Genomic DNA, 53,143 nt, shown 5'->3' on the forward strand with positions numbered 1-53,143 from the left:
CAAGTCAGCGGGTATTAGCGGCGCTGATCGAATGCGCACGATTGCGCCGCCCTTTGTATTGCGCGGCGCATCACTGCGAGCTGCATCGCACGTACGCAGCGCCACCAACCAATCGCAGCCAGCCGTAATCCGGTGAGCGCAAACAGCGAGCAGGAGCTGGAGCGCGTGCGTGGAAGTGCCGAGGCTGAGGATCGTCCTCAGCCGCGCCTAGCGGTAAACCAGTCGTTTTATCAGCTGCTCTAAACTGCCCGGATGACGCGCCACCTCCCCTTTTTGCTCGATCCCGATCCAGCGGCGCCGTTTCCGCCGGCCGCGCAAGCCTTGCGCGACCCGGACGGCCTGCTCGCCATCGGCGGCGATCTTTCGCCACAGCGGCTGCTCAATGCCTACGCGCACGGCATCTTCCCGTGGTTTTCGGACGGGCAGCCAATCCTATGGTGGAGCCCAGACCCGCGCATGGTATTTCGCACCGATGCGCTGCGTCTGTCGTCGCGCTTCAAGCGCCAGCTCCGCAGCAGCAGCTGGACCATAAGAGCCGACACCGCCTTCGAACAGGTGATCAATGCCTGCGCATCGGTACCGCGCCCAGGCCAGGACGGCACCTGGATCACCGCGCCGATGCAGCAGGCCTACATCGCATTGCACCGGCTTGGCCATGCACACTCGTTCGAAGTCTTCGATGGCACGCATCTGATAGGCGGCATCTACGGCGTTGCGATCGGCCAGATGTTCTTCGGGGAAAGCATGTTCAGCGTCCAAAGCGGCGGCTCCAAGGTGGCGCTGGCTGCGTTGGCTGCGTATCTGCAGGCAGAAGGTTGGCCGTTGCTTGACGCCCAGGTGGAAAACCCGCACCTGCTCAGCCTGGGCGCGCAGCGTTTGCCGCGTGCGCCGTTTCTGCAGCAAGTGGAACTCCAGGTCGCCCAACCCGCCGCACCCGGCGCTTGGTCCGAGCGCTACGGAGAACGCCCTGCCAGCGCGCTGGGTGAAGGCCGCTTAACATAAAATTTGCACCACGGGGAGATGGCGCGTAAAATGTCGTCCCTTACGGCCCTACCGGGCCAGCCGTGATTGCACAGGATTACATGTCGAAAGACGACTCCATTGAATTCGAAGGCAGCGTCAGCGAGACGCTTCCCAACACCACGTTCCGGGTCAAGCTGGAGAATGGGCACGAGATCATCGCCCATATCTCCGGCCGTATGCGTAAGAACTACATCCGCATCCTGACCGGCGACCGGGTCAAAGTTGAGATGACTCCTTACGACCTGACCAAGGGTCGTATTACCTACCGCATGAAGTAAGCGGTTTTGGTATTGAGACGCAAGGCGGCCACTGGCCGCTTTTTGTCGTGCCCGCGATTTCAGTGCGCAATGCAGAATGATGGTTAACGCGTACTGTTCCGGATCAGTTCCTTGGCTATGAGGCACCGGCAGTCCAGTAGAGAAGCGACGCGCCGGGCCATCGGTGCTAACGCCATGCGAGCGATGAAGTGGCCAACCTCGCAGACATTTGTCCCATTTGTAGACGTAAAAAAGCCGCTCTTTCGAGCGGCTTTTGCTTATCTGCCAAATCAGCGGGTGGCGATCAATCCACCGTGGCAGGCAGCAGACGCTCCGGCTCCGGATGCGCTTCGACTATCAGTTCGCCATCCTTGACATCGATATTGACCCGGCCGCCGTCCACCAACTTGCCGAACAGCAATTCGTCGGCCAGCGGACGCTTGATCTTCTCCTGGATCACCCGCGACATCGGGCGTGCACCCATCAGCGGATCGAAGCCGTGCTGGGCCAGCCAGTCGCGCGCGGTCGGCGTGGCAGACAACGACACGTGCTTTTCCTGCAACAGCATTTCCAGCTCGATGATGAACTTGTCCACCACCCGCAGGATGTGGTCGAACCCCAGCGGCTGGAATTGCACGATCGCATCCAGACGGTTGCGGAACTCGGGCGTGAAGCCGCGACGAATCGATTCCATCGCATCGGTGGAATGATCCTGCTTGGTAAAGCCGATCGACCGACGCGACGCCTGCGTGGCACCGGCATTGGTCGTCATCACCAGGATCACGTTCTTGAAGTTGGCCTCGCGCCCGTTGGTGTCGGTGAGGATGCCGCGGTCCATGACCTGCAACAGGATGTTGAAGATGTCCGGATGCGCCTTTTCCACCTCGTCCAGCAGCAGCACGCAGTGCGGGGTCTTGACGATTTTCTCGGTCAACAAGCCACCCTGATCGAAACCGACATAGCCAGGAGGCGCACCGATCAAACGGCTAATTGAGTGCGCTTCCATGTACTCGGACATATCAAAGCGCACCAACTCGATTCCCAGCTGCAGCGCAAGCTGCTTGGTGACCTCGGTCTTGCCAACACCGGTGGGACCAGCAAACAGGAAGTTGCCGATCGGCTTCTCCGGATTGGCCAGGCCAGAACGGGCCAACTTGATCGAACCGGCCAACGTTTCGATTGCCGGGTTCTGCCCGAAGATCACCATCTTCAGATTGCGCTCCAGATGCTGCAGCACATCCTTGTCGGTCGCGCTAACCTGCTTGGCGGGAATCCGCGCCATCTTGGCGACGATCGTCTCTATCTCTTCGATATCGATCAATTCCTTGCGCTTGCCTTCCGGCAGCAGTCGCTGACGCGCACCGGCCTCGTCGATCACGTCGATCGCCTTGTCCGGCAGCAAGCGGTCACCGATATGCTTCACCGACAGGTCCACGGCCGCCTGCAACGCATCATCGGCGTAGGTGACGCCGTGATGCGCCTCGTACTTGGGCTTGAGGCCTTGCAGGATCTCGAAGGTTTCGCCCACGGTCGGCTCGACGATGTCGATCTTCTGGAAGCGACGTGCCAGCGCACGGTCCTTCTCAAAAATGCCGCGATACTCCTGGAACGTGGTCGAGCCGATGCAGCGCAGCTCGCCCGACGACAGGGCCGGCTTGATCAGGTTGGAGGCGTCCATGGTGCCGCCCGACGCCGAGCCGGCACCGATGATGGTGTGGATCTCGTCGATAAACAGCACCGCATTGGGCACCTTCTTCAGCGCGGCCAGCACGCCCTTGAGGCGCTTTTCGAAATCGCCGCGGTACTTGGTACCAGCCACCAGTGCACCTAGATCCAATGAGTAGATCACTGCATCGGCGAGCACTTCCGGCACATCGTTGTCGACGATGCGCTTGGCCAGCCCTTCCGCAATCGCGGTCTTGCCCACGCCCGCCTCACCCACGTACAGCGGGTTGTTCTTGCGCCGGCGGCACAGGACCTGGATGGTGCGCTCGATCTCATCGGCGCGGCCGACTAGCGGGTCGATCTTGCCGTTGCGCGCCTGCTCGTTGAGGTTGGTGGCGAACTCGGCCAGCGCGTCGCCCTTGGCTTCGCCGTCCCCGCCTTCGCTCTTGGACTCGCCATCCGGCGCGGACGGCTGCTCGCCGTCCTCACCCAGCTTGGCGATGCCGTGCGAGAGATAATTGACGATATCCAGACGGGTGATGTCCTGCTGATTCAGGAAATACACCGCATGGGAGTCCTTTTCACCGAAGATCGCGACCAGCACGTTGGCGCCGGTCACCTCCTTCTTGCCTGAGGACTGTACGTGATAAACGGCGCGCTGCAGCACGCGCTGGAAGCCCAGCGTGGGTTGCGTATCGCGCCCATCGTCTTCGGCCAGCCGCGAGACCGACGCTTCGATCGCCTGTTCCAGATCGTTGTGCAGACGCACCTGATCAGCGCCGCAGGCCTTGAGCACGGCTTGTGCGGAAGGGTTGTCCAGCAGCGAGAGCAGCAGGTGCTCGACGGTCATGAACTCATGACGCGCCTCGCGTGCTCGCTTGTAGCACTGGCCAATTGTTTGCTCTAGGTCTTTGCTGAACATTGGTGACTCCGAACGGCTGTTGCCAACAATATGCGGCTTTTGTTGGGATTTTCCACAACCCTATCGGATAGGCATGTTCAGACAGCGTTAGTACGTGATCGCAGCCACACTGTTGCGCTGCTGAAATGACCCGGCCGAGGCCTCAGGCCTGTTCCATCGTGCACAGCAGCGGGTGCTGGTTCATGCGCGAAAACTCGTTAACCTGCGCCACTTTCGACTCTGCAACCTCACGGCTGTAGACCCCGCAGACGCCACGCCCGCGGGTGTGGACGTGCAACATGATCTGAGTGGCCTGCTCCAGGTTCAGGTTAAAAAACTGTTCCAGGACCGTCACCACAAAGTCCATCGGGGTGTAGTCATCGTTCAGCAATAGCACCTGATAGCGCGGCGGTGGCGCAACTTCAGGCTTGCTGGCTTCGACCATCAGGCCGTGGTCGTGTTCGTGTGAGGTATTCCGAGGCATCCAGTCATTATACGGTTCAAGCTCGCGTGCATTGGACGATTTACGCTGCGCCCCGCACAATTTGTCTCCAACTTTCTGGCTGGCCCTTGATGATCGATTCTATGACCGCGCTGTTGCTGGCGCCGTCGTCTACCGCAGATGCCCCCATGCCCGCAGCGAGCGACGGTGCAGGCGCACATGGATGGCACCGCGATGCCGGTCCCGCTGCCGATGCGGTAGGCATGCCTTCGGTCGCGCAAGAGCAGGTGCGATGAGCGCCCAAGAGCAGCGCTGGCATCCTGATGTGACAGTGGCCGCGGTTGTGGTGCGCGACGGGCGCTTTTTGCAGGTGGAAGAATCCATTGGCGGCCGCCTGCTGCTGAACCAGCCCGCCGGGCATCTGGAGCCCAACGAAAGCCTGCTGGACGCCGCCGTGCGCGAAACCCTGGAGGAGACCGCCTGGGATGTGCGCCTGACCCAGTTCATTGGTACCTATCAATGGGTCGCGCCCAGCGGGCAGTGCTTTCTGCGCTTTGCCTTCGTTGCCGATGCCGTGACCCACCACCCCGACCGCAGCCTGGACACCGGCGTGGTGCGCGCGCTGTGGATGACCCCGGAAGAGCTGCGCGCCTCGACCGAGCACCTGCGCAGCCCCCTGGTGTGGGACGTGGTGGCCGATTACCTGGCCGGGCAGCGTTACCCGCTGTCGCTGTTGCGGCACGTCGCATGAGCACGCCGCGCATTGTGGTGGGCGTGTCCGGCGGCGTGGATTCGTCAGTGGCCGCATGGAAACTGGCGCATCAAGGCGAGCAGATCGCCGGGCTGTTCATGCAGAACTGGGCCGACGACGGCAGCGGCGATTGCCGCGCAGAAGACGACCGCCGCGACGCGGTCGCCGTCTGCGGCGTGCTGGGCATCCCGTTTCATTTCCGCGACTTCTCCGGCGAATACTGGAGCGGCGTGTTCGAGCATTTCCTGGCCGAATACGCGGCCGGGCGCACGCCAAACCCGGATGTGTTGTGCAACCGCGAAGTGAAGTTCAAGCATTTTCTCGACGCAGCGCAGGCGTTGGGTGCCGAACGCATCGCCACCGGTCATTACGCGCAGGTGGCGCATCGCGGCGGGCGGTGGCGGCTGCTGCGCGGCGCCGACCGCGGTAAGGATCAGAGCTATTTTCTGCATCAGCTGGGGCAGACCCAGTTGGCTGCGACACTGTTCCCGATCGGCGATCTGGAAAAAAGCACGCTGCGCCGGACTGCCCAGGACGCCGGCTTGCCGACCCATGCCAAGAAGGATTCCACCGGCATCTGCTTCATCGGCGAACGTGATTTCCGCGAGTTTCTGGGCCGCTACCTGCCCGCGCGCACCGGCGAGATCCGCGACCCGCAGGGGCAGCGCATTGCCGAGCACCCCGGGGTGTTCTACTTCACCCTGGGTCAGCGCGAGGGGCTGAACATTGGCGGCGTGCGCGGACGTGCTGCAGCGCCGTGGTACGTGGTCGGCAAGGACGTGGCGAGCAATGTGCTGTACGTGGATCAGGACCGCGACAGCCCGCTGCTGCAATCGCGCTGGTTGCAGTCAGAACAGGCCCACTGGGTGACCGGTGCGCCGCCAGCGCGCCGCTTCAGTTGCACCGCGCAGACCCGCTACCGCCAGCCCGACGAGCCCTGCACGGTGGACGTGCAGGACGATGGCAGCGTGAAGGTGCATTTCGAACGGCCGCAACGGGCGGTGACACCGGGGCAGTCGCTGGTGCTGTACGACGGCGAGGAATGCCTGGGCGGTGCGGTCATTGCCGCCACCGACGCGCCGCTGGAACGCCAGTTGGCGGGATCTTCTTTTTTCCTCTGAGGTAGTGGCTTGATGAGTGTTTCCATGGATCACCGCGTGCTGGCGCTTGCCGGCGTCGCCCAGGCCCTGCAGCAGGTGCGGCGGATCGCCGAAACCGGGCATTCGGAAGCGGCGACGGTGCGCACCGCCATGGACAGCGTGTTCCGGGTGGACGCCGACTCGCCGGAGGCCGTCTACGGCTCGGCAGCGGCGCTGGCGCCCGGCCTGCGCCTGTTGCACAACTATTTCCGCAACCAGGGCCAGGACGAGGTGCTGCCGCGCCTGGCACTGGCGGTATTGCAGTTGGAGCGCCGGTTCGTGCGCGACACCACCACCGTGGCCACCGTCGCCAGTGGAATCGACGCGGCGGCGCGCCAGGCCCAGCAACTGGGCGATAGCAACCACCCGGATGTGCTGAGCTCGCTCGGCGGGCTGTACGCGCAGACCATCAGCCACTTGCGACCCAAGGTCATGGTGCAAGGCAACCCGCACTACCTGGGCCAGGCCGGTGTGGTCGCCGAGATCCGCGCGCTGTTGCTGGCAGCGGTGCGCTCGGCGGTACTGTGGCGGCAGATGGGCGGCAGCCTGTGGGATTTCCTGTTTGCCAAACGCGCCATGATCGAAGCGGTGGACCGCGCGCTGCGCTAAGAGCGGCTAAAACCGTAGCGAGCAGTCGTCAGGTGGGTGCGGACGGCGCGCAGGAGCCGGTGTGTACCCGTCGTACATGCCGATTCCGAGCACCGGCCGCGCCCGCCGGCGGCTGCGGAGTAGATTGTTAGCTGCTCTAAAACAGCGCGAAAAACAGCTTGTGGCGCAACGCTAGCGGCCGCCGGCGCGCGCCAACCGCGGTTGAATGGACAAGACGATCTGGCGATCGTCGCTAAAGACAATGGGGGGAGTGCCGATACAGCAACCGTGACTCTGCCGAGAACGCCCATGTATTCACGTCCACTCATCCGTCTAGCCGCTCCTTTGGCTCTGACCTTGCTGTTTCCCTTCGCTGTCGGATTCGACTGGCCCGCTTCGGTGCGCTGGGCAATCCTGGCGACCATGACCCTCAGTTGGTTGGGTTTCGCTGCCTGGGTGACTTATTCCCAGTTCCGGTCTAATCCGGACCAGGCACGCATCCTGCGCGAGCAGGACCAACTGCTCAACGAACTACGTACGTTCGTCAGCAACGAAGTGGACGGTTCGCGCTCAGAAGTTGAGCGTGCCCGTGAACTGATCCGCCAGGCCGTGTCCGGTCTTGGTGGCAGCTTCGAAGCGATGAACCGCAAATCGCGCCAGCAAAGCCAGGCACTGGCCCGCATCGTCGACCGTGCCGGTGACGATGGCAGTGCCGGCGTCGACGTCGCCCGCTTCGCCCAGCATGCCAGCTCCCGCATGGAGCAATTGGTGGAAGCGCTGGAACAGGTGAGCGGCCAAAGCACCAATACCGTCCATCACATCGATGAGATGGCACAGCATCTAGATGGCATCTTCGCACTGTTGGAAGACGTCAAGTCGATTGCCGACCAGACCAACCTGCTAGCCTTAAACGCCGCCATCGAAGCAGCACGTGCCGGTGAAGCCGGTCGCGGCTTCGCCGTGGTTGCCGACGAGGTGCGCAATTTGTCCGAGCGTTCCACCACCTTCAACGAACAGATCCGCAAGCTGGCACACAGCTCCAAGGAATCGATCGCCAAGGTACGCGAAACGGTCTCGCAGCTGGCCTCGCGTCATATGGACCGCTCCCGCGAGGCGCGCCATGAATCGGCCGCGATGCTGGAGAACGTCGCTCAGATAAACGCCTCGTTGGGCGATGGCATGCGCGAAATCTCCGAGTGCGCACGGTCGATCGATGGCAGCGTGGCCGAAGCGGTGCGTGCCCTGCAGTTCGAGGACATCGCCACGCAAACGCTGAGCGGTATCCACACCCACCTGGATCGCCTTACCGCAATCAACCGCGAAGCGGTGGCGCTGCAGGAACTGCTGCATCGCAATGGTGGCGTGTACGACAGCGACCTGGTCGCCGCATTGGCCAAGGTGTCCAACCGTCTGCGCGACATGCGTGTGGAGTGGGAACGCCCGCCGCACAAGCCGGTGGCACAGCAAGGCATGGGTGCCGGCACGGTCGAGTTGTTCTAAGAACGATGCCGTCACGCAGCTGCTGATCCCGACATTCCCCGGCCTTCCGGGGATTTGTCGTTCCGTAACCATCTGGTGTTCCGCTCATGACGCTTCTAGCTCCGACCATCGATGCCTCCACTGCCGCACTGCAGGCCGCTGCACTGGCAGCCGCGCATGCCGAGCGCATCGCGCAAAGCGATGCGGCCAAGCCCGCGCTGCGGCGCGTCCGCATGCCGGCCGCGTTGGAACGGCTGGAAAGCAGCGCCCGTGCAGAGCTGCAGGCACTGATCAACCCGCGCCGCGCCTGCAGCGAAGAGGAACTTTTGTTCGCAACCGTGGCCTGGGATATGGGTCTGGATGGCGCTGCGGTCGACGGATCGGGGCGATAGGCCGCCACTGCCGTCAACAGCGGGGCGTGCCTCGGCAGGCGCCCCGTTGCTTTGTCTCACTGCCCGACCATCAGCGCTTTTGCATCAAGCCGGGCCAGCAGGTCTGGCTCTGCGCTCGTGATGCCGATCAATTGCAGCATCAGGGTGATTGCTCCCCTGCCCGCCTTCTCGACGACGGTTACGACAGAGCGTGAGGCTTCAATTGATGCGGAATGCTATGGTGCACGGCAATCGCGCGTCTGCTGCTTGGCTGCAACGCTATTGCCTGCGCGTCGTCGCATGACACGCTACAAGCACCTTCTTGTCGCCCAAGCGCTTCGGCTTAGTCACATGAGTGGAAAATGGGCGCGCCAGGTGGAGAGCTGCTGATTTGCGGTTCGGCTGCGGGGCCCTTGCCCGCTCACCATCGCGGGACACGCTGCAAGTACGTCCCTGTAAGCTCCTTGGCGGCATGGATGCCGCCTTCGAACCCCCATCGACGGGTTTACGGCATGTCCCGCGAGCGGTAAGGACGCCGCGCACTCAAAGCCGCGAGGGTTGCTGCATGATCCGCGCAACTTGGCGGGAATACTCAGCGTCGTCGATGCTATCGCGGAGCTTCCAGGGCGGCTTCACGGCTTGCCCGTTGATCGTGAGGAAAACGCGCATTCGACCGAGCAAGCGTTTAACTGCATTCAAACGCCGCTACGACTCGTCATCGGATGTCTCGAATCGTCGCACACGCGAATAGATCACTCACAGTGCTGACGACTGGGGCTTGAACTCACGCACCGCCAGGCAGTATGTCAGTTGGCGATGACCAAGCGCGCACCCAGCCGCATACCGGCGTCGGCTTCGCGTAGCCACTGCGCCATGTCGCGTGGCGACAGCGGGCGTGAGTAGAAGTAACCCTGAATTTCGTCGCAGCCCTGCTGGCGCAGCAGTGCATCTTCCTGCACGGTTTCCACACCTTCGGCGACTACCTGCATGCCCAGGGCATGGCCCAGATGCACGATGGCCTGAGTGACTTCGGCAGTGTTGGCGTCGTCGAGCATGCCTTGCACGAAGCTGCGGTCGATCTTCAGCCGCTGCACCGGGAAGCGGTTGAGGTAATGCAGGTTCGAGAAGCCGGTACCGAAGTCGTCCACCGCCAGCAATACGCCGTTCTGTTCGAACAGTTCGAAACAGCGGCGCAGCGAATCGGAGTCGCGAATCAAGGCAGATTCAGTCAGTTCCAGCTCAAGACGCGAAGGCGGCCAGCCATTGTCGCGACAGATTTCCAGCACACGCTCGGCAAAACCGCGCTCGCGCAACTGCACCGCAGACACATTCACTGCAACGCGGCTGAAATGCAGGCCGGCGCGATCCCAGACCACGGCCTGGCGGCAGGCTTCGCCGATCACCCATTCGCCCAGTCGCACGATTTCGCCGCATTCTTCGGCAATGGGAATAAATTCGACCGGGCTGCACGGACCGTGTCCAGGGCGGTTCCAGCGCATCAGCGCTTCGATCGCCGGCGATGCATCGCCTACGGTGTTGACCAGCGGCTGATAGACCAGCGTGAATTCTTCGCGCTCGAGCGCGCCCTGCAGCGCATGCTCCAACTCAAGGCGGCGCTGCGCACGCAGCAACACGTCCTGGCTGTAGTAATGGAAGGTGTTGCGGCCAGATTCCTTGGCGGCATACATTGCCGCATCGGCGGCGCGCAGCAAGCTGTCGAAATCCGACAGCCCTTCACCCTGCAGCGCGATGCCGATGCTGGCGCCGAGCTTGACGGTGACGTGTTCCTTGCGCAGCGGCTCGCCAAGCGCGGCGATGAGCTTACGCGCAACATGGCCGGCATCTTCCGGCTCGGACATATCGCGTAGCAGGACAATGAATTCGTCGTCGCTGAAGCGGCCGAACAGGTCGCTATTGCGCAAATGTTGATGCAGGCGTGACGAGGCAAGCTTGAGCAGGTTGTCGCCGGTGGCATGACCGAACGAATCGTTGATGCTCTTGAAGCCATCCAGATCGATCAACAGCATCGCCAGCACCTGACCACGCTCGTTCGCTTCGCGAATGGCGTTCTCTGCCTGCTCGCGCAGCAAGAAACGGTTTGGCAAACCGGTCAGGCGGTCGTAATGGGCAAGCAGTTCGATGCGTTCGTTGGCTTCGCGTTCGCGGGTGATATCGCGGAATAAGGCCACAAATCGCAGCGGCAAGCCCTCGCGGCGATCCAGCTCGATCAGCACCTGCACCCAGACACGCTGGCCAGAGTTGCGATAAAAACACAGCTCCAGTTGCTCAGGCAGACCGCCATCGGAAATACGCAGCAGCGCCGCTTCGAATGCGTCGCGCGAATCCTGGGTGTACAGCGACAACGCCTGTTCCAGGGTGATATTTTCCTTGCGCAGGCCGTGGATGCGGTAGCACTCCTCGGTCCATTGCATACGCCGGGTGTCGACCTCGATCTCGCAGCCGCCGATCTTGCCCAACGCGGACACGCGGTTGAGCAACTCGGTGCGCCAGCGGATCAGCGCGTCGGTCTGGCGTTGTTCCGTGACGTTCTGCAGTTGGCCGAGTAGGCGTACCATGCTGCCGTCGCCGTCGAACACCGGCTGCGCCCATACCCCCAGATGATGCGGATTGGCGCCGAGCAGACCGTTGATTTCCAGTTCGAAATGCACCGGCATGCCTTCGTGCTTGATCTTGCGCCAGGCGCTGCGCAGTTGCGCAACCGAGGGCCGACCAAGCAAACGCAGGACGTCGCGAATGCCATGTAGACGCACGTTGGTCATGCCGAGTTGTTGCAGGAAGTCCTGCGACACCCACAGTGCGTCTTGGTGCGAATCCCAACTCCAGCTACCCATGCTGGCAATGCGTTGTGCTTCTTCGAGCTGGGCCTGCTGCTCGCGCAGCTGCTGCTCGAGCAGTTTGTGATGGTGCACGTCGGTATGCGTGCCGACCATGCGCAGTGGGCGTCCGTCGGCGGTGCGTGATACCACGCGGCCGCGATCCAGGATCCAGCGCCACTGGCCATCGTGCTGACGCAGCCGGAATTCGGCCACGTAGGTGTCGGTGCGGCCTTCCAAATGGGCCTGTACCGCCGCGCTGACATGCGCGTGGTCTTCCGGATGAATCAGCCCGGACAAGGCAGTGAGATTGTTCGGCAGCGGCGGCTCGGAATAACCGAGCATGCGCGTCCAGCGCTCGGACCGATACACCACATCGGCCGGAATGTCCCAGTCCCACAAGCCGTGATCGGCGCTGTCCAGGCCCATTTCCCAGCGGCTGGTGCCATCGGCACCCTTCGGCTCGGGAATGCTCAAGGTGAAGGCCATGATCTGGCCCTGCTCGTCGCAGACCGCACGCAACCAGCCTTCCAGCCGACCGCCGACAGGCCCCGGCAATACGCAAGGCGCCATGCCACCGCTGTCGGCCAGCTGGGCACGGCTGCTTTCCAAAACGTCGGCATAGGCGCCAAGGGTTGCCGGCAATCCAAGCGATTGCGCAACGCGGTTGGCCGCCAGAGGCTGGCCATGCGCATCCAACAACACCACCGCTGAGGTCAGCGGGTGCTGCAGCATGCTTGCAATGACGCCTGAGTCCACTCTGGAACACTCCGAAGAATCGACTCTGGCCTTCGGAGTCGCAATGGATAACGGCCGTGCCGCGGATTAGTTGAGCCACCTGTTTCGAGCTGGACCGAACCGGCCCGAGTTACGGCTAAGATGGCTGCATCGTCAGCATCCAAGGTCGTCCGCGGATCCATGCAACAGCCCCTCGCCGCGCCCGCGTTTTCGTCTGTTACCGTCTCCTGTCTCCGCCTCGGCCAACGCCTGCAGCAAGGCCTGTGGACCCTGACCGGCCTGTATCTGCTGATTGGCGCGGTCTGGCTGCTACTGGGCAACCGGCTGCTCAACCTGGCCGGCGCCGCCATGCAGGAGCGCTGGTCGGACGCGAGCTTTCTGGTGGTGTCCAGCATCGTCATCCACCTGGTGCTGCGCCGCTTCACGGGAGTGCTCGTGAACGAGTACGCACAGCTGGCGCAGTCCGAGGCTTTGCTGCAGGCCAAGTTCCTAGCCCTGCCCAGCCCGGCCTTCGTTTACGACCTTGCCACGATGCGCATCCTTGATGCCAATCCGGCGGCGCTGGAATTTTTCGGCTGGGAGCGTGACGAGTTCCTGCAGCAGACACTGCAGGCGATCTGGCCCAATGCCGATGGCGAGCGGCTGGAGGAGATCATTGCGCAAATTCGCGGCAAGGGAGATGCCACCTGCGTGTTGAACGAAGATCTGATGACACGTAGCGGGCCGCGGCATGTCGAGGTACGTAGCAACCAGCTGCATCTGTCCAGCGGCCTTGCCCGCCTGGTGGTTACCGTGGACCGTAACGAAGAGCGCCAAGCGCAGCATCTGCGCGACGAAGCGCTCGAGCGCCTGGAAGAAGCGCAGAGCATCGCGCGGTTGGGTTCCTGGCAGCTGGACCGCACAACCGGCCTGGGACGCTATTCGCCTGCCGTCTATCGCCTGCTGGGGCGCAGCGTGCCAATGCACCGTCGCGAACACCGGCTGGAAGAATTGCTGACCGCCTCCGACAGTGCCACCCAGGCGCGCATCGAACGCATGATCGAAGACATGTGTACCGGTGGCGAGGTGCAAATCGATGTGCTGTTGCCGCTGACCGGCGGCGATTCGCAACCGCGCACTGTGCATTTGCGCGCCGAAAGCGTGACCAGCCCCAGCGGCGTGCGCCATGTGCACGGTACCTTGCAGGATGTGAGCGAACGCGAGCAATCGCGCCGGCTGCTGCGCGAGCGCGAGGAGCAGTTTCGCGAACTGGTGCGCGTGCTGCCCGACGGTGTGCTGATCCTCGCCGACGAGCATGTGATGTACGCCAATGCGGCCGGCTCTGCGCAGTTCGGCTTTCAGGGCGAAACCATCCTGGGCGAGCCGCTGCAGACACTGGTTGGCGATAACGACCTACCAGTGGTGCGTGAGTACCTGCGCGCAGGCAGCGATCGCAACGAGCCGGTCTCCAGCGCACGTGCGATGCGCCGGCGTGATGGCAGCACCTTCTACGCCGGCCTGTCGGCCGGCGATATCCGCTATGGCGGCCGCAGCTGCAAGCTGTTGGTCGTGCGCGACCTGAGCGAGCCCGAGCGCATGCGCGATGCCCTGGCTGAGAGCAATACCGAGTTGCAAGCCATGGCCAAGCGGCTGTTCTCGTTGCAGGAAGACGAGCGCCGCGCCATCTCGCGTGATCTGCATGACGACATTGGGCAGGCGATCACCGCGATGAAGCTCTCCGCGCATGCGGCGCTGGATGAGCTTGACGCGGATGCGCGCCGCGAGGATTTGCTGGAAGTGGTGTCGCTGGCCGACAGCACGGTGACCAAGCTGCGCAATCTGTCGATGCTGTTGCGTCCGCCCCAACTCGATGCCTTGGGCCTGGAAGCAGCCTTGCGCTGGCAGGCGTCGATGCTGTTCCGCGCCTCACAGGTGCGGCTGGAGCTGGACATTCAGGCGCTCGAGGAACGGCCGGGTAACGAGATCGAGCAAGCCTGCTTCCGGATCGCGCAGGAAAGCCTCACCAATGCATTGCGGCACGCCTGTGCGGGCGAAGTGCGCCTGCGCCTGCATTCGATCGACAGCGACAGTTTTCGTCTTGAGGTCAGCGATGATGGCGATGGCTTCGAGCCTGAGGGCCCGCGCGGGCTGGGACTGATTGTGATGCGTGAGCGTGCGCAAACCGTGGGCGGCACGCTCGCGATAGAATCAGCACCCGGAGCAGGCACGCGCGTGACGTTGCGCCTGCCCTATCACCCGGTCGGCGAGTCCGTCCACGACGATGGTGGACGTTGAGTCATGTGGAGCCCCGTAATCCCGCCCGGACTGGAAATCGTCAAGCCCACACGGCTTGGCGCCGGCAACGCCGAATTGCTGCATCTGGTGGATGCGGCGGCATCCGGGGGCCCGCCGCTGATGATCTTCCACGTCGACATCGATCACTTCGCCTCGATCAACGAGAACATGAGTGGCGAGGTCGGCGATCAGGCGCTGACACTGGCAGCGCGCCGCCTGCAGGAATTCCTCGGAAACCGCGGCAAGTTATGGCGCCACGGCAGCGATGAAATGATTGTGGTGGCAGTGCGTCGTGAAGACACGCCGCTGCCGGAAGATTTCGCCGAAGAAATCCGTCAGCAACTGGAGCTGCCACTGTCGGTGCTGCCGTATACGTTGTTCATGACCGGCAAGGTCGGCATCAGTCTGTGCCCGGAACACTCCACTTCGCTGTCCACATTGCTGGATTACGCCGAAGAAGCCAGCTACCAAGCCGCGCGCGAAGGTGGCAACACGGTACGCCTGTACACGCGCAACTCGGCCACCAACGCGCATAGCGAAAGCATCATTGCGCGGCAGATTGTCGATGCAATTCCGCACGGCGAATTGCGTTTGCGTTACCAGCCGCTGGTGAGCGCGCGCGACGGCCGCATCGTCGGCATGGAAGCGCTGCTGCGCTGGCAGTCACCCACCCTGGGCATGCTGGTGCCGGAGCGTTTCATGCGCACCGCCGAGCGCCTGGGCGTGATCGTGCAGATCGGCGAATGGGTGCTGCAGAACGCGGTGCGTCAGGCGCGGCTGTGGCGCGACCAGGGCTTCGATGACTTCAGCATTGCGGTGAATGTCTCCACGCTGCAGCTGCTGCGCCCGGGCTTCTTCAACGAAGTGATGGCGATGCTGCAGACCGCGGGCGTGCCGGCGCAGTTCGTCACGTTGGAGATCAACGAAAGTGCGTTGACCAACAACGTCAACTTCGTCCACGAGACGATGGCCAACCTGCGCAACGAAGGCATCAGCCTGAGCCTGGATAACTTCGGCACCGGCGATTCCAGCCTGAGCGCGCTGGTGCGCTACCCGGTGGACCGGCTGAAGATCGACCGCAGCTTCATCAAGAGCGCGCCGGCCGGCAGCCGCGAGGCGGCGATTGCGCGCGCCATCATCGCCATGGGCCACCAGCTCGGCATGACGGTCATTGCCAATGGCGTTGAATCGCAGGCGCAGCTGGGCTTCTTGCGTCGTAACGATTGCGACATCTTCCAGGGTTATCTGTTCGGCGAGCCGATGTCGGCCGAGTCGGCCGGCATGGCGTTACGACGCCGCTACCTGCGCCCGGAATCGTTCGCCGAAAGCCGCCCCGACCGCACCTTGCTGCTGCTGGACGACGAAGAGAACGTGCTGCGCTCGCTGGTGCGTCTGTTCCGCCGCGACGGCTACCGGATTCTGGCGGCTGGCAACGTACGCGACGCCTTCGACCTGCTCGCCACCAATGACGTGCAGGTGATCCTTTCGGATCAGCGCATGAGCGACATGAGCGGCACCGAGTTCCTGGGCCGGGTGAAAATGCTCTACCCCGACACCGTGCGCTTGGTGCTGTCCGGCTACACGGACCTGGCCACGGTCACTGAAGCGATCAACCGCGGCGCGATCTACCGCTTCCTGACCAAACCCTGGAACGACGACGAACTGCGCGAGCACATTCGCCAGGCATTCCGCACGCATGATGAGTTGCGTAACGGCCGGGAATAGGGAATTGGGAATGGGAATCGGTAGAGCAGACCTCTGCGGCTTGCTTTGACAGGCATGCAGCAAAACCAAGCGACTGCCAAGCCGCTTGTACCCATTCCCGATTCCCTCCCCATTCCCTGCGCGTCAGCGCTACCGCGGCTGCCGGATCGGCAGCACGATCCTGAAACTGGCGCCCTGCCCCGGGGTGCTTTCAACGTCGATGCGGCCGTGGTGCTTGTTGATGATGCCGTAGGAAATCGACAGGCCCAGGCCGGTGCCGCTGCCCACCGGTTTGGTGGTGAAAAACGGGTCGAAGATGCGCTGCAGCAGATCCGGGGCGATGCCGGCGCCGCTGTCCTGGAATTGGATCCAGACGTTTTCTGCTTCGTCGCGACCGGTGGTCACCACGATCGTGCCGCGCTCGACAATCGCCTGACCGGCGTTGAGCAGCATGTTCATGTACACCTGGTTGAGCTCGGACGGCAGGCATTCCACCAGCGGCAGCTCGGCGTAATTGCGCTCCAGCGTGACCTTGTACTTGAGCTCGTTCCAGATGATGTTGATGGTGGATTCGAGACCCGCATGCAGATCGACCATCTTCCACGACTCGGACCGGTCCGAGTATGAAAAGTCCTTGAGGTCGCGCACGATGCGGGTCACCCGCTCGATGCCTTCGCGTGATTCGGCCATCAATTGCGGCAAATCGCGGCTGATGAAGTCGATGTCGGCACGGTTGCGGATCTCGTCGATTTCCGGAATCAGCGCCTTCGGGTCCGGCGCCTGCAGCGCGCGCTCATACGCTTCGATCAGGGTGAACAGGCTGCGCAGATATTCCTGCAGGCTGCCCAGATTGGAGTGCACGTACCCAATCGGATTGTTGATTTCGTGCGCCACACCCGCGGCCAACTGGCCGATGGACGCCATCTTTTCAGATTGCAGCAATTTATCCTGCGCGCCGTTCAAGCGCAGATAGGCTTGGCGTAATTCGGCATGGCGCTGTTGCAGCTCGCGCTCGTAATCCTGCTGGCCTTCGATGTTGTGGAACAACGCCAGAAAATGCCCGACGCCGCACTCTTCGTTGTAATACAGGTGCGCGATGACCACGCGGTCGGCCACCGGCAGGCTGCCGGTCCAGCTGCCCTTGCTGCGCGCCTGATTGAGGGCGTCCGATGGCAACACCTGCGAAATCCGCTCGCCCAGATTGCGATCGTCGGCGGGATCTTCCTTGCACAGGCTTTGGCGTGCGATGGCATTGGCCAGAATCAGCTTTCCGTCTGCGCGGAACAGCAGCACGCCCTCCAGCATCTGGTCGCCGAAGGCGCGCAGGATGTCTGAGGACGGCAATAAGGCTTGATTGAGAAAAAACTTGGCGGTCACGAGAGCAGGCGGCGTAGAGGACGCCTCAATATACGCCGAACCGTTGACGCGCCCTATCGCCGTTTCGCATTTATCCGGCGCTGTGTCGCAGACCCAACAGCACCTACCGGCGCACGTAAGCGTGTTGGGTTATCTGCAACCCGATCTGCTGCAAAACAAACTGCGACTCAGGCGACTGCCAGCGAACGTCCGCCGCGCAACACGCTCGATTGCCCCTTGGCGTCGTAGGACGGCGCACTTTCGGTGCGGCCCAGATGACGCAGCGCCCAGTTCACTTCGCGGCGTCGGCGAGCCAGCAGCGCGCCGTTGGCGCGATTGGCTTCTGCCAGCTCACGCAGGCGCTCTTCTTCGCCTGCAGGCATCGCCGCTTCTAGCGCATGCAGCGCCGACAGCTTGTCCTGCGTGTGTCGCATCAACCCATCGATGTCGTTCTCGAGTAATGCCTGGCGTTCGCCGGCCAGCGCATCGCTGAGACGTTGCAGGAACTCGTTCACGTTCATCCTTTCAGTCGGGGATTAACCCGCCAGTTGCTGATTCAGATCCATCATGCGGCTAGCGATGGCATCCGGGTTGATGGAATAGGTGCCGTTGTGCAATGCATCCTTCACCGCCTGGACGCGACCGGTGTCGATCGCCGAGGACTGCGAAAGCTCGCGCTGCAGGTTCTGCAGGTTGGTGGCTTCGCCGGTCAACTTGACGCTGTCGGTCGGCGGGGTTGCGGCTACTGGGGACGCGCGATCTTCACCGGCCGAAGCGATCTTGCTGCTGGTGGCCGCGGTGCGAAGGGTGGCAGCGGTCGGTAGATTGCCTTCAATTTTCTGGGTCATGTCAGGAACTCCTCTACAGGTCGTAGGGGATAACGGCACCCAGAAAAAAAACTTTATAGAAATTTTTTACCGGGAGACCACAACAGTTCCGCTCGCTTCAACAATGCCCTGCACCACCCGGCGCGAGGACGAATTCTCTACCGAGACGCGCTCGTTCTCGCCAGCATCGGACAACGCGCGACCGCTCATGCGCACTTCCAAGCCGCCATTGCGCGAGACCAGCGGCACGGTGTCGCCGCGCCGGACCAGCCGCTGCGTCACCAGATCGTTGGCCGACAGCAGCGAGCCTGCCGGCAGGATGCGGCGGGCGGTCTTGCCCACTGCAGCCACCGGGTCGGCCAGCACCGCACCGACAATGCGCGCGGCGTCACGCTTCTCGATACTAATATCGGCAAGCGAGATGGTTTCTCCAGCGCTGATGCCACGGCGCAATACCAGCACGTCTTGGTTGCGACGCACCTTCAACGGGACGAACAAGCGCCAACCGGCCGGCTGCGGACACGCCACTTCCACCGTATTGGTGCCGGTGGGCTGGGCCTGCAATGCGATCGGACAGGCCGGCATGCGCAGGCCCGGATCGAGTGTGGCCTCGGCTTCGGCGTCCGGGCCAACGGTGGCCAGCGCCGCAGCACGGATGGAATCGACAGACTGATAGCTCTGGGCCCAGGCCGGAGCGGCAGCCAACAAGATGACAAGCAGGAGCAGGCGCATGGGACCAGATCCGGAGGAAGACGGGAACTGTTATGCAAGGGGTGTGCCGTTTCTTGGCCGGGGAATCGCGAATCGCGAATCGGGAATCGGGAATCGGGAATCGGGAATCGGGAATCGCGAATCGCGAATCGGGAATCGGGAATCGGGAATCGGGAGCCGGGAATCGGGAGTCGGGAGTCGGGAGTCGGGAATCGGGAATCGGGAATCGGGAATCGGGAATCGGGAATCGGGAATCGGGAGTCGGGAGTCGGGAGTCGGGAGTCGCAAGAGCGAGAGCGAGAGCGAGAGCGAGAGCGAACGGCGTCTGACACATGTCAGGGCCAGACAGATGGCGCATGGCGCCAGCGCTGCTCCTCGCTAAATCAGGTATCTCTCAGCCCTCAATCGATTCCCCATTCCCTATTCCCCATTCCCGGGGTGGCACTCGGCAGGCTGCAATGTCCCCTCAAGTTATCCGGCCACCCTGTCGATACCTGCAGCATGACCCACGATCTGCTCAACCGCATCGACCAGCGCACGCGACTGGCTGGCCACAATCGACTGGCCCTGCTGCTGTTCCGGCTGGGCGGACGCCAGCTTTTTGGCGTGAACGTCTTCAAAGTGCAGGAAGTGCTGCGCCGGCCGGAACTGTTTCAGGTGCCCGGCCTGCCGACGGAGTTCGCAGGCGTTGCCGACGTGCGCGGGCGCTCGGTGCCGGTGCTGGATCTGGGCGTGGCCATCGGCCACCCGGAACGCGATTCGCACTCCGAAAACGGCCCCGGCTATTTAGTGGTCGCCGAATTCAACCGCTCGGTCCAGGGCTTCCTGGTCAGCGGAGTGGAACGCATCGTCAATATTGCGGTGGAAGACATCCATCCGCCGCCGGAACTCGGTGCCGAAGCCACTTATTTGACGGCAGTAACGCGGTTCCAGGGCGAACTCATCCAGGTCATCGACGTGGAGAGCGTGCTGGCCGACATCGCCAAGGTCAGCAAGGAAGTGCAGCTGGATCCCTCGCTGCAGCTGGTGGCCTACGATCGCCAGTTCCAGGTGTTGGTGGTGGACGATTCGCGCGTGGCACGTCAGCAGATCCGCAGCGTGCTTGACCAGTTGGGCGTTTCGGCGACCCTGCTGTCCGACGGCCGTCAGGCGCTGGACCACCTGCTGCAGGTGGCGGCATCGGGCGAAAACCCGGCCGACCGCTACGCCATGGTGATCTCCGATATCGAGATGCCGGCAATGGACGGTTACACGCTGACGACGGAAATCCGGCGCACACCGGGCCTGCAAGGCCTGTACGTGCTACTGCACACCTCCTTGTCGGGCGTGTTCAACAACGCCATGGTCGAACAGGTGGGCGCCAACGCCTTCGTGGCCAAGTACAGTGCCCACGAACTGGCCGATTACGTGCTGGCGCGCTTGAAAGCGGTCGCCGAAGCGGCCTGATCTCACCCGGTTGCGTTGCCCACGGGCACGGCCGGGTATCTGCAGTCCCGTTCTTCCAGAAAGAACAGGCCTTTTAAAGGCATCCGCGCGGTTGGGCACACGCCGCGCTGAGTGACAGCCATGCCAGGCAGTCTGGCTTGGTCTGTAAGTTGCACAGTCAATCGCAGGTAGCCGAGCGGCAACACATCGCGTGATGTCTGGCACCTAGACCGCCCGTCTGACGCTCGACGTGCATCGCCAGCTCCGCCTCCCGCACCACCTTGATTTGGCACAAACATTGCTTTCTCCCTTGCAACACTTCGCGGGAGAGCACCGTGTCCAGTCCCTTCTCTTCGTTCCTCGGCGTCCATGGCGACGCGTTGGCGCTGCGCGAGCAGCGCATGAAGCTCATTGCCAGCAATCTGAGCAATGTGGACACGCCTGGCTACAAGGCCAAGGACCTGAACTTCGAGGCGGCGCTGAAATCGGCGCAGGGCGAGCAGGATGGCGGCCTGATGCAAACCACTGACGCCAAGCACTACGAAGTGGGCGGCGGCAGCGGGCTCAACCCGTTCCAGATCACTCGCGAATCCGATCAGCCCAGCCTTGACGGCAATACCGTCGATCCCGATGCCGAACGCGCCGCCTACGGCCGCGCCGCGCTGGAATACCGCGCGTCGCTGAGCTTCCTCGAATCCAAGGTGCGCTCGATGCTCACCGCGATCACGGGCCAATAAGTCATGAGCAACCTTCCCATTTTCGATGTGGCCGGCTCGGCGCTGCACGCGCAGTCGGTCCGCCTGAGCACCATCGCCTCCAACCTGGCCAATGCGGACTCGGTCGCAGGCTCGGCCGAGGCCACCTACAAGCCGATCGAGCCGATCTTCCAGGCCCAGCAAAGCCGCCAGGACCCCAGCCTGACCTCGGTGAACGTTAAAGAGATCACCACCACCAATGCGCCGCCGATCCGACGCTACGAGCCCGGCCACCCGCTGGCTGACGCCGAGGGCTATGTGTTCTCGCCCGACGTGGACCCGGTCTCGCAGATGGTCAACATGATTTCCGCCTCGCGCAATTACCAGGCAGGCGTGGAAATGCTCAATACCGCCAAGGAACTGGCGCTCGCGACCCTCACCATGGGTCGCTGACCCTTCCTAGCTGCCCCATACACACGGAATCCTCCAGATGAGCACGATCGCCAGCGATATCTACAAAACTCTTGGCCTGAGTACCGGCAGCAAGACTCCCAAAAAAGAGGATGCACTCGGCCAGGCCGACTTCCTCAAATTGATGACCGAGCAGTTGCAGCACCAAGACCCGCTCAAACCGATGGAAAACAGCGCGTTTCTTGGCCAGCTGGCGCAGTTCTCCACCGTGCAGGGCATTGGCGACCTCAATACCAAGTTCAGCAATCTCTCCACGTCGATGAGCAGCGACCAGGTACTCAAGGGCGCGGCGCTGGTGGGTCACAACGTGCTGGTGCCCTCGGCGCAGGTCGCCATCGATGCCACCGGTTCGGCCAAGGGTGTGGTCGCCGCGACCTCGGCCGGCACCGTCAATTTTGAAATCACCGATGCCAACGGCGCCTTCGTCAAACAACTCAGCGTGCCGTCCAGCGCCGCTGGTGAGGTGTCCTTCGCCTGGGATGGCACCGATGCCAACGGCAACCGCATGGCGGCCGGCAAATATGGCGTCACCGCGACCCAGACCGACACCGCTGGCTCCAAAAGCAAGTTATCCACCTATGTCGACGCCCCGGTGGACAGCGTCACGATCGGCTCGGACGGCCTGTATCTCAACCTGACCGGGCTAGGCACTTCCCCGCTCGCCAACGTGCTCCGCGTCAGCTGAGCCGGCAACCAACACCTAAAGGAACTCATCCATGGGCTTCAATACCTCGTTGTCCGGCATCAACGCAGCCAATGCCGATCTGAACGTCACCTCCAACAACATCGCCAACGTCAACACGACCGGGTTCAAGGAATCGCGCGCCGAGTTTGCCGACATGTTCCAGAGCACCAGCTACGGCCTGTCGCGCAATGCGGTGGGTTCGGGCGTGCGCGTCAGCAACGTGGCGCAGCAGTTCTCGCAGGGCAATATCGACCCGACCGGGCGCAGCCTGGACCTGGCAATCTCCGGCGAAGGCTTTTTCACCGTCTCGTCCAACGGCGCCAAGATGTACACCCGGGCTGGTAACTTCCAGACCGATGCCAACGGCTATGTGGTCAACCCGCAGGGCGCACGACTGCAGGTGTTTGCCCCCAACCCGAGCGGTAACGGTTTTGACGTGGGCCGCCTGTCGGACCTGCAGCTGCTGACCACCGACAGCCCGCCCAAATCCACCTCCACGGTCAACCTGGCCTTCACCCTGCCCGGCAATGCCACCGCGCCGACGGTGACTCCGTTCGACCCGGCCGACGACAAGACCTATAGCCATTCCACCGGCGGCATCAACGTCTACGACTCGCTGGGTGTCAGCCACGTGCAGACCTCCTACTTCGTCAAGACCGCCAACCCGAACGAGTGGCAGGTGCACAATTACGTGGACGGCGCCGCAGTCGGTGCCCCGACCACGCTGCAGTTCTCCGACACCGGCGCGTTGACCACCCCGGCCAACGGCATCATTGCGATGGACCCGTTCACCCCAAGCACCGGCGCGGGCGTGCTGAACATGCAGCTCAATGTCAGCGGCTCGACCCAATACGGCGAAGCCTTCGCGCTGCGCGATACCCGCCAGGACGGCTACGCCAGCGGCAAGCTCAACGAGATCAGCATCGATACCAGCGGTGTGGTGTTCGCGCGCTATTCCAACGGCGCCGACAAGCCGCTGGGCCAGGTCGCACTGAGCAGTTTCGTCAACCCGCAGGGCCTGCAGTCGCAGGGCAACAACATGTGGGCCGAGAGCTACACCTCCGGTGCCGCCCGCACCGGCGCGCCAAACACTTCGGATCTGGGCCAGGTCGAATCCGGCTCGCTGGAAGCATCCACGGTCGACCTGACCGAGCAGTTGGTGAACATGATCGTGGCCCAGCGCAACTTCCAGGCCAACTCGCAGATGATCTCGACCCAGGATCAGGTCACCCAGACGATCATCAATATTCGTTAATGGCTGGGAATCGGGATTGGGGAATTGGGAATCGTAAGAGCTGGCATCGCGTGTATCGGATGCCGGCCCTGCGCCCTGCTCTCCCAGCTTCCCGCAACCCGCGTTTGCGATTCCCGATTCTCCATTCCCGATTCCCGGTGTCCCATGGATAAAGCCCTCTACGTTGCGATGACCGGTGCCCGCGCCTCCCTGCAGGCGCAGAGCACCGTGTCGCACAATCTCGCCAACGTCGATACGGTGGGGTTCAAGGCCGCGCTGGCCAACACCGAGGCGTTCAAGATCCAGGGCAAGGGCTACCCGTCGCGGATCGATGCCTTGCACGTGGATCAGGGCTTTGATCGCAGCCAGGGCGATCAGAAGGTCACCGGCAACCCGCTGGACGTGTCGTTGCAGCAGGACCGCTGGCTGGCAGTGCAGTCGCCCGACGGCAGCGAGGCCTACACCCGCAACGGCGAATTGGCGCTCACCGCCAATGGCCAGCTGGTTACCGCCAACGGGCATGCGGTGCTGGATGAAGGCGGTACCCCGATGACGATCCCGCCGCACCAGGCGATGGAGATCGGCAGCGACGGCAGTATTTCCATCATTCCGCAGGGCGAAGGCCCGCAGACCATGGCCATCGTCGGCAAGATGAAGGTGGTGGATGCGCCAGCCGACCGTTTGACGCGGCGCCCGGACGGGCTGATGCGCAACACAAGTACCGACCCGGCGCAGGCATTTGCCGTGGCCACCGGCAAGACCATCAACAGCGGCATGTTGGAAGGCAGCAATGTGGATGCAGCCGGCGCGCTGGTAGAAATGATCCAGCTGCAGCGGCAGTTCGAGATGCAGGTCAAGATCATCAAGAACGGCGACGACAATGCCCAATCGGCCAATTCGCTGTTGCGGGTGAGCGGCTAAGTACAGTTCAAGCGAATTGGACCGCCGAAGGCTCGTTAGTTGGTGCCAAGCATGCTGATACCAGCTGCAACGTTGTCTCAGACGCCAAAAGAAGCCCAAATGCGATGATTGGTCAGCAGCGACCGCTACAACGCCGGCAGCGGCGATGCCCGCGGCGAACGCAATCTCAAGCTCAGCCTTACGCAAGCAGTAAAGCGCTGGCTACTGCGGTGTCGTAAATAATCAGCGCCCTGGTGACGACTAATATCCATGGTTGTCGGCCACTTTTATGAGTGCGATGGGCCGCCATCGCACTCATAAAAGTGGCAAATAAAAGCAACTTCACGCAGGTCTGCGGCAGAGCGACCGGCTGGATCTGCGCGGCGGGGAGGCTGATCTTCGGCTTGGCTGCAGGGCTCTTGCCCGCCACCATCGCGGGACACGCTGCAAGTATGTCCCTGTAAGCTCCTTGGCCGCATCCATGCCGCCAAGGGTCCCGCGACGGTGAGCGGGCAAGGACCAGTCAAGATGATCGGTGGTCTATGAGAGCAGTGCTTGAAGTGCGTTAGTGCGTATTGATCGTCACGCACACGTCTGTGATCGCACCATTGAGTTGCACGAAACAAGCGATCCGTAGCAGCACGCAAAACCAAGGCGTGCAACGACCCGCTTTCGATTGATCGCCAGCCAACCGTCTGGTGCGGTGCCCTCGCCGATTGCGGGACCGATGGCGGCATCGATGCCGCCAACGAGCTCCCAGGAACGGGCTCACGGCGTGTCCTGCGAGCGGTGAGGGCACCGCGCACTCGACCGACTCAGCGCTTGCCCTGAGCAAGGGCCACGCCTAACAAGAAGCAGCTAACAAACTCCACCCGCTCTCCGCTAAGTGAGCAGGACGCTACAACCGGCAGCCGGCAACAGATCTCCAAGCATATCTGTCACACAGCCCCACCGCTACCGGTTACACCTGCGGCCAGCTGCAGCCCCTGCCCTACGCAGCCCGCTGCATACCCACTCCGCATGACCATCGCACCAGCCGGCAGAAATCCGACGCGGGTTTGGCACGGCACGTGCATATACCCAGCCGTGCCCGGAACACATCCCCGGGTCTAACGAGGAATCGGGTCATGAATCAGGCTTTGTGGGTCGCCAAAACCGGACTGGATGCGCAGCAGACGCGCATGTCGGTCATTTCCAACAACCTGGCCAATACCAATACCACCGGCTTCAAGCGCGACCGTGCCGCGTTCGAAGACCTGTTGTATCAACAAGTGCGTGCGCCCGGCGGCTCGACCTCCGCGCAGACGCAGCTGCCGACCGGCCTGCAACTGGGTACCGGCGTGCGCGTGGTGTCCACGTTCAAGGGCTTCGACCAGGGCAGCCAGCAGCAGACCGGCCGCGCGCTCGACGTGATGGTCAACGGCCGCGGCTTCTTCGAAGTGCAGATGCCCGACGGCACCTCTGCCTACACCCGCGACGGCACCTTTCAGATCAACGCCCAGGGCCAACTGGTCACCAACAGTGGCTACCCGCTGCAGCCGGGCATCCAGGTGCCGGAAGGCGCGCAGTCGCTGACCATCGGTAACGACGGCACCATCAGCGTCACCCTGGCCGGCCAGGCTGCCGCGCAGGAAATCGGCGCGCTCACGCTCACCGACTTCATCAACCCCTCGGGCCTGCAGGCCAAGGGCGAAAATCTGTTCGTCGAGACCACCGCTTCCGGCCCCGCGCAGAACGGCACCCCTGGCCTCAACGGCCTGGGCAACACCGTGCAGGGCGCGCTGGAAGGCAGCAACGTCAATACGGTGGAAGAGCTGGTGAGCATGATCGAGACGCAGCGCGCCTACGAAATGAACGCCAAGGCCATCTCCACCACCGACTCGATGCTCGGTTACTTGAACAACAACGTCTGATCGGTTCGTCGCTCGTCGCCCTCTCAGGAATCAACGCCATGTCACGCCTGCCTTCCCTCTCCTCCCTGTGCCTCGCCATTGCCTGCAGCACGCTGCTGGGTGGCTGCGTGGCCGCTGGCGATGTACGCCCGTTCGCCGAACTGGCGCCGATCGTGCCGGTGGTTGCACCGGTGGCGCAGCCGACTGCCGGCGCGATCTACGCCGCCGGCCCCGGCCTGAACCTGTACGGCGACCGCCGTGCCCGCGATGTCGGCGATCTGCTGACGGTGAACCTGGTCGAAAGCACCACCGCCTCGTCCACCGCCAACACCAGCATCAGCAAGAAAGACGCCACCACCATGAGCGCGCCGACCTTGCTGGGCGCACCACTCACCGTCGGTGGCTTGAATGTGCTGGAAAACAGCACCAACGGCGACCGCAGCTTTGCCGGCAAGGGCAACACCGCGCAGAGCAACCGCATGCAGGGCAGCGTGACCGTCACCGTGATGCAGCGCCTGCCCAACGGCAATCTGGTGATCCAGGGGCAGAAGAACCTGCGCCTGACCCAGGGCGACGAACTGGTGCAGGTGCAAGGCATCGTGCGCGCCGCCGACATCGCCCCGGACAACACCGTGCCCTCCAGCAGAGTGGCCGACGCCCGCATCGCTTACGGCGGCCGTGGCGCGATTGCGCAGTCCAACGCAATGGGCTGGCTAAGCCGCTTCTTCAATTCCCGTCTGTCGCTCTACTGAGCCTGCCACCATGAATCTGTCTTCCCTGCCTTTCCGTCTACTGGCTGCCGCCGTTGCACTGTGCGCAATCGCCGCGCCGGCCAGCGCCGAGCGCATCAAGGATCTCGCCCAAGTTGGCGGCGTGCGCGGCAACGCACTGGTCGGTTACGGCCTGGTGGTTGGCCTGGACGGCAGCGGCGACCGCACCAGCCAGGCGCCCTTCACCGTGCAGAGCCTGAAAAACCTGCTCGGCGAACTGGGCGTCAATGTTCCGGCAAACGTCAACCCGCAGCTGAAAAACGTCGCAGCCGTGGCCATCCACGCCGAATTGCCGCCGTTCGCCAAGCCCGGCCAGCCGATCGACATCACCGTCTCTTCGATTGCCAACGCCGTGTCGCTGCGCGGCGGCTCGCTGCTGATGGCACCGCTGAAAGGCGCCGATGGCCAGGTCTATGCGATGGCCCAGGGCAACCTGGTCGTTGGCGGCTTCGGCGCACAAGGTAAGGACGGCTCGCGCGTCTCGGTCAATATCCCCAGCGTTGGCCGCATTCCCAACGGTGCCACCGTCGAACGCGCATTGCCGGACGTGTTCGCCGGCACCGGCGAGATCACGCTCAACCTGCACCAGAACGATTTCACCACCGTCTCGCGCATGGTCGCAGCGATCGACAGCAGCTTCGGTGCCGGCACCGCGCGTGCGGTGGACGGCGTCACCGTCGCGGTACGCTCACCGACCGACCCGGGCGCCCGCATCGGCCTGCTGTCGCGGCTGGAAAACGTCGAACTCTCGCCGGGCGATGCACCGGCCAAGGTGGTGGTCAACGCACGTACCGGCACCGTGGTCATCGGCCAGCTGGTGCGGGTGATGCCGGCTGCTATCGCGCATGGCTCGCTCACCGTGACCATCAGCGAAAACACCAATGTCAGCCAGCCGGGTGCCTTCAGTGGCGGCCGCACTGCGGTGACCCAGCAATCGACGATCACGGCCACCTCCGAAGGCAGCCGCATGTTCAAGTTTGAAGGCGGCACCACGCTCGATCAGATCGTGCGCGCAGTCAACGAAGTGGGCGCCGCTCCCGGCGACCTGGTGGCTATCCTGGAAGCGCTCAAGCAAGCCGGCGCGCTCACGGCGGAGCTAGAGGTGATCTGACATGCGTATCGCAGCCGCGCCCATTGATCTCAACCCGAGCACCAAGGCCGATCCCGCAAAGATCGACAAGGTCTCACGTCAGCTCGAAGGCCAGTTCGCGCAGATGCTGGTCAAGAGCATGCGCAATGCGAGCTCCGGCGACCCGATGTTTCCGGGCCAAAACCAGATGTTCCGCGAAATGTACGACCAGCAGATGGCCAAGGCGTTGACCGAGGGCAAGGGGCTGGGGCTATCGGCGATGATCTCCAAGCAACTGAGTGGCGACACCGGCGGCCCGGCGTTGAACACCTCGTTGAACACCGCCGAAGCGGCCAAGGCGTATTCCCTGGTTGCCGGCAAGCGCGATGCCTCGTTGCCACTACCTTCCCGCGATGGCGCGGCCAGCGGCATCACTACCAGCAGCGTTGCGAAGGCGGCCCTGGGCGCAGGCAATCTGAGCGGCATCGGCATGAGCCAGGTGCTGGATATGATTGCCGGGCGTACCGGCGGTGGCGACTCCGGCAGCGACGATGCCGCGGCACTGAGCTGGCCGTCGGCCAACGACCGCTGGGCCGATGTCGCTGCCAGCGACGCAGCCGACGCCAATGCCGCAGTCAACGCAAGCGCCGCCAGCACTGCAGCTGCAAGCCTGGGCGAACGCACGCCGGAAGGCTTCGTCGCCAAGATCTGGACACATGCACAGAAAGCCGCGCGCGAACTGGGCGTTGATCCGCGCGCGCTGGTGGCACAGGCCGCGCTGGAAACCGGTTGGGGTCGTCGCGGCATCGGCAATGGGGGCGATTCCAACAACCTGTTCGGCATCAAGGCCACCGGCTGGAGCGGCGACAAGGTCACCACCGGCACCCACGAATACGTCAACGGTGTCAAAACCACCGAAACCGCCGATTTCCGCGCCTATGGCTCAGCCGAAGAGAGCTTTGCCGACTACGTGCGGCTGCTGAAAAACAACAGCCGTTACCAGTCCGCGCTGCAGGCCGGCACTGATATCAAGGGTTTTGCACGCGGCTTGCAACAGGCTGGGTACGCCACCGATCCGGGCTATGCGGCCAAGATCGCGGCGATCGCTCACGGTCCGACCATCGACCGTGCGGTGGTCGCAATCGGCAACGCAGCGGCCGATCTGTCCAACCGCTATGCCAGTACCGCCGAGCCGGCCGGGCTCGGCACCATCCGTCGCTGAGGTAAACGCCCATGTCCATCATGTCCACCGGGACTAGCGCGCTCATCGCCTTCCAACGGGCGTTGTCGACCGTTAGCCATAACGTCGCCAACATCAATACCGAAGGCTACAGCCGCCAACGTGTGGAATTCGCAACGCGCACGCCCACCGACATGGGCTACGCGTTCGTGGGCAATGGCGCCAAGATTACCGATGTGGGCCGGGTGGCCGACCAGCTGGCCATCTCGCGCCTGCTCGACAGCGGCGGCGAACTCTCGCGCCTACAGCAGCTGTCCTCGCTATCCAACCGCGTCGATGCGCTGTACTCCAACACCGCCACCAACGTGGCCGGGCTGTGGTCGAACTTCTTCGACTCCACCAGCGCGGTGTCGTCCAACGCTTCGTCCACTGCCGAGCGCCAGAGCATGCTCGACAGCGGCAACTCGCTGGCGACGCGCTTCAAGCAGCTCAACGGGCAGATGGACAGCCTGAGCAACGAAGTCAACAGCGGGCTGACCTCGTCGGTAGATGAGGTCAATCGCTTGACGCAGCAGATCGCCAAGCTCAATGGCACCATCGGCAATAGTGCGCAGAACGCAGCGCCGGACATGCTCGATCAGCGCGATGCATTGGTGACCAAGCTGGTGGGCTACACCGGCGGTACCGCGGTGATCCAGGACGGCGGCTTCATGAATGTTTTCACCGCCGGCGGCCAAGCGCTGGTGGTCGCTACCACCGCTTCCAAACTGACCACCGTTGCCGACCCGTATCAGCCGACCAAGCTGCAGGTGGCGATGCAGACCCAAGGCCAGAACGTCAGCCTCAGCGCCAGTTCGCTGGGCGGGCAGATCGGCGGCCTGCTGGAATTCCGCAGCAGCGTGCTTGAGCCCACCCAGGCCGAACTCGGCCGCCTGGCTGTGGGCATGGCCAGCACGTTCAATGCCGGCCACAGCCAGGGTATGGACCTGTATGGCGCGATGGGCGGCAACTTCTTCAACATCGGTTCGCCAACCACCGCCGCCAATCCGAACAACACCGGCAGCGCATCGCTGAGCGCAAGTTTCAGCAACATGAGCGCGGTGGACGGTCAGAACGTCACACTGAGTTTCGACGGCACCAATTGGAAGGCCACCAACGCCAGCACAGGGTCTGCCGTGCCGATGACCGGCACCGGCACGGCGTCCAACCCGCTGGTGCTCAATGGCGTCAGTATGGTGGTGGGCGGCACCCCGGCCAGCGGCGACAGGTTTCTGCTGCAGCCCACCGCCGGGTTGGCTGGTAGCTTGTCGGTGGCCATCACCGATCCCTCGCGCATTGCTGCGGCCACCCCGGTCAAGGCCACCGCGACGATCGCCAACCAGGGCAGTGGCAAGATCAGCGACGTCAAGGTCACCAATGCGCAGAACCCTGCGCTGCTGACCCCGTCGTCGGTCGAGTTCATCGACGCCAACCAGTACACCATCGATGGCGCCGGCCCGTTCGCCTACACCGCCGGCCAGACCATCAGCGCCAATGGCTGGAGCTTCGCACTGGACGGCGCGCCCAAGGCTGGCGACACCTTCGGCGTCGGCCCGACGGGTGCGGGCTCCAGCGATAACGGCAACGCCAAATTGCTGGCCAAGATCGACGATGCCAAGGCGCTCAGCGGTGGCACGGTCACGCTCAACGGCGCGTTGTCGGGCCTGACCACGTCGGTGGGCTCGGCCGCGCGCGCAGCCAGTTATTCGGCCGATGCGCAGAAGGTCATCAACGACCAGGCGCAGGCCAGCCGCGATTCGATTTCCGGCGTCAACCTCGATGAGGAAGCCGCCAACATGCTGAAACTGCAGCAGGCCTACCAGGCCGCCGCACAGATGATCTCCACCGCCGACACCGTCTTCCAAGCCATCCTGGGTGCCGTACGCTGATGACCGACCGTATCTCTACCAGCATGATGTACAGCCAGTCGGTCGCCTCGATGGGCGCCAAGCAGGCGCGGCTGAATCAGATCGAGTCCCAGCTCTCCAGCGGGCAGCGCTTGGTCACGGCCAAGGACGACCCGGTCGCCGCAGGCACCGCGGTCGGTCTGGATCGCGCCCTGGCGGCAATCACGCGCTTTGGTGAAAACGCCAACAACGTGCAGAACCGCCTCGGGCTGCAGGAAAATGCGCTGTCGCAGGCCGGCGACAAAATGGCGCGCGTCACCGAATTGGCGGTGCAGGCCAACAATTCCTCGCTCAGCCCCGACGACCGCAAGGCGATCGCCTCGGAACTGACCGCCCTGCGCGACAGCATGCTGAGCCTGGCCAACAGCACCGATGGCACCGGGCGCTACCTGTTCGGCGGTACTGCCGACGGCAGCGCGCCTTTCATCAAGAGCAGTGGCAACGTCACCTACAACGGCGACCAGACCCAGAAGCAGGTGGAAGTGGCGCCGGACACCTTTGTCAGCGACACCCTGCCCGGCAGCGAAATCTTCATGCGCATCCGCACCGGGGACGGCACCGTGGACGCACACGCCAATGCCGCCAACACCGGCACCGGGCTGCTGCTGGATTTCAGCCGCGATGCCAGCACAGGCACTTGGAACGGTAGCAGCTACAGCGTGCAGTTCACCGCCGCCGACACCTATGAAGTGCGCGACAGCACCAATGCGGTGGTAAGCACCGGCACCTATAAAGATGGCCAAGACATCAAGGCAGCCGGCGTGCGCATGCGCATCAGCGGCGCGCCGGCGGTCGGCGACAGTTTCCAGATCGGCGCTTCCGGCACCAAGGACGTGTTTTCCACCATCGACGACATGGTCAGCGCGCTGAACTCAGACACGCTGACCGCCCCGCAGAAAGCGTCAATGACCAACACCTTGCAGTCGTCCATGCGCGACATCGCGCAGGCGTCTTCGAAGATGATCGATGCGCGCGCCTCCGGTGGCGCGCAGTTGTCGGCGATCGACAACGCCAACTCCTTGCTCGAATCCAACGAAGTCACGCTCAAGACCACCCTGTCGTCGATCCGCGATCTGGATTACGCCTCGGCGATTGGGCAGTACCAGCTCGAGAAGGCCTCGTTGCAGGCCGCTCAAACGATTTTTCAGCAGATGCAGTCGTCGTCGTTGTTCAACCTGATCCGCTGATTTTGCCGCAGAAAACCTGGGTTTTCTCTACTCCTGCGCGTGGCATTTGCGCAGGCGGACGGAGTTTATTTTTCGAAGAGTTATACCAGCGCTAAAGATTGGCGGGGTGCTGCCGAATAAACCAAACCCCTTGATACACAACGCTTACGTATTTCGTCCTGACGCAGAAAAACAGTAAAAAAATACTGAATTTCGCTAAAGGTTCCCAACGCAACGCCGTTATTCATCTCAGCAGCGGCAACGGCCAACTTGATGGCCCCCCTGCGGAGGCTCCGGGCAAGTCCCCCTTGCCGGAAAAATCGCTTAGGAGAAATCAAAATGGCACAGGTAATCAACACCAACGTAATGTCGCTGAACGCTCAGCGTAACCTCAACACCAACAGCTCCAGCTTGGCGCTGAGCATCCAGCAGCTTTCGTCGGGCAAGCGCATCACCAGCTTTGCCGTAGACGCAGCCGGCGGCGCAATCGCCGAGCGCTTCACCACCCAGATCCGCGGCCTTGACGTTGCCTCGCGCAACGCCAACGACGGCATCTCGCTGTCCCAGACCGCCGAAGGCGCGATGCAGGAAATCGGCAACAACCTGCAGCGTATCCGCGAGCTGTCAGTGCAGTCCGCAAATGCAACCAACTCGTCCACCGACCGCGAAGCGCTGAACTCCGAAGTCAAGCAGCTGACCGGCGAAATCGACCGCGTCGCCAATCAGACCAGCTTCAACGGCACCAAGCTGCTTGACGGCTCCTTCTCTGGCGCGCTGTTCCAGGTCGGCGCCGACGCCGGCCAGACCATTGGCATCAACAGCATTGCCGACGCCAACATCGATACGCTGGGCAGGGCCAACTTCGCCGCCGCCGTTTCCGGCGCTGGCGTCACCGGCACCGCCACCGCGTCTGGTTCGGTCAGCGGCATCAGCCTGTCGTTCAAGGATGCCAGCGGTTCGGCCAAGAGCATCACCATCGCTGACGTCAAGGTCGGCGCCGGCGACACCGCTGCCGACGTCAACAAGAAGGTTGCCTCGGCGATCAACGACAAGCTCGACCAGACCGGCATGTACGCCTCGATCAAGAGCGATGGCTCGGTGCAGATCGAATCGCTGAAGGCTGGCCAGGACTTCACCTCGCTGTCGGCTGGTACCTCCAGCGCTGCTGGCATCACCGTCGGCGCCGGCATCACCACCGCTTCGGCCGCTTCGGGCTCCACCGCTTCGACCTTGGGCAGCCTGGATATCTCCACGTTCTCGGGCGCACAGCAAGCACTGGAAATCGTCGACAAGGCGCTGACCACGGTCAACTCCTCGCGCGCCGATATGGGTGCGGTGCAGAACCGCTTCACCTCCACCATCGCCAACCTGAGCGCAACCTCGGAAAACCTGTCGGCCTCACGTAGCCGGATCGCCGATACCGACTACGCCAAGACCACCGCCGAACTGACCCGCACGCAGATCCTGCAGCAGGCCGGTACTGCGATGCTGGCCCAGGCCAAGTCGGTTCCGCAGAACGTGCTGAGCCTGCTGCAGTAACCTGCAATCAGCTGCCGCCGCGATACGGCAGCGCTCCGGAGCAAGTCCAAAGCCCCTCTTCGGAGGGGCTTTTTTGTGGCCGCGGCCTGCCGCAGATGCCTGGACACTTTATTGACGCAAACCACCACCTTCGGTAGGCATGGAATTTGCATGGCTACATTTCGTGAGCGCGACGTACCGCTGCCGCTAAAGTCCACGCGGATGCGGCCGATACCCATCACGTAATCCCATGCGTCCGTCTGTTTCGGACGCCCAGACGAGGAATGCAACATGGCATCGGTGATCAGCACTTCCGCCTCCGGATTGGACATCCCTACCGTGGTGTCTACCCTGGTGTCCCGGCAGAGAGACCCCGAGCAGGCACGCATCAACAAGGCCGGCACCGCCGCGTCGACGCAGTTGTCGGCCATCAGCCAGATCAAGAGCAGCATGACCACGCTCAAGTCTGCGCTGGACAAAGTGGTCAGCAGCGCCGACACCAACGCCTACAAGGCCACGGTGCCGACCGATGCCGGCTTCACCGCCACCACCACCAGCTCGGCGGCGCCAGGCAACTATTCGGTGGAAGTGGTGTCGCTGGCGACCTCGCAAAAACTGGCCTCCGGCGCGTTTACGGCCGATGCCACGGTGGGTAGCGGCACGCTGACGATCGGCTACGGCGACAACAGCGTCACCGTGGATATCAGCGGCACAGACAAGCTCACCGACATCGCTGCAGCCATCAACAAGGCCGCCGGCGGCAAAGGTGTGACTGCCAGCGTGGTCACCGCCAACGATGGCCAGCATCTGGTCTTCAATGCGGTCGATCCCGGCACCAAGGGCGCGCTGACCGTTAGCGCCAGCGACCCCAGCCTGAGCAGCCTCACCTACGGCCCCGGCGTCACCGGCGGGCTGAACCAGACCGTGGCAGCCGCCGACGCACTGGTGCGCGTGGACGGCTTCGAGCGCACCTCCAGCTCCAACACCATCAGCGACATCGTGCCCGGCGTGGTGCTCAACCTCACCAAGGCCGCTGAAGGCACCAAGTTCAATCTGGGCGTGGCAGCCGACACCAGCGGACTCAAGGGCAACCTCACCGCCTTCGCTGCGGCCTACAACACCGCCAACACCTTGCTGGCGAAAAGCAGCAGTTACGACGCCACCACCAAGACCGCCTCGGCGCTGACCGGCGATTCGCTGGTGCGCAGCCTGCAACAACAGCTGCGCGGCCAGGTCAGCGACAACGTCACCGAACTCAAGGCCCTCGGCCTGACCATCGACAAGGATGGCGTCATGAGTTTCGATGGCAGCAAGTTCGACACCGCCATCGCCTCCGACGGTGGCGCGGCGGCTGATGTATTTGGTAAGGACAGCAAGTTTGGCGGCAACCTGACCAAGCTGCTGGACAGCAACGTCAATGCCAACAACGGGACGCTCACCCTGCGCTCGGACAGTTTGAACAAGACCATCAAGGGCTACGAATCTGACCTGGATGACCTTGATGCGCGCATGGAAAAACTCAGCGACAGCTACACCGCACAGTTCGCCGCGATGGACGCCATGATCAGCAAGTTGCAAGGCAGCACCAGCTCGCTCAGCGGCCTGCTGACAGGCTGATTTCTGTGATGGCGACCCTCAAGTCCTGTCAGGGTATAGCCGATACATGTAGGGCCTATCGTGCTTTCGGCCTTGCCTTCCGGCAGGAGCGTCGTCGCAGGAGCACAGCGCTCCGGGACCAGCGAAGGTCAGCCCATTGAGGAGTCATCCATGTACGGTTCCAATCGTCAATATGCCGAGCAATACCGCAAGGTCGGCGTGGCCACCAGCGTGACCGAAGCCGACCCGCATAAGCTGGTCTCGCTGCTGTTTGCCGGTGCCTGCCAGCGCATCCGTCTGGCCCAAGCCTGCCTGGCGCAGGGCGACCAGGCGCGCAAAGGCAAGGCCATTGGTGAGGCCTGCGCAATCGTCGGTCACTTGAACGGCTCGCTCGATCACGAAGCCGGTGGCGAGATCGCTGGTAACCTCTCGGCCCTGTACGACTACGTGATGCAGCGGCTGACCGCAGCCAACCTGCACAATGACGAGACTGCGTTGATCGAAGCGCTGGATTTGCTCAGCGAAATCGACTCGGCGTGGAACTCCATCCCCCTCGAACAACGCGGCCTTCCCGCCGTTTCGTGAGTCCTGCCATGCATAGCGTGCAACGCCTTCAAGCAGAAATCGCCGACCTCCGCCTGGCCATGGCGCAAGAGGACTTCGAGGACATGCCGCCGATGCTGGACGCCCACGACCTGCACCTGCGCGAATATGCGCAGCAGGTGGATATTGAACAGGACCGCGACGCGCTGCAGACCTTGCTCACGATGCATCAGGACCTGATGCGGATGATGCGCGAGCGTCAACGCAAGCTACTAGAGCTGATCCGCGCACAGCGCACCTCGTCGTCGGCCAGCCGGGCCTACGCACGGGTCGGTCGGATCTGATGAGCACGCTCGGCACACTTGCGCCATCTGCCGATGCCGAACTGTTTGCCGACACGCTCAGTTGCGAGTTGCAATTGCCGGCCGGCTTCCGCGCCGGAAGCGAAGCTGGCACGCAGAGCGCCGCAGAAACACTGTTGCGCAGCCTTGGCCAGGTCGAAGACTTGCGTAGCGAGGAAACCAGCGAAGACCGCGGCGAACTGCCGTTGCTGGTGCAGCGCATGGACGCCAAACTCGATTTGATGCTGGCGCTGATCGGCCGCTTGGTGCGCCACGGCGACAGCGGACTGAGCCAGGGCCTGGTGCACTGGTCGGTGCGCGGAATCCGCCTGAGTTGCGCAAGCAGCCACGCAGCGGGCACCACCGGCAGCGTTTGTTTGCAGCCATCCGATTGGCTTCCTGAACTTGTACAGCTTCCCGCCACGGTGCTGGCAAGCGCAAGCGATGGTCATGATTTCTGGCTGTGGCTGCGGTTTGCCCCGCTCGCACCCGGTCTGCAGGACGCCCTGGAACGCCACCTGTTCCGTTTGCATCGCCGTCAGATCGCCGACGCCCGCCGCCAGCGCTGATTCCCATGGTTGGCGCGGGGCGTCGGGTCAGCTAAGGTGCTCTTTACTGAAAAAGAAGGTCTCTTCTGCGCCGTGCGAGTCATCATCGTCGACGATCACACCCTTGTTCGTGCCGGCCTGTCCAGGCTGCTGCAAACTTTCGCCGGCATTGATGTCGTGGGCGAGGCAAGCAACGCGCAACAAGCCCTGGACATGACATCCCTGCACCGGCCCGACCTGGTGTTGATGGACCTGTCACTGCCCGGCCGCAGCGGCCTGGATGCCATGACCGACGTCCTGCGCGCCGCGCCGCGCACGCACGTGGTGATGATGTCGATGCATGACGACCCGGTGCACGTGCGCGATGCGCTTGATCGTGGCGCCGTCGGCTTTGTGGTCAAGGACGCCGCACCGCTGGAACTGGAATTGGCGTTGCGCGCCGCCGCCGCTGGCCAGGTGTTCCTGAGCCCGCAGATCTCGTCCAAGATGATTGCGCCGATGCTGGGCCGCGAAAAACCAGTCGGCATTGCCGCACTGTCGCCGCGTCAGCGCGAGATCCTGCGCGAAATTGGCCGCGGCCAGAGCAACAAGGAAATTGCCGCCGATTTGGGCATCAGCGTGAAAACGGTGGAAACCCACCGCGCACGCATGATGGAATCGCTCGGTTGCCGTCGCGCCAACGATCTGGTGCTGCTGGCGGCCAAACATCACAACGAGTTGGTCTGACGCGCCAACTTGGGCGAGCGCGGTCTGCCAGCGACGATCAAAACAGTGACGGAATTCCGGCAGGCATGCTTGAGCCTGCCTGCAACGTCAGGAAGTTTCTGACGCGCTGTCAGGAAAATCATGAGTCATCTCACCTGACTCCCTGATTAGAAACCCGTCGCGTTGTCCTGCAAGATGCATTCCATCGCTGCTGCGTGCAGCGCCCTTCGGAAGCGCTTCCATGAAGACGACCATTTCCGCCCAGCTTGGCCAGCAACTGCACCTCACCCCGCAGTTGCTGCAGTCGATCCGTCTGTTGCAATTGGACGGCATGCAGTTGGAACTGGAGATCCGTCGTGCCCTGGAAACCAATCCGTTGCTGGAGTTGGAAGAGCTGGCCGATAACGGGGACGCGGCCACCACCAACGACGATGGCGCCAGCGATATCGCCGCGTTCGACGAGTTGCCGGAAAGCACGATGTGGGACGTGCAGAGCAGCAGTTGGAACGATGGCGACGACGACCGCATGCAGCGCGTGGCAGCCGGCGAGTCCACCGACCCGCATGTGCGCATCCTGCGCGAACTGGCGCTGGACCTGGACGAGGCGGCATTGGGGGCCGCTGCGTTCTGGCTGGAGCAGACCGACGACGCCGGGTATCTGACCGAAGCGTTGTCGACGCTGCAGCAGCTGGGCGCCACCCGTCTGGGCATGAACGTGCAGGCAGTGGAAGCGATCCGTCAGCGCCTGCTGCACGGCGACCCGGCCGGGCTGGCCGCCTGCGACCTGCGCGAGTGTCTGCAAGCGCAGCTGAGTGCCCTGCCCGGCCGCGTACCGGCCCGCCATCTGGCGGCGCGCATCCTCGACGGTGACCTGGAGCTGCTGGCTGCGCACGACTACGCGGTACTGGCGCGCGCGCACGATGCCGAGGTGGACGATGCGCGCGAAGCGGTGCGGCTGATCCTCTCGCTGCAACCGCGCCCGGGCGAGGACCTGCTGCAGGAGAGCAACGCCAGCGTGATTCCGGATGTGCTCGCCTGGCATGCGGACGGCAGCTGGCGCGTTGCACTCAATCCGGCCACCACCCATCGCGTCAGCATCAACCCGGTGCACGAACGTGCGCTGGCTGAAGCCGGCGAGGCCGCGCAGCCGTTGCGCGACATGCTGCAGGAAGCGCGCTGGCTGACCCGCGGGTTGTCGATGCGCTACGAGACCCTGCTGCGCGCAACGCGCGCCATCGCCGAACGCCAGGCCGCCTTCCTGGCGCGTGGCGAAGAAGCAATGGCACCGCTGACGCTGAAGGAAATTGCCGACGAGATCGGCATGCACGAATCGACGATCTCGCGCATCACCACCGGCAAATACATCCAGACCCCGCGCGGCACCTTCGAGCTCAAGCACTTCTTCGCCGTGCGGCTGGAAGGCGCCAGCGTCTCCGGCCAGGCCGTCAAGGCGATGGTGCGTCGCTTGATCGAAAGCGAGCCGGCCGGCCGGCCGCTGGCCGACGAGGCCATTGCCGGATTGCTGTCGCGGCAAGGCGTTAACATTGCGCGCCGCACCGTCGCCAAGTACCGCGAACAACTTGATATCGCCCCGGCACGCGAGCGCCGTCGCACCACTAAACCGCTGCTTGCCCGGGCAGGATAAGGACTACTATGAGCAAACTCACCGTGCTGCTGGTCGACGACCACGAGGGCTTTATCAACGCTGCGATGCGTCATTTTCGCAAAGTCGAGTGGCTCAATATCGTGGGCAGTGCCGCCAATGGGCTGGAAGCGATCGAGCGCTCTGAGTCGCTGCGCCCCAATGTCGTGCTGATGGATCTGGCCATGCCGGAAATGGGCGGGCTGCAGGCCACGCGTCTGATCAAGACGCAGGACGATCCGCCGTATATTGTCATCGCGAGCCACTTCGATGATGCCGAGCATCGTGAACACGCTCTTCGCGCGGGAGCTGACAACTTTGTCAGCAAGCTGTCCTACATCCAGGAAGTCATGCCAATCCTGGAGGGCCTGACGGAAGGAGCCAGGAATGAGTGAGTCCCGCATTCTGTTGATCGACAGTGACGCTGTGCGCGCCGAGCGCACCGTGTCGCTGCTCGAATTTATGGACTTCAATCCCCGCTGGGTCACTGACGGCGCCGACATCAATCCTGGCCGTCACCGCCACGATGAGTGGATGGCGGTGATGGTGGGCTCGGCGCAGGATGCTGCACAGGCCGACAAATTCTTTGACTGGCTGGCCGATGCCAAGCTGCCGCCGCCAGTGCTGCTGATGGAAGGCAGCCCGACCGCGTTCGCGCAAACACACGGCCTGCACGAAGCCAATGTGTGGGCATTGGACACTCCCCTGCGTCATACGCAGCTGGAAGCCTTGCTGCGCCGCGCAAGCCTCAAACGGTTGGATGCCGAGCATCAGGCCGGCGTACAGCAGGATTCTGGTCCCACCGGCAACAGCGAGGCGGTCACTCGCCTGCGCCGGCTGATCGACCAAGTGGCCGCATTCGACACCACCGTGCTGGTGCTGGGCGAATCCGGTACCGGCAAGGAGGTTGTCGCGCGCGCCATCCACCAACATTCGCCGCGGCGCGATGGGCCGTTCGTCGCAATCAATTGCGGCGCGATCCCGCCGGATCTGCTGGAAAGCGAATTGTTCGGCCACGAAAAAGGCGCCTTCACCGGTGCCCTGACCACCCGCAAGGGCCGGTTCGAAATGGCCGAAGGCGGCACGCTGCTGCTGGACGAAATCGGCGACATGAGCCTGCCGATGCAGGTCAAGCTGCTGCGCGTGTTGCAGGAGCGCAGCTTCGAGCGCGTTGGCGGTGGCCAGACCATCCGCTGCAACGTGCGCGTGATCGCCGCGACCCACCGCAATTTGGAAACCCGCATCAGCGATGGCCAGTTTCGCGAGGACCTGTTCTATCGCCTCAACGTGTTTCCGATCGAAATGCCGGCGCTGCGCGAGCGCGTGGACGATCTGGCCATGCTTGTACAGACGATTGCGGGCCAGCTCGCACGCACCGGCCGCGGCGAAGTGCGCTTTGCCGAGGAGGCTCTGGAGGCGCTGCGCAGCTATGACTGGCCCGGCAACGTACGCGAGCTTACCAACCTGGTGGAGCGCCTGGCGGTGCTGCATCCCGGTGGGCTGGTGCGGGTGCAGGATCTGCCGGCGCGGTATCGCGGCGATTTCGCCTCGGCCATTCCGGTCGAGTTGCCACCGGAACCGCCACTGGTGGCCGCACCGGTAGAAGTCACCGATCTACCAAGCAACGTGGTGACGCTACAGCCCAAGACGGCCGATGCCGAACCGGCCGCTGCGTCCAGCCTGCCGGACGACGGTATCGATTTGCGTGGCCACATGGCCAACATCGAATTGGCGCTGATCAATGAAGCGCTGGAACGCACCCAGGGCGTGGTCGCACATGCCGCCCAACTGCTCGGCCTGCGCCGCACCACGCTGGTGGAGAAGCTGCGCAAGTACGGCATTGATCGCGAGCAGACCGAACTGGCCAACTGAGCGGTCATACGCTCAGCTTCCGCTCGCTGGCATAGCGCTTGCTTCAGCAGGATCACTCCGTTGCAGCCACCGGCTGCAGCGGAATCCCGACCTTCACCAGCACCTGCCGAGGCATTGATGCCCATCCCCGTCACCAGTCCGCTGCTGCCGCCGCTGGAAGAATTTCTGCCCTATCTGGAGCGGATCTGGACCAGCCGCATCGTCAGCAACGGTGGCGAGATGCACCGCGCACTCGAACGCGCACTGTGCGACTACCTGGGCGTGCCGCATCTGGCATTGCTCACCAACGGCACCACCGCCTTGATCACTGCGCTGCAGGCGCTGCGTATCACCGGCGAAGTGATCACCACGCCCTACTCGTTCGTTGCCACCGCGCATTCGCTGTTGTGGAAAAGCATCACACCGGTGTTCGTGGACATCGACCTGGTGACGCTCAACATGGATCCTTCGAAGATCGAAGCGGCCATCACCCCACAGACCACCGCAATCATGCCGGTGCATTGCTACGGAACCGCATGCGACACGACAGCCATCACGCGTATCGCCGACATCTACAACCTCAAGGTGATCTACGACGCCGCACATGCCTTCGGCGTGCGCGATGACGGCGGCTCGATCCTGCGTCATGGCGATCTGAGCGTGTTGAGCTTTCATGCAACCAAGGTCTTCAATACCTTCGAAGGCGGCGCGATTGTCTGCCCCGACGAAAAAACTTATCAGCGCATCGGGCATCTGAAGAACTTCGGCTTCGTCGATGAAACCACGGTGGTGGCACCGGGCATCAACGGCAAAATGAATGAGATCAGCGCGGCGTTCGGCCTGCTGCAACTGCAGCACATCGACAACGCCATCGCGCAGCGCAGCGCCATCGATGTGCAGTATCGGCAGCGGTTGAGCGATGTGCGCGGCATCCGCTGTGTTGCGCGGGCCGCGTATTCCAGCCCCAATTACGCGTATTTCCCGGTGCTGGTGCAGGACGACTACCCCCTGTCGCGCGATGCGCTGTACCAATTGATGCGCGAGCACGGCATTCTGGTGCGGCGCTATTTCTATCCGTTGATCAGCGACTTCCCGATGTACCGTGCCCTGCCCTCGTCGGCGCCGGCATGGTTGCCGGTGGCGCGCTCGGTGGCCGCGCAAGTGCTGTGCCTGCCGATCTTTCCTGGCCTGAGCAGCGACCAGGTCGATACCATTGCCGATCTCATCGCCGGCCAACAGGCGACATGACCGCAGCCCGCTCCACGTGCTTTTCCACTTCCCGTATCTTCAACAGGCAACCAGGCGAGACCGCATGACCCAGGAAACGTTTATCGAGAACTTTGTTTCTGCCACCGACTTCCAGGAGCCAGTGGAGGTCACGCTGGACACCGTGCTGCTGGAATTGCCGGAATGGGATTCACTGGCGGCACTGGGCGTGATCGTGATGTTCGACATGGAGTACGGCAAGACCATTACCGGCGATGACCTCACCGCTGCCATCACCGTCGGCGATCTCTACAAACTGACCGAGGCGTAAGCACCATGCCGACCTCCACGCTGCATAACGTCCGCTTTGCCGGCATGGCGACATGCGTGCCAAAGCGTGTGGTGTCCAATCTCACCGATTGCCGGCCGCAGATCCGTTCCGAACGCGAGCGCCTGGTGCGCAACATCGGCATCGAGACGCGGCGCATGTCTCAGCCTTGGCAGTGCTTTTCGGACCTGGCCTTCGACGCAACCGAAGTGCTGCTCGAGAAGCTGCAGTGGAAGCGTGAGGAGATCGATGCACTGATTGTGGTGACCCAGTCGCCGGATTATCCGATTCCGGCCACTGCGATCATCCTGCAAGACAGGCTGGGGCTTTCGCATGCCACCGTCGCCTTCGACGTCAACCTGGGCTGCTCGGCCTACCCGTTCGGCATCAACCTGCTCGGCTCGATGATCGCCGCCGGCGGCGTCAAGAAAGGCCTGCTGCTGGTGGGTGACCGCAGTGCCAATCTGGAAGATCCCATTTTTTCCGATTCCGGCACCGCCACTGCGCTGGAGTTCAGCGCCGACGCGCCGCCGATGTACTTCGACCTCAACAGCGATGGCAGTGGCTATAAGGCAATCATCCTGCCGGTCGGCGGCCAGCGCGAGCCGGTGACCCTGCAGCACCTGATCCCGTTCCGCGAAGAGCCTGACGGTCCATGGCGGTGTGCAACCGACCTGATCCTGGACGGCGTGGCGGTGTTGGGCTTCTCAACGCAACGTATCCCGCCGGCGGTACAGAAACTTCTCGACTACACCGGCGTTTCCAAGGATGAGATCGATTATTTCGTGTTCCATCAAGCCAACCGCATGATCAACGAGACCATTCGCAAGAAGCTCGGCCTGCCGGTGGAAAAAGTGCCTTCGACGCTGCGCGACTTCGGCAACTCTAGCGGTGCCTCGCTGCCGGTGACCATGACCGCGCGCATCAACAAGGAACTCGAATCCGGACCCAAGCGCGTCTTGCTTTGCGGCTTCGGCATCGGCTTGTCGTGGGGCACCTGTCTGCTCGACATCGAAGGGGCCGTTTTTCCGGATCTGATCGAATCGTGAGTATTGCCCCTGACCCCTTCTCGCTTGCCGGCAAACGCATTCTTGTTACCGGCGCCTCCTCCGGTATTGGCCGACAGATTGCCATTTCCTGCGCCGAGCTCGGTGCCCAGCTGGCGATCAGCGGGCGCGACCGCGCGCGGCTGGCCTCAACCTTGGAGGCATTGCCAGGCGAAGGACACGTGGCGATCGCGGCAGACCTTGACCGGCAGGAGGACATCGATCGCCTGGTCGCCGACGTTGGCCTGTTGGATGGGATGGCGCACGCGGCCGGCATCTCTCGGCTGGTTCCGCTGCGCCTGGTCAACCGGGCGCATTTGGACGACATCTTCTCCAGCAACACATTCGCACCGATGCTGCTGACCCGCGGCCTGCTGGCGAAGAAGCGCATCACCGCAAACGGCTCGTTGGTGTTCCTCGCTTCAGTTGCCTCGCACATCGGACCAATGGCCAGCAGCGCGTATGCGGCCAGCAAAAGCGCGCTGCTCGGCATGGTGAGATCGTTGGCGCAGGAAGTTGCCAAGAATGGCATCCGCGCCAACTGTATTGCCCCGGGTTACGTGCGCACGCCGCTGCTGGAGGGCCTGCAGGGAAGCGGCGGCAATATGGAAGGGCTGTTCGAACTGACACCGCTCGGCATGGGCGAGCCGGAGGACGTCGCCTACGCCGCCGCGTTCCTGCTGGCCGATGCAAGCCGCTGGATAACGCGCAACTATTTCGTGGTGGATGGCGGCCTCACCGTGCCGATGGACATCTACGCATGAACACACCGGCACACACTGCGTTTTCGCTCAATGGCAAGACAATCCTGGTGACGGGAGCGTCGTCGGGGTTGGGCCGTCAAATCGCCATCGCCTGCGCGCAACGAGGCGCCCGCATCGTTCTCACTGGCCGCGACAAAGACCGTCTCGCGCAGACCCAGGCGCAGCTGCAGGGCACGGGCCACGTTGGCGTGCTCGGCGACCTGAGCAGCGCTGCCGATCGCGACACACTCGCTGCTGCAGCGGGTGCGACGGTTCATGGCGTGGTTCACTGCGCAGGCATTCAGAAGCACTGTCCGATCCGGCAGCTGACCGAGGCGGCGATGACCGAGATGTACACGGTCAATTTTCTCGCTCCGGTGATGCTGACGCAGCGCCTGCTGCTGGCAAATGCCATCGCCCCTCAGGGCTCGATCGTGTTCATGCTATCCACTGCCGCGCACCTCGGCACGCGCGGCGTAGGGCCGTATTCGGCGATGAAAGCAGGCCTCATCGGCATCATCAAATGCCTGGCGCTCGAACAGGCCAAGCGCAGGATTCGGGTCAACGGCATTTCTCCGTCTGCTGTAGCGACGCCGATGTGGGGCGCAGACCAACTCGATGCACAGAAGGCAAGGCATCCTCTGGGCCTGGGCGAGCCGCAGGATGTGGCCAACGCCGCGATCTACCTGCTAGCCGATGCCAGCCGCTGGGTCACTGGGACCAGCCTGGTGATGGACGGCGGCTCAATCCTATGACGCACCCGGTTTTGATTATTGGCGCCGGCGGATGGGGGCGCGAGGTCTTGGCGCAGATGCAGGGTGATCCGGCGTGCGGAACGAAGTGGCGTCCGGTGGGATTTCTCGACACGCGCCTGCAGATACTGGACGGTCTGGACTGCGACCTGACCATTGTCGGCAGCCCGCTCTCATACCAGCCGCAGGACGAAGAGCGCTTCGTCTGCGCGATCGGCGATCCGCATGCGCGCCAGCGCTATGCGCAGCCATTGCTTGAGCAAGGCGCGCACTTCATCCCCATCGTCACCGGCGCGTTCCTGAGCCCGTACGTGCACATCGGCCAGGGCTGCTTCCTGTGCCACCGCGTGCAGCTCAGCCCCAACGTGTGGCTGGGCGACTTCGTCAACGTGCAGGCAAACACCATGCTCGGTCACGATGTCCATGTCGGTGACTACGCGCAGATCGGGGCAATGACCTTCGTCGGTGGCGGCGCACGAATCGGTAAGCACGCGATCGTGCACCCACACGCCACCATCCTGCCCGGCATCCACATCGGCGACGGCGCGGTGGTCGGCGCCGGCTCGGTCGTGGTGAAGGACGTGCCGGCCGGCGCCAGCGTCTTCGGCAACCCAGCCCGAATCATTTACCACAAAGATTCCTGAGGAAGCCCGCCGATGCGATCGCGAATGCACCCCAGCTACTATCTGTCGACGGACATATTCGAGCGTGAACAGCGCAAGATCTTCCGCAAGGCGTGGCTGTTTGCCGGCCTGAAGACGCTGCTGCCCGACAACAACTGCTTCATCACTCGCAGGCTCGCTGGCATTCCGGTACTGATCCAGAACTTCAAGGGCCGGCTGCGCGCGTTCGAGAATGTCTGCCTGCACCGCAGCGCGCTGCTGCAGACCACTGCGGTGGGAAAGCGCCCGCTGGTCTGCCCTTACCATGCATGGAAGTACGACTCCGACGGTCAGGTCGAGAACATCCCCGAATGCGATGCCCTTTATGGCTTCGGCGAGGAGGAAAGACGCGGCCTGAAATTGCGGGAATTCGCCTTGCATGAAGTGGGGAACCTGCTATTCGTCAACCTCGATCCCAACCCGATGCCAATCGAGGAGCAGTTTTCGGCAGACTTCATCGCCTTGCTGGACAGTAGCTCCAACGCCTATGACACTGAGGTCATGGTGACCACCTGGCGCGGCCGGTACAACTGGAAACTCGCTTACGAAAATCTTCGGGATGCCAATCACCCGCGCTTCGTCCACCCCAAGACCTTAGCCAAGAGCGTTAGCTTCGTTGCCGAGGTAAACCAAGAACACGCCAAGGAGTCCATGGAAGCCTTGCAAGACAGCTCGCCCGCTGCCTTGAGACGCGAGATGCGCCGCTTCAGTTACGGCGGCCCGGACGCACCCATACCCAACCTTCAACACTTTGGCTGGCACGAGAAAGTGGAACGCTGGGGCACGCAGGATGCCTACTTCAATTGGTTGGTCTTCCCGAACATGCACATCGCCAGTTCCAATGGCGGGTATTCCTTCACGCTGGAACACCACATTCCCGTCGCACCGGACCGCACCGACCTGGAAATCTATTGGTTTAGTGCCCGCAAGAAACAGCCTTACGGCTCTTCCAGCCAAGTGCTACTGGCACAGATGCACGGCAGCAAGGTCGTTGTGGGAGAAGACGTTGACATCATGGAGCGGGTGCAGGCGGCATTGCACATAGACGCACCGCTCCCCACCCAGGGAGCCTATGAATCCATGAATCGGCTGGTCGAACGCTGGTACGCGCTGCTGATGGAGACCGAACATGAAATCTAGGTGGATCATCGGCCGCAGCGAATACCTCGACCTGGCATTCCACGCATGGAAGCAGGCGCGTCAGGACGAGATGGTCGTCAGGATTGAGGTACCACAAGACTCCGAACACGAATTCGATCTTGGCGTGCTGGATGGATTGAATCCGACCGACGGGGCCATGTTCGTGGCGTTCGACGAACGCTTCGGCAACTTCAAGCGCGTAGAACTGATGCAGGCAGCGATGGAACGCGGCTTCAAGCTGGAGCCCTTTATCCACCCCAGCGCAGCGATCGGCACCGACGCGGTCATCGGTCTCAACGCATTTGTGGGTGCCAATGCTGTCATCGGGCACGCGTGCAAGATCGACTACAACACGGTGATCCATGCCAGCGCGCACCTCGGACCGGCATGCCGCGTCAAATCTTCATGCTGGATAGAGAATGGTGTGCAAATCGGCGCGGGCGTCGAGATTGGCAGCAATAGCGTCCTGCGGACAGGCGCCATCGTGCACCGGGGCGTCAAGGTGGGACGAAGCTGCGAACTTGGCTGGCCGCGTGTCTACCGCGAGGACGTGCCTGCCAAAACCTATTTCGACGCCCGCTACGACAACCCCATTCATACCTATGGGACGTGACGTTCATGAACTCAAGAAATGAGCAGCTTCGCCAACGGATTCTACGTATTGCGGAGCAGGAGCGCCCTGCACTCGAAGATGTCATTGCGCGCCTACCCGCCATTGCCAACCGCCCTGTATTCCTCGTCGCTCCCGAGTCCCGTGTAGGCATGGTGCACGGCCCCCGCATCGTTGCCCACCTGCACCATGTCGTTGCCGCAATTGATGACCAAAGCATCCATCTGGACTACATCCACGGCGCGCCGCGCTGGAGTAGTCAGGAGCTTCTTGCCAAGGCGGGCCAGTATGCCGATGCAATCGCTATCGATTTCTCCTGCAGCCTGCGCGGGCGGGCGTTTGCAAATGACCTGTGCGCAAGCGCGGGTATTGAGCAACTGAGCGTTGCGCCTTCGGTGGATCCGCCGATCCCAAGTTTCGAGCAGCGCCCCCTTTTTCTGCTTCAGCCGCGCTCGGGCCTTGGCAACATTTATGGACCACAGATCGTCCAGCGCTCCAGTCATGTCATTGCCGCCATTGATGACGAGCCAAGCGACAGCGATACCGTTCATGGGGTGCCGCGTTGGAGTTCGCGCCAGTTCATCGAACAAGCGGCTCAGCATTCCCAGGCATTGGCCATCGATTTTTCTTACAGCCCCGGAGAATCGGGCTTGGCTCGCAAGCTCTGCGAGCAAGCAGGCATTGACAGGGTCGATGCCTGCCTGGCCGTTGCGCACTGCGGGCTTCCCGCCGTATACGAGCCTGCCCAGGTGTACCGTCAGCGGACACTTGTGCGCCTGGAAGAATTTCTGCGTCTTGCGGATCGACTGGACGACGATCTCAGCGTTTTTACGCTCTACAGCAACCTGTTGTTCCGCCTGACCTACGATTCCAGACTCCTATTGGACTGCTGGGCGACGCCGATCAACGAGTATTTTTCAGAATACGCAGATACCAGCACGTTCCAGCTTGGCCAGCGTGAACATTTCTGCGATGGCGGTGCCTTCCAGGGACCTATCGTGCATAAGTTTCTCGAAGCATCCCGCCATCGCTACGAAAGCATCACCGCCTTTGAACCGGATCGCATCAACTTCCAGAAATTGGAGAGCATTGCGAGCGCCTTCCCCCTTCCCCCGCACAATTTCAAGGCGCTAAAAAAAGCCATCTCCAACGAACAGACCACGCTGCGCTTCGAGGAGACTGGCACCGTCTCCAGCCACGTATCGCCGGGTGGCGGAATCTCAGTAGCGACGACGCGCCTGGACGACGAATTGGAAAAGCTGACGCTACTGAAGTTGGACATCGAAGGATTTGAAGCCAGGGCATTAGAAGGCGCATCTCACCTCATCAGGACCCAGCGCCCCCGTATGGCTATTTGTGTCTACCACTACGCCCAGGATTTACTGGATATCGTCGAACAACTGGACAAATTGGTGGAGGGCTATCACTTCCGCCTACGCCAGCACTCTCCCGGCCACTACTACGATCTCGTGTTGTATGCATCGCCGGTCGCTGGCGCCGCACCTCCGCCCTGGGCGGAGTAAGCCCAGGAACATCTACGAGTGGAAAAGATAGAGCGATGCCGGATCTTCAGCTGTCTGCCCTATTGACTCCGCTGCATGCCCTTATTTTCGAACTGCTCATTGACCCATGATGCACCACCCGGAAGATCGCTCGGCCACGCGTGCGTTTGTCAGCATCGTGATGCCCGCCTACAAGCTGCGCTATCTAGATGAAGCGCTTACGAGCGTAGTTTTGCAGTCTTACCCCAGGCTCGAGTTGATCGTCTGCGACGACAGTGCCAATGCGTCGATCGAGCAGTGCGTCGCGCGGCATGCGCTGGAATGCCCTTTCCCGATCCGATATTTCCGCAATCCCGCTCGCCTGGGCGAGCTCGGCAGCAAACTCAGAGGGATTGGCCTTGCGCAGGGCGAGTACATCAAGTTCCTGCACGACGACGATGTGCTGCAGCCCGATTGCATTGCGCAATTGGTCGAGGCGATCGAGCGCAACCCGGGCACGGCGATGGCGTCCTCGCGGCGGGTACGCATCGATGACGACGGGCAACCGCTGCCGGACATCCTGGCCACCTGCTTTCCGTTCGCCGACGACGTGCTGATCGACGGGCCGGAGTTGGTGTCGTTCCTGGCCGACCACACCATCAATTTTATCGGTGAGCCGAGTTGCGTGCTGGCACGGCGCGCCGATCTGTTGGCGTTGGGCAACGAGTTGATGGCGTTGAATGGCAAGACCATTCACTGGGTGGGCGATCTGGCGATCTACGTGAAGCTGCTACGCCATGGCAATCTGGCGATGCTGGCCAGCCCGCTCACGCAGTTTCGTGTCTCAAGTGCGCAGTTCAGTCAGGGCGGTCGCGATCAGCCAGGCATCGGCGATCAGGGGCATGAAGACTTGCGTCAAGGCATCCGTCAACTTGGTTGGCGGCGCGAGACTGGCGACAACCGACTGGTGCGCGTGGCTCCGCTCAGTCCGCACAAGGCGCGCGTGTTCAAGCCGGTGGATCTGGTCAATGCGCTCATGCAGAGCGCTGGTATGGCCGAGCGCGTGTCGCCGGCCACCTGGCTGGGCGTGCGCCATCCGAATGCGGTGCAGCGTGCGTTGATCGAAGCGCGCTTGCAGGCGCACGCCGGTGGGCCGCGCATCGCGGTATTGCTGATCGACCGTCACGGCGATACCGCGGGGGTGGCAGCAACGCGGGACAGCCTGGACGCGGTGGCCTGCTATCAACGCCATCACACCTGGGTTATCAGCAGCTCCCCGCAGCAGGTTGCCGAATACGGCGAGCGCGGCGTGCTGATCGACGCGCACGGCTTGGCGGCAGCACTCAATCGGGTGATCGCCGCACAGGAGGCGATCGATTGGGTGCTGCTTGTCGATGCCGGCAGCCGGTTCACCAGCAGCGGCTTGCTGATGCTGGCACTGGAAATGCTCGCGCTACCGGACGACTGCCAGGCCATCTACGCCGACGAGGTGATGGCGTTGGACAACGGCCAGCTCGGGCTTGCGCTACGGCCGGCGCTGTATCTGGACATGCTGTTGAGCGCGCCGACGACGCTATCGCGGCACTGGGTGTTCCGGCATCGCACGCTGCTGACCGATGGCGGCTTCCCTATCGAGCCTAGCGCGGCGCTCGAACTGGATTACCAGCTCGGCCTGGTCGAGCGTTACGGGTTGGCCTGCATTCGTCATGTCGCCGAGCCCTTGCTGATCGCATCGGCCACGCCGCAGCATGCCGACGAAGACGAACGACAAGCCATCGCGCGTCATCTCGCCGAACGCGGCTACGTCGACGCCGTGGTGCACAGCGCGGGGCCAGGCCGGCATGCGGTGGAGTACCGCCATACGCAGCAGCCGCTGGTGAGCATCCTGGTACTGGTCGATGGCCGCCTGCCGCAGGTGCAGCGCTGCCTGGAAAGCATCCTGGCCAACACGGCCTACCCGCATTACGAGGTGCTGTTGCTGGATCGCGGCACCACCGCGCCAGACCTGCGCGACTGGCTGGCTGGCATCGACACCCTGGGCATGCAGCAGATCCGCGTGCTGCGCTTTGATGCCGAGCCATCGCGCGAAGCGGTCTGCAATGCCGCCGCCGAGCACACACGTGGGGACGTGCTGCTGTGGCTGGCAGCCGGCGCGGCGGTGATGACAGCCGATTGGCTGGAGCAATTGCTCAACCATGCGCTGCGCCCGGAGGTCGGTGCGGTCGCTGGCAAGTTGCTGCGCGGCGATGGCACCGTGCACCACGCCGGCATGCTGCTGGGTCTGGGGGCACCGGCAACGCGCGCGTTCGAAGGTGCCGCCTTCGATGAGTCGGGCTATCTGCAGCGTCTGCAGCTGGATCAGAACTACAGCGCGTTGAGCGGCGAATGCCTGATGCTGCCGCGCCAGCTCTTCATGGACGCCGGTGGCTTCGCACTGGAGCCGGCGCTGGCGCAGTGGAGCGATGTCGATCTGTGCCTGCGCCTGCAGCAAGCCGGCTACCTCAATGTCTTCGCAGCGCGCGCGCAGTTATTGATCGACCCGCCTGAGGCAACACCCACCACAGCGCTGGACGAAGAAGCGATGTACGCACGGTGGCTACCGGTGATGGCCAACGACCCGGCCTACAACGCGGGCTTTTCATTGGACCCGGGCGCCGGCTTCTCGCTGGCAGACCCGCGCGCGAGTTGGCGTCCCTTGCAGTCGTGGCGGCCGCTGCCGAGCCTGATCGCGTTGCCGGCCGATATCGAAGGCTGTGGCCACTATCGGGTGATCCAGCCGCTGCGCGCCTTGCGTGAGGGCGGAATTGCCGAAGGGGTGCTGTTCAACGGCTATCTGGAGATCAGCGAGCTGGCGCGTCAGGATCCCGACGTGGTGATCCTGCAACGCCAGGTCGGCGAGGCGCGGCTGGAGGCAATGCGGCGGATGAAGGCGTTGTCACGCGCGTTCAAGGTGTACGAGCTGGACGATTACCTGCCCAATTTGCCGCTAAAGAATGCGCACCGCGACCACATGCCCAAGGACATTCTCAAGACGGTGCGGCGCGGTCTCGGCATGGTGGACCGTTTCGTTGTGTCTACTCCGGCGCTGGCGGAAGCGTTCGCCGGCTTGCACAGCGATATCCGGGTGGCCGAAAACCGCTTGCCGCCCCATTGGTGGGAGCAGTTGCCCGCACGGGCCGAGCGCCAGGGCGGCAAGCCGCGGGTCGGTTGGGCCGGCGGTGCCAGCCATACCGGCGATCTGGAATTGATCGCCGATGTGGTGCGCGAGCTGGCCGACGAAGTCGAATGGGTGTTCATGGGGATGTACCCGTTCGCGCTGCGCCAGCATATCCACCACTTCCAGCCAGGCGTGCAGATCGATCACTACCCGGCCGCACTGGCGGCGTTGGAGCTGGATCTGGCGCTGGCACCGGTGGAGCAGAACCTGTTCAACGAGTGCAAGAGCAATTTGCGCCTGCTCGAATACGGTGCCTGCGGGTATCCGGTCATCGCAAGCGACGTGCGCTGCTACCAGGGCACCCTGCCGGTAACGCTGGTGAAGAACCGCTACCGCGACTGGATCGGAGCCATCCGCGAGCATCTGGCCGACCTGGCTGCGGCGCGCGCCAAGGGAGCAGCCCTGCGCGAGGTGGTGCGGCGCGACTGGATGTTGAGCGGCAGCAATCTGGAGCATTGGCGAAAGGCGTGGCTGCCGGACTGACTGATCATCCAGCGCGCAATGCACGCACGGATGCCGGGACATATCGGCAATCCAAGCCAGACTTGGCCAATTGATTCGCCCAGCAGCAGAGATGTCGAGGCGTCGCGTCAGTTAGTCGCCCCTGAAAAACCCCAACCACCCAACGACCGCAAGGCCTTGATGTCTGCACCGGCGTGCTAAAACTACCAGTGTTCGCTACGCTGAAGGCTGGTTTCTTGCAATTTCCGCCCATGCGTAC

49 protein-coding genes and 1 other RNA gene are annotated in these 53,143 nt (G+C 62.9%); 40 read left to right on the plus strand and 10 right to left on the minus strand.

Annotated elements, in window-relative coordinates:
• Positions 1 to 252: 252 nt before the first annotated feature.
• Both aat and infA read left to right on the plus strand, forming a co-directional pair.
• A complete protein-coding gene (gene aat, locus NX05_RS10820; protein ID WP_039437978.1) occupies positions 253 to 1,002 on the plus strand; it encodes a leucyl/phenylalanyl-tRNA--protein transferase in 750 nt (249 codons plus the stop codon).
• Between the two features lie 80 nt (positions 1,003 to 1,082).
• A complete protein-coding gene (gene infA / locus NX05_RS10825) occupies positions 1,083 to 1,301 on the plus strand; it encodes a translation initiation factor IF-1 (RefSeq protein WP_002813418.1) in 219 nt (72 codons plus the stop codon).
• A gap of 283 nt (positions 1,302 to 1,584) precedes the next feature.
• Here the strand turns inward: infA and clpA are convergent, their stop codons facing one another.
• A complete protein-coding gene (gene clpA, locus NX05_RS10830) occupies positions 1,585 to 3,867 on the minus strand; it encodes an ATP-dependent Clp protease ATP-binding subunit ClpA (protein ID WP_039437981.1) in 2,283 nt (760 codons plus the stop codon).
• 142 nt (positions 3,868 to 4,009) lie between these two features.
• Positions 4,010 to 4,330 carry an ATP-dependent Clp protease adapter ClpS gene (gene clpS / locus NX05_RS10835; protein WP_005914463.1) on the minus strand — a complete coding sequence of 107 codons (321 nt, stop codon included), beginning with the start codon at positions 4,328 to 4,330 and terminating at the stop codon, positions 4,010 to 4,012.
• Between the two features lie 250 nt (positions 4,331 to 4,580).
• On the opposite strand from clpS, the gene NX05_RS10840 reads away from it, so the two are divergent.
• The 3 genes from NX05_RS10840 to hflD are packed head-to-tail and all read left to right on the plus strand — an operon-like array spanning position 4,581 to position 6,787.
• A complete protein-coding gene (locus NX05_RS10840; RefSeq protein WP_039437985.1) occupies positions 4,581 to 5,039 on the plus strand; it encodes an NUDIX hydrolase in 459 nt (152 codons plus the stop codon).
• Complete coding sequence (mnmA, locus tag NX05_RS10845) at positions 5,036 to 6,160, plus strand: tRNA 2-thiouridine(34) synthase MnmA (protein WP_039437988.1); 1,125 nt, start codon at positions 5,036 to 5,038, stop codon at positions 6,158 to 6,160. Before NX05_RS10840 ends, mnmA begins: the two co-directional genes overlap by 4 nt.
• A 12-nt stretch (positions 6,161 to 6,172) precedes the next feature.
• Positions 6,173 to 6,787: a high frequency lysogenization protein HflD gene (hflD, locus tag NX05_RS10850; protein WP_039437990.1), complete on the plus strand. Its 615-nt coding sequence runs from the start codon at positions 6,173 to 6,175 to the stop codon at positions 6,785 to 6,787.
• 4 nt (positions 6,788 to 6,791) lie between these two features.
• On the opposite strand, the gene NX05_RS22380 is transcribed toward hflD, so the two are convergent.
• Positions 6,792 to 6,865, minus strand: a non-coding RNA gene (locus NX05_RS22380) — sX9 sRNA.
• Positions 6,866 to 6,988: 123 nt separating this feature from the next.
• Between NX05_RS22380 and NX05_RS10855 the strand changes: the two genes are divergently transcribed.
• Complete coding sequence (locus tag NX05_RS10855) at positions 6,989 to 8,266, plus strand: methyl-accepting chemotaxis protein (RefSeq protein WP_026112501.1); 1,278 nt, start codon at positions 6,989 to 6,991, stop codon at positions 8,264 to 8,266.
• An 86-nt stretch (positions 8,267 to 8,352) separates the two neighbouring features.
• Positions 8,353 to 8,637: a hypothetical protein gene (locus NX05_RS10860; RefSeq protein ID WP_010373586.1), complete on the plus strand. Its 285-nt coding sequence runs from the start codon at positions 8,353 to 8,355 to the stop codon at positions 8,635 to 8,637.
• A 785-nt stretch (positions 8,638 to 9,422) separates the two neighbouring features.
• On the opposite strand, the gene NX05_RS10865 is transcribed toward NX05_RS10860, so the two are convergent.
• The gene (locus NX05_RS10865) at positions 9,423 to 12,209 is read right to left on the minus strand and encodes a sensor domain-containing protein (protein WP_173568304.1); all 2,787 of its coding nucleotides are present in this window, start codon (positions 12,207 to 12,209) and stop codon (positions 9,423 to 9,425) included.
• A gap of 120 nt (positions 12,210 to 12,329) precedes the next feature.
• On the opposite strand from NX05_RS10865, the gene NX05_RS10870 reads away from it, so the two are divergent.
• Positions 12,330 to 14,462 carry a sensor histidine kinase gene (locus NX05_RS10870; RefSeq protein ID WP_039437999.1) on the plus strand — a complete coding sequence of 711 codons (2,133 nt, stop codon included), beginning with the start codon at positions 12,330 to 12,332 and terminating at the stop codon, positions 14,460 to 14,462.
• A 3-nt stretch (positions 14,463 to 14,465) separates the two neighbouring features.
• Positions 14,466 to 16,187 carry an EAL domain-containing protein gene (locus NX05_RS10875; RefSeq protein ID WP_010380835.1) on the plus strand — a complete coding sequence of 574 codons (1,722 nt, stop codon included), beginning with the start codon at positions 14,466 to 14,468 and terminating at the stop codon, positions 16,185 to 16,187.
• 129 nt (positions 16,188 to 16,316) lie between these two features.
• On the opposite strand, the gene NX05_RS10880 is transcribed toward NX05_RS10875, so the two are convergent.
• The 4 genes from NX05_RS10880 to flgA form a co-directional block, all read right to left on the minus strand.
• The gene (locus NX05_RS10880; protein ID WP_039438003.1) at positions 16,317 to 17,543 is read right to left on the minus strand and encodes an ATP-binding protein; all 1,227 of its coding nucleotides are present in this window, start codon (positions 17,541 to 17,543) and stop codon (positions 16,317 to 16,319) included.
• A 167-nt stretch (positions 17,544 to 17,710) separates the two neighbouring features.
• The gene (locus NX05_RS10885) at positions 17,711 to 18,043 is read right to left on the minus strand and encodes a hypothetical protein (protein WP_010373599.1); all 333 of its coding nucleotides are present in this window, start codon (positions 18,041 to 18,043) and stop codon (positions 17,711 to 17,713) included.
• 15 nt (positions 18,044 to 18,058) lie between these two features.
• Positions 18,059 to 18,370, minus strand: a complete 312-nt coding sequence (flgM, locus tag NX05_RS10890) for a flagellar biosynthesis anti-sigma factor FlgM (RefSeq protein WP_010373600.1) — start codon at positions 18,368 to 18,370, stop codon at positions 18,059 to 18,061.
• Between the two features lie 66 nt (positions 18,371 to 18,436).
• On the minus strand, positions 18,437 to 19,081 hold the full coding sequence (gene flgA, locus NX05_RS10895) for a flagellar basal body P-ring formation chaperone FlgA (protein ID WP_010373601.1): 645 nt from the start codon (positions 19,079 to 19,081) through the stop codon (positions 18,437 to 18,439).
• Between the two features lie 480 nt (positions 19,082 to 19,561).
• Here flgA and NX05_RS10900 point away from each other — a divergent pair, with 480 nt between their 5' ends.
• The 6 genes from NX05_RS10900 (at position 19,562) to flgF (ending at position 24,491) form a co-directional block, all read left to right on the plus strand.
• Positions 19,562 to 20,506 (plus strand): chemotaxis protein CheV, encoded by a 945-nt coding sequence (locus tag NX05_RS10900; RefSeq protein ID WP_039438005.1) that lies wholly within the window; start codon positions 19,562 to 19,564, stop codon positions 20,504 to 20,506.
• Between the two features lie 314 nt (positions 20,507 to 20,820).
• Positions 20,821 to 21,222, plus strand: coding sequence for a flagellar basal body rod protein FlgB (flgB, locus tag NX05_RS10905; RefSeq protein WP_010373604.1), 402 nt, complete (start codon positions 20,821 to 20,823; stop codon positions 21,220 to 21,222).
• 3 nt (positions 21,223 to 21,225) lie between these two features.
• On the plus strand, positions 21,226 to 21,633 hold the full coding sequence (flgC, locus tag NX05_RS10910; RefSeq protein WP_003482953.1) for a flagellar basal body rod protein FlgC: 408 nt from the start codon (positions 21,226 to 21,228) through the stop codon (positions 21,631 to 21,633).
• A 37-nt stretch (positions 21,634 to 21,670) separates the two neighbouring features.
• Positions 21,671 to 22,336, plus strand: a complete 666-nt coding sequence (locus NX05_RS10915) for a flagellar hook assembly protein FlgD (protein WP_039438008.1) — start codon at positions 21,671 to 21,673, stop codon at positions 22,334 to 22,336.
• A gap of 31 nt (positions 22,337 to 22,367) precedes the next feature.
• Complete coding sequence (gene flgE, locus NX05_RS10920; RefSeq protein WP_010373610.1) at positions 22,368 to 23,591, plus strand: flagellar hook protein FlgE; 1,224 nt, start codon at positions 22,368 to 22,370, stop codon at positions 23,589 to 23,591.
• Positions 23,592 to 23,735: 144 nt separating this feature from the next.
• Entirely contained in the window at positions 23,736 to 24,491 is a 756-nt protein-coding gene (flgF, locus tag NX05_RS10925) for a flagellar basal-body rod protein FlgF (RefSeq protein ID WP_039438012.1), read from the plus strand.
• A 178-nt stretch (positions 24,492 to 24,669) separates the two neighbouring features.
• Here flgF and NX05_RS10930 read toward each other — a convergent pair whose 3' ends face one another.
• A complete protein-coding gene (locus NX05_RS10930; RefSeq protein ID WP_230597716.1) occupies positions 24,670 to 24,903 on the minus strand; it encodes a hypothetical protein in 234 nt (77 codons plus the stop codon).
• Between the two features lie 694 nt (positions 24,904 to 25,597).
• Between NX05_RS10930 and flgG the strand changes: the two genes are divergently transcribed.
• The 11 genes from flgG (at position 25,598) to NX05_RS10985 (ending at position 37,060) form a co-directional block, all read left to right on the plus strand.
• Positions 25,598 to 26,383 carry a flagellar basal-body rod protein FlgG gene (flgG, locus tag NX05_RS10935; RefSeq protein ID WP_010373615.1) on the plus strand — a complete coding sequence of 262 codons (786 nt, stop codon included), beginning with the start codon at positions 25,598 to 25,600 and terminating at the stop codon, positions 26,381 to 26,383.
• A gap of 38 nt (positions 26,384 to 26,421) precedes the next feature.
• On the plus strand, positions 26,422 to 27,114 hold the full coding sequence (gene flgH, locus NX05_RS10940) for a flagellar basal body L-ring protein FlgH (RefSeq protein WP_010373617.1): 693 nt from the start codon (positions 26,422 to 26,424) through the stop codon (positions 27,112 to 27,114).
• A 10-nt stretch (positions 27,115 to 27,124) separates the two neighbouring features.
• Complete coding sequence (locus NX05_RS10945) at positions 27,125 to 28,243, plus strand: flagellar basal body P-ring protein FlgI (RefSeq protein WP_017112473.1); 1,119 nt, start codon at positions 27,125 to 27,127, stop codon at positions 28,241 to 28,243.
• Position 28,244: 1 nt separating this feature from the next.
• Positions 28,245 to 29,423: a flagellar assembly peptidoglycan hydrolase FlgJ gene (locus NX05_RS10950; protein WP_039438015.1), complete on the plus strand. Its 1,179-nt coding sequence runs from the start codon at positions 28,245 to 28,247 to the stop codon at positions 29,421 to 29,423.
• 11 nt (positions 29,424 to 29,434) lie between these two features.
• The gene (flgK, locus tag NX05_RS10955; protein ID WP_039438018.1) at positions 29,435 to 31,309 is read left to right on the plus strand and encodes a flagellar hook-associated protein FlgK; all 1,875 of its coding nucleotides are present in this window, start codon (positions 29,435 to 29,437) and stop codon (positions 31,307 to 31,309) included.
• Entirely contained in the window at positions 31,309 to 32,514 is a 1,206-nt protein-coding gene (flgL, locus tag NX05_RS10960) for a flagellar hook-associated protein FlgL (RefSeq protein ID WP_039438021.1), read from the plus strand. The genes flgK and flgL overlap by 1 nt, the downstream gene beginning before the upstream one ends.
• Positions 32,515 to 32,832: 318 nt before the next feature.
• Positions 32,833 to 34,032, plus strand: a complete 1,200-nt coding sequence (locus NX05_RS10965; RefSeq protein WP_039438023.1) for a flagellin — start codon at positions 32,833 to 32,835, stop codon at positions 34,030 to 34,032.
• A gap of 270 nt (positions 34,033 to 34,302) precedes the next feature.
• Positions 34,303 to 35,628, plus strand: a complete 1,326-nt coding sequence (gene fliD, locus NX05_RS10970; protein WP_039438026.1) for a flagellar filament capping protein FliD — start codon at positions 34,303 to 34,305, stop codon at positions 35,626 to 35,628.
• Between the two features lie 150 nt (positions 35,629 to 35,778).
• Positions 35,779 to 36,192, plus strand: a complete 414-nt coding sequence (gene fliS / locus NX05_RS10975; RefSeq protein WP_039438028.1) for a flagellar export chaperone FliS — start codon at positions 35,779 to 35,781, stop codon at positions 36,190 to 36,192.
• An 8-nt stretch (positions 36,193 to 36,200) separates the two neighbouring features.
• A complete protein-coding gene (locus NX05_RS10980) occupies positions 36,201 to 36,494 on the plus strand; it encodes a hypothetical protein (RefSeq protein WP_039438031.1) in 294 nt (97 codons plus the stop codon).
• Positions 36,494 to 37,060 carry a PilZ domain-containing protein gene (locus NX05_RS10985; protein WP_039438033.1) on the plus strand — a complete coding sequence of 189 codons (567 nt, stop codon included), beginning with the start codon at positions 36,494 to 36,496 and terminating at the stop codon, positions 37,058 to 37,060. The genes NX05_RS10980 and NX05_RS10985 overlap by 1 nt, the downstream gene beginning before the upstream one ends.
• Positions 37,061 to 37,087: 27 nt before the next feature.
• On the opposite strand, the gene NX05_RS24905 is transcribed toward NX05_RS10985, so the two are convergent.
• Positions 37,088 to 37,243, minus strand: a complete 156-nt coding sequence (locus tag NX05_RS24905; RefSeq protein ID WP_227479797.1) for a hypothetical protein — start codon at positions 37,241 to 37,243, stop codon at positions 37,088 to 37,090.
• On the opposite strand from NX05_RS24905, the gene NX05_RS10990 reads away from it, so the two are divergent.
• The 14 genes from NX05_RS10990 to NX05_RS11055 all read left to right on the plus strand — a co-directional run bounded on the left by NX05_RS10990 (position 37,178) and on the right by NX05_RS11055 (position 52,905).
• Entirely contained in the window at positions 37,178 to 37,765 is a 588-nt protein-coding gene (locus NX05_RS10990; protein WP_221205632.1) for a response regulator, read from the plus strand. The two genes, NX05_RS24905 and NX05_RS10990, sit on opposite strands and share 66 nt — an antisense overlap.
• 220 nt (positions 37,766 to 37,985) lie before the next feature.
• A complete protein-coding gene (rpoN, locus tag NX05_RS10995; protein WP_039438035.1) occupies positions 37,986 to 39,389 on the plus strand; it encodes an RNA polymerase factor sigma-54 in 1,404 nt (467 codons plus the stop codon).
• Between the two features lie 8 nt (positions 39,390 to 39,397).
• Positions 39,398 to 39,781 carry a response regulator gene (locus NX05_RS11000; RefSeq protein WP_005997154.1) on the plus strand — a complete coding sequence of 128 codons (384 nt, stop codon included), beginning with the start codon at positions 39,398 to 39,400 and terminating at the stop codon, positions 39,779 to 39,781.
• The gene (locus tag NX05_RS11005; protein ID WP_010373648.1) at positions 39,774 to 41,258 is read left to right on the plus strand and encodes a sigma-54 dependent transcriptional regulator; all 1,485 of its coding nucleotides are present in this window, start codon (positions 39,774 to 39,776) and stop codon (positions 41,256 to 41,258) included. Before NX05_RS11000 ends, NX05_RS11005 begins: the two co-directional genes overlap by 8 nt.
• A 117-nt stretch (positions 41,259 to 41,375) precedes the next feature.
• A complete protein-coding gene (locus tag NX05_RS11010) occupies positions 41,376 to 42,485 on the plus strand; it encodes a DegT/DnrJ/EryC1/StrS family aminotransferase (RefSeq protein WP_039438038.1) in 1,110 nt (369 codons plus the stop codon).
• 64 nt (positions 42,486 to 42,549) lie between these two features.
• Positions 42,550 to 42,774: an acyl carrier protein gene (locus tag NX05_RS11015; protein ID WP_039438040.1), complete on the plus strand. Its 225-nt coding sequence runs from the start codon at positions 42,550 to 42,552 to the stop codon at positions 42,772 to 42,774.
• 5 nt (positions 42,775 to 42,779) lie between these two features.
• Entirely contained in the window at positions 42,780 to 43,820 is a 1,041-nt protein-coding gene (locus tag NX05_RS11020) for a ketoacyl-ACP synthase III (RefSeq protein WP_017116078.1), read from the plus strand.
• The gene (locus NX05_RS11025) at positions 43,817 to 44,581 is read left to right on the plus strand and encodes an SDR family NAD(P)-dependent oxidoreductase (protein ID WP_039438043.1); all 765 of its coding nucleotides are present in this window, start codon (positions 43,817 to 43,819) and stop codon (positions 44,579 to 44,581) included. Before NX05_RS11020 ends, NX05_RS11025 begins: the two co-directional genes overlap by 4 nt.
• Positions 44,578 to 45,315 (plus strand): SDR family NAD(P)-dependent oxidoreductase, encoded by a 738-nt coding sequence (locus NX05_RS11030; RefSeq protein ID WP_039438046.1) that lies wholly within the window; start codon positions 44,578 to 44,580, stop codon positions 45,313 to 45,315. The genes NX05_RS11025 and NX05_RS11030 overlap by 4 nt, the downstream gene beginning before the upstream one ends.
• On the plus strand, positions 45,312 to 45,956 hold the full coding sequence (locus NX05_RS11035) for a NeuD/PglB/VioB family sugar acetyltransferase (RefSeq protein WP_010373663.1): 645 nt from the start codon (positions 45,312 to 45,314) through the stop codon (positions 45,954 to 45,956). Before NX05_RS11030 ends, NX05_RS11035 begins: the two co-directional genes overlap by 4 nt.
• A gap of 12 nt (positions 45,957 to 45,968) precedes the next feature.
• Entirely contained in the window at positions 45,969 to 47,114 is a 1,146-nt protein-coding gene (locus tag NX05_RS11040) for an aromatic ring-hydroxylating oxygenase subunit alpha (RefSeq protein WP_039438050.1), read from the plus strand.
• Positions 47,104 to 47,727: an LbetaH domain-containing protein gene (locus NX05_RS11045; RefSeq protein ID WP_039438053.1), complete on the plus strand. Its 624-nt coding sequence runs from the start codon at positions 47,104 to 47,106 to the stop codon at positions 47,725 to 47,727. The genes NX05_RS11040 and NX05_RS11045 overlap by 11 nt, the downstream gene beginning before the upstream one ends.
• Positions 47,724 to 49,247 carry an FkbM family methyltransferase gene (locus tag NX05_RS11050; RefSeq protein ID WP_039438056.1) on the plus strand — a complete coding sequence of 508 codons (1,524 nt, stop codon included), beginning with the start codon at positions 47,724 to 47,726 and terminating at the stop codon, positions 49,245 to 49,247. The genes NX05_RS11045 and NX05_RS11050 overlap by 4 nt, the downstream gene beginning before the upstream one ends.
• A gap of 160 nt (positions 49,248 to 49,407) precedes the next feature.
• The gene (locus NX05_RS11055; protein WP_039438105.1) at positions 49,408 to 52,905 is read left to right on the plus strand and encodes a glycosyltransferase; all 3,498 of its coding nucleotides are present in this window, start codon (positions 49,408 to 49,410) and stop codon (positions 52,903 to 52,905) included.
• Positions 52,906 to 53,143: the final 238 nt, after the last annotated feature.

This window comes from Xanthomonas vasicola (genome assembly GCF_000772705.2).
Lineage (GTDB): Bacteria > Pseudomonadota > Gammaproteobacteria > Xanthomonadales > Xanthomonadaceae > Xanthomonas > Xanthomonas vasicola.

Bases quoted from the DNA above. Each gene is read 5' to 3' on its own strand.
- mnmA (WP_039437988.1), top strand. From the start codon at position 5,036: ATGAGCACGCCGCGCATTGTGGTGGGCGTGTCCGGCGGCGTGGATTCG.
- NX05_RS10860 (WP_010373586.1), top strand. From the start codon at position 8,353: ATGACGCTTCTAGCTCCGACCATCGATGCCTCCACTGCCGCACTGCAG.
- flgE (WP_010373610.1), top strand. From the start codon at position 22,368: ATGGGCTTCAATACCTCGTTGTCCGGCATCAACGCAGCCAATGCCGAT.
- fliD (WP_039438026.1), top strand. From the start codon at position 34,303: ATGGCATCGGTGATCAGCACTTCCGCCTCCGGATTGGACATCCCTACC.
- flgL (WP_039438021.1), top strand. From the start codon at position 31,309: ATGACCGACCGTATCTCTACCAGCATGATGTACAGCCAGTCGGTCGCC.
- NX05_RS11005 (WP_010373648.1), top strand. From the start codon at position 39,774: ATGAGTGAGTCCCGCATTCTGTTGATCGACAGTGACGCTGTGCGCGCC.
- flgH (WP_010373617.1), top strand. From the start codon at position 26,422: ATGTCACGCCTGCCTTCCCTCTCCTCCCTGTGCCTCGCCATTGCCTGC.
- NX05_RS11030 (WP_039438046.1), top strand. From the start codon at position 44,578: ATGAACACACCGGCACACACTGCGTTTTCGCTCAATGGCAAGACAATC.
- clpS (WP_005914463.1), bottom strand. From the start codon at position 4,330: ATGCCTCGGAATACCTCACACGAACACGACCACGGCCTGATGGTCGAA.
- NX05_RS10900 (WP_039438005.1), top strand. From the start codon at position 19,562: ATGACCCACGATCTGCTCAACCGCATCGACCAGCGCACGCGACTGGCT.
- NX05_RS11045 (WP_039438053.1), top strand. From the start codon at position 47,104: ATGAAATCTAGGTGGATCATCGGCCGCAGCGAATACCTCGACCTGGCA.
- flgC (WP_003482953.1), top strand. From the start codon at position 21,226: ATGAGCAACCTTCCCATTTTCGATGTGGCCGGCTCGGCGCTGCACGCG.
- NX05_RS10870 (WP_039437999.1), top strand. From the start codon at position 12,330: ATGGCTGCATCGTCAGCATCCAAGGTCGTCCGCGGATCCATGCAACAG.
- NX05_RS10985 (WP_039438033.1), top strand. From the start codon at position 36,494: ATGAGCACGCTCGGCACACTTGCGCCATCTGCCGATGCCGAACTGTTT.
- NX05_RS10915 (WP_039438008.1), top strand. From the start codon at position 21,671: ATGAGCACGATCGCCAGCGATATCTACAAAACTCTTGGCCTGAGTACC.
- flgM (WP_010373600.1), bottom strand. From the start codon at position 18,370: ATGACCCAGAAAATTGAAGGCAATCTACCGACCGCTGCCACCCTTCGC.
- NX05_RS11035 (WP_010373663.1), top strand. From the start codon at position 45,312: ATGACGCACCCGGTTTTGATTATTGGCGCCGGCGGATGGGGGCGCGAG.
- flgG (WP_010373615.1), top strand. From the start codon at position 25,598: ATGAATCAGGCTTTGTGGGTCGCCAAAACCGGACTGGATGCGCAGCAG.
- NX05_RS11015 (WP_039438040.1), top strand. From the start codon at position 42,550: ATGACCCAGGAAACGTTTATCGAGAACTTTGTTTCTGCCACCGACTTC.
- aat (WP_039437978.1), top strand. From the start codon at position 253: ATGACGCGCCACCTCCCCTTTTTGCTCGATCCCGATCCAGCGGCGCCG.
- clpA (WP_039437981.1), bottom strand. From the start codon at position 3,867: ATGTTCAGCAAAGACCTAGAGCAAACAATTGGCCAGTGCTACAAGCGA.
- infA (WP_002813418.1), top strand. From the start codon at position 1,083: ATGTCGAAAGACGACTCCATTGAATTCGAAGGCAGCGTCAGCGAGACG.
- NX05_RS10885 (WP_010373599.1), bottom strand. From the start codon at position 18,043: ATGAACGTGAACGAGTTCCTGCAACGTCTCAGCGATGCGCTGGCCGGC.
- NX05_RS10980 (WP_039438031.1), top strand. From the start codon at position 36,201: ATGCATAGCGTGCAACGCCTTCAAGCAGAAATCGCCGACCTCCGCCTG.
- NX05_RS11000 (WP_005997154.1), top strand. From the start codon at position 39,398: ATGAGCAAACTCACCGTGCTGCTGGTCGACGACCACGAGGGCTTTATC.
- NX05_RS10945 (WP_017112473.1), top strand. From the start codon at position 27,125: ATGAATCTGTCTTCCCTGCCTTTCCGTCTACTGGCTGCCGCCGTTGCA.
- NX05_RS10875 (WP_010380835.1), top strand. From the start codon at position 14,466: ATGTGGAGCCCCGTAATCCCGCCCGGACTGGAAATCGTCAAGCCCACA.
- fliS (WP_039438028.1), top strand. From the start codon at position 35,779: ATGTACGGTTCCAATCGTCAATATGCCGAGCAATACCGCAAGGTCGGC.
- NX05_RS10840 (WP_039437985.1), top strand. From the start codon at position 4,581: ATGAGCGCCCAAGAGCAGCGCTGGCATCCTGATGTGACAGTGGCCGCG.
- flgK (WP_039438018.1), top strand. From the start codon at position 29,435: ATGTCCATCATGTCCACCGGGACTAGCGCGCTCATCGCCTTCCAACGG.
- flgF (WP_039438012.1), top strand. From the start codon at position 23,736: ATGGATAAAGCCCTCTACGTTGCGATGACCGGTGCCCGCGCCTCCCTG.
- NX05_RS11055 (WP_039438105.1), top strand. From the start codon at position 49,408: ATGCCCGCCTACAAGCTGCGCTATCTAGATGAAGCGCTTACGAGCGTA.
- NX05_RS10965 (WP_039438023.1), top strand. From the start codon at position 32,833: ATGGCACAGGTAATCAACACCAACGTAATGTCGCTGAACGCTCAGCGT.
- flgA (WP_010373601.1), bottom strand. From the start codon at position 19,081: ATGCGCCTGCTCCTGCTTGTCATCTTGTTGGCTGCCGCTCCGGCCTGG.
- NX05_RS11010 (WP_039438038.1), top strand. From the start codon at position 41,376: ATGCCCATCCCCGTCACCAGTCCGCTGCTGCCGCCGCTGGAAGAATTT.
- NX05_RS11020 (WP_017116078.1), top strand. From the start codon at position 42,780: ATGCCGACCTCCACGCTGCATAACGTCCGCTTTGCCGGCATGGCGACA.
- rpoN (WP_039438035.1), top strand. From the start codon at position 37,986: ATGAAGACGACCATTTCCGCCCAGCTTGGCCAGCAACTGCACCTCACC.
- hflD (WP_039437990.1), top strand. From the start codon at position 6,173: ATGAGTGTTTCCATGGATCACCGCGTGCTGGCGCTTGCCGGCGTCGCC.
- NX05_RS10930 (WP_230597716.1), bottom strand. From the start codon at position 24,903: ATGGTGGCGGGCAAGAGCCCTGCAGCCAAGCCGAAGATCAGCCTCCCC.
- NX05_RS10950 (WP_039438015.1), top strand. From the start codon at position 28,245: ATGCGTATCGCAGCCGCGCCCATTGATCTCAACCCGAGCACCAAGGCC.
- NX05_RS11040 (WP_039438050.1), top strand. From the start codon at position 45,969: ATGCGATCGCGAATGCACCCCAGCTACTATCTGTCGACGGACATATTC.